We start from the raw sequence: 57671 nt of genomic DNA, 5'->3' as shown, positions 1-57671 counted from the left end.
ATGATCTCAGGAAGGCCGAGCATGATATTCATGTTCTGGATCGCCTGACCTGACGCACCTTTGACGAGATTGTCGATGGTCGCCATCACGACCACGGTGTCGCGGTCCTGAGGCACCTGAAGGCCGATCTGACAACGGTTTGCACCTTTGACCGTACGCGTTTGGGGGAACATCCCCTGGGGCAGCAGGTCGACGAAGGGCTCATCCGCATACCATTCTTCGTAAAGCGCCTGCAGGTCAGTGCCCGGCTCGTGCAACGTGGCAAACAGAGTTGAGTGAATACCGCGGATCATTGGCAGTAAGTGGGGGACAAACGTCAGCTGTACCGCTGAACCTGCCACATCACCCAGACCCTGCTCGATTTCCGGTAGGTGCCGGTGACCGGCGACGCCGTAAGCTTTAAAGCTGTCGGCCACTTCCGGGAAAATATTGTCGACTTTGCCCTGACGCCCCGCACCGCTGACCCCGGAGGCGGAGCTGGCGATCAGTCGCGCTGGGTCCACCAGCCCTTTGGCCAGCAGCGGAATCAATCCCAGCTGCACAGAAGTGGGGTAGCAGCCGGGACAGGCCACCAACTGCGCGCCGGCAATAGCCTGGCGGTTCACCTCAGGCAGGCCGTACACCGCCTGGCGCAGGATATCGGGGCTGGCATGGGGCTCGCCATACCACAGCGACCACAGCTCAGCGTCGCGGATGCGATAGTCAGCAGACAGGTCGACAATGCGGGCACCGGCGGCGAGCAGTTCCGGCACCATGTTCATGGCAACGTTATGCGGGGTCGCAAAAAACACGACGTCACAGGCCGCCAGCGTAGCGACATCCGGCTCGGAAAACGCCAGATCGTAATGGCCGCGCAGATTGGGGTACAGGTCGTCCACACGGCGGCCACTCTCGGCGCGCGAGGTGATCGCCACCACCTGCGCCTGCGGGTGCGTCGCCAACAGGCGCAACAGTTCCACACCGGTATAACCGGTACCACCTACAATGCCAACCTTGACCATGTGTCTACTTCCTCGAAATCTTCACTGCCACGGGGCGCAGCCTGCCGCCGGTTCCCGGGGGCCAAATATTATAGAAGCATTACCTGCGCAAATAACTGGTAATATTGGATTTTTGTTTCGGGCCAATCCTTAGACCGTGCGCAAACTGATCGCTGAATACCGACGCCTGCTGGCCGACTATGAGTCGGTGTTGGCGTACTCTGTGCTCGGCATTGTGGCCGGCCTGGCATCGGGCCTGGTGGTGATCGCCTTTGAAATGCTGATCAGCCAACTGGCGCTGATATGGGGCGTAGGCAATAACGGCGATGGCTTCGAGGCACTGCCTCGCCACCTGCAATTCGCTCTACCCGTTGGTGGCGCCCTGTTACTGGGTATTTGCTACCACTTCCTGAAACCGGAAGATCGCGAAACCGGCATTGTTCACGTGCTGAGCAAAATGCACTCCAATTACGGCGCTCTCCCGGCGCGAAACGCAGTGGTGCAGTTCTTTGCCGGCAGCTTTGCCCTGGCCAGCGGCCAGTCAGGCGGCCGTGAAGGCCCTGGCGTGCATCTCGGGGGCGCCATTAACAGCCTGCTGGGCCAGCGACTGGGTCTGCCGAGTAACAGTCTGCGGGTACTGATTGCCTGTGGCGCTGCCGGCGGCATCGCGGCCGCTTTTAATACGCCGCTGGCGGGCGTGATTTTCGCGATGGAAGTGATTATCGCCGAGTACACGGTGGTGGGCTTTATCCCGGTGATTCTGGCCGCGGTATCCGCGTCAGCGGTCAGCCGCACACTGCTCACCGGCGGTGTATTTTTCGCCATCCCGGAACTCGAGCTCAACTCACTGCTGGAGATTCCATACATTATTTTCCTGGGATTCTGCTGCGGCTTCGCCATAGTGGCTTTCAGCAAAATTTCCCGAGCCACCGCCCGCCTGGCCCATTGGAACGTGGCCATCCGCTTTACCCTGGCCGGGCTGGTGACCGGCGCGCTGGCCATGGCGGCACCGGAGATTCTGGGTATTGGCTACGATACCCTATACATGGCCCTGCAAAGCGAGCTAACCCTGCTCACACTGCTGGTGGTGGCGGGTGCCAAACTGGTGGCAACTGCCGTCAGTGCCGGCGCAGGCATGCCCATCGGTATTATCGGCCCGAACCTGTTAATCGGCGCCTGCATCGGCGGCGCGCTCGGCCTGCTGGGCATGCAGTTCATGCCCGAACACGCCTCCGATCCGGTGCTGTATGTAGTTATCGGTATGGGTGCCTGCATGGCCGCCGCACTCAATGCCCCCTTGGCCGGCCTGTTAGCGGTGGTTGAGCTTACCCACACCACCAGCATTGGCATGCCAGCCATGCTGGCGATCGTAACGGCCACATTGACCGGCACCGGGCTGTTCCGCCAGCGCTCAGTTCACCAGACGGTGCTCAAGCAGCTGCGCCGCGTGGTCCCCGACGACCCCCTCAATCAATTGCTACACCGCACGCACGTCACAGCCATCATGGACAATCGCGCAGTACGCGTGCCAGTGAAGCTCACTGACGAGGATTTGGAACCACTGCTGGAGTTCAACCCCACCTGGTGTCTGGTCACGCGTGAAGGGGAAGATCTCTACCTGGTGCAGGGGCCGGAACTACTGGCTTGGTTGCACGAACATCCGCGGGAGGACGACAGCGAGGAGCAGGTGGATATTACCGATGCGGGCATTCGGCGCTGGACCACCTCTTCCGTGCCAGTACAGGCCAGCCTGCGCCAGGCCCTGGACAGCATTAACGCCAATACCGCGGAGATCGCCTGCGTGTATGAACGCAGCCGCACCTCGGGCAAACGCATACTGCACGGCGTCGTCACGCGCGAGACCATTGAAAAATTCACCCTGGGCAGGTTGTAATAAGGAGAAAACCAACGTGCTGTGGATTAAAGCCTTCCATCTCATTTTTGTGGTGTGCTGGTTTGCCGGCCTGTTCTACCTGCCGCGCATATTCGTCAACTATGCAGCCGCCGAGAGCGACGAAACCCGGGAGGTACTCGCGGGCATGGCGCGGCGCCTGTACCGGTTTGTCACGCCATTTATGGTGCTGGTGATTCTGCTCGGGCTTGGCCTGCTGGCCACCAACCCCGGCTATTACCTGCAAACCGTTTGGATGTGGGCAAAACTGAGCTGCATGCTGGCACTGGTGCTCTACCACCTGCAGTGCGGCCGCTACGTCAAGGCGATTACCGAGCACACCGACGACCGTAGCCACGTGTTTTACCGCTGGTTTAACGAAGTGCCGGTGATTTTTCTGTTTGCCATGATTCTACTGGCGGTACTGAAACCTTTTTAGCTGTAGCCAGTCACAGCCTGGACGGGGCAGCGGCGCTGGTGGATATTCTCCTGCCAACACCGGATAATTTGCCTCCCGGCCAACAATGACCAAGGATTCCCGGCCCATGAGCAGTTCTACAGATCTCTTCGATCGCGCCTGTCAGCACATTCCCGGCGGTGTTAATTCACCGGTCCGCGCCTTTAAGGCTGTGGGCGGCACGCCGGTATTCATCGACCGCAGCGACGGCGCCAGGGTATACGATTGCGAGGGCAAGGCCTACATCGACTATGTACTCTCCTGGGGCCCCATGATCATGGGTCACAATCACCCCGCGGTGCGCGAGGCGGTGATCAAGCAGAGCGAGAAAGGCCTCAGTTTCGGCGCCCCCACCGAACTCGAGATCCAGCTCGCCGATCGCATCTGCGAGATCATGCCGGGCATGGACCTGGTGCGCATGGTCAACTCCGGCACTGAAGCCACCATGAGCGCCATTCGCCTGGCGCGCGGCTATACCGGCCGCGATACCATCGTCAAATTCGAAGGCTGTTACCACGGCCACTCCGATTCACTGCTGGTGAAGGCCGGTTCCGGCGCGCTGACCATGGGCGTACCCAGTTCGCCTGGCGTCCCCGCGGCACTGGCGGATCACACCATGACCCTGACCTACAACGACCCGGAAGGGGTGCGCGCAGCCTTCGCTGAGCACGGCGACAGTATTGCCTGCGTGATTGTTGAACCGGTTGCGGGCAATATGAATTGTATTCCTCCCGAACCCGGGTTCCTCGAGACACTGCGTGAGTGCTGTGACGCCAGCGGTGCGGTACTTATCCTCGACGAAGTCATGACCGGTTTTCGTTTCGGCCTGCAGGGTGCTCAGGGTTTCTTTGGTGTCGAGGCCGACCTGACAACACTCGGCAAAGTGGTAGGTGGCGGAATGCCCGTGGGCGCCTTCGGCGGCAAGCGCGAGATTATGGAACAGATCGCCCCGCTCGGCCCGGTCTACCAGGCGGGCACGCTGTCGGGCAATCCCATTGCCATGGCCGCGGGCCTGGCGACCCTGGACATTATTTCTGCCGATGGATTTTACGAACCGCTGTTCGCCAACACCACACGCCTGTGTGAAGGGCTACAAGAAGCCGCAGATCGCGCCGGCGTACCCTTCACCACCAATCATCGCGGCACCATGTTCGGCGGGTTTTTCACCAACGCCAGCAGCATGACCAACTATGCCCAGGTCATGGCTTGCGACACCGAACGCTTTAACCGCTTTTTCCACCTGATGCTGGAGGCCGGGGTGTATCTGGCGCCCGCCTCTTACGAGGCCGGCTTTATGTCCAGCGCACATACCGATGCCGACATCGACGCCACCATCGATGCCGCCCGCGGTGCATTCGCGGCCCTGTAACGGAGCACAAACATGTCCTTTTCGAGCCAGCGAGGCCCCTTCCCCCAGACCCGCATGCGCCGGTTGCGCGCCAATGCCTTTGCCCGCGATCTGGTGCGGGAGAATCAGCTCACCCCCGCAGATCTGATTTTCCCCGTGTTCGTGTTGGAAGGCAGCGGCGAGCGAGAAGCCATCCCGTCCATGCCCGGCATCCAACGCCTCAGCGCCGACTTGCTGGTGGAGCAGGCAAAAGAGCTGCACAGCCTCGGCGTGCCGGCCCTGGCTCTATTCCCGGTGGTAGGGAGTGACAAGAAATCGCTGATGGCCGAGGAGGCCTACAATCCCGACGGTCTGGTGCAGCGCACGGTCAAGACCCTGAAAGACGCACTACCGGAACTCGGCATTATCACCGACGTGGCACTCGACCCCTTCACCACCCACGGCCAGGACGGCATTATCGACGAGGCGGCCTACGTGCTGAACGATGTGACCACCGAAGTGCTGGTGAAACAGGCCCTCTCCCACGCCGCCGCCGGGGCCGATGTGGTAGCGCCCTCGGATATGATGGATGGCCGCATCGGCGCGATTCGCTCCGCGCTGGAAGAGCAGGCCCATCCCAATACCCTGATCATGGCCTACGCTGCCAAGTACGCCTCCAGCTACTACGGCCCATTCCGCGATGCGGTAGGCTCCGCCAGCAACATCAAAGGCGGCAACAAGTTCAGTTACCAGATGGATCCCGCCAATTCCGACGAGGCCCTGCACGAATGCGCCCTGGATCTCCAGGAAGGCGCGGACATGATTATGGTCAAGCCTGGCATGCCCTATCTGGATATCGCCCGACGCGTTAAGGACGAACTCAAGGCGCCCACCTTTGCCTATCAGGTAAGCGGCGAGTACGCCATGCACCAGGCGGCCTTCGAACAAGGCTGGCTTGAGCGTGAGCCGGTGATGCTCGAGTCACTGCTGGCCTTCAAGCGCGCTGGCTGCAATGGGATTCTGACCTACTTTGCACTGGAAGCGGCGCGAGCCCTGCAGTGATATCACGCGCCATGCTGCTGGTTGCGCTGGCTTCACTGTCACCGTGGGCCGCTGCGGAATGTGAATGCCTGTGGCAGGGTTCCTTTGATGAGGTACAGGCAAAAACCGACCTGGTGGTGGCCGCCGAGGTCGCCTCTACCAAGGGCAACTCCATCGACCTGAATACCGCGCAAGTGCTGCGGGGCACGCTGCCGCCTGTGGAACTGCGCGTATGGCTGGCCTATGAAGACTACTGCAGGCCGCCAACAGATACCTTCCCTGTGGACAGTCGCTGGGTCATGGCCCTGACTCGCATCGACGAAAAGGTCAGCGGGGGCTTTAACCCCAACACGCCCAACTACAGCTACGGCCGAGTCGGCGACTACATGCTTTCCAACTGCGGCGGCTACTGGTTGAAGTGGGAAGGCGACGCCGTTACCGGCAATCTGGTGGACGCCCCTCGCTGGGACCATGAGCCCAAAATGACACCGGTGTTACTGGAACTGATCGCCGCTTTTGTCGCGGGCAAGGCCGATAGTGCGGCTCTGCTCGCGGCCAGCCAGGAGGACCCGGCATTGCGGGAATTGCGGCTGAATACGCGTGCGTTTCTGCGCGGTGACGAGGAATAAATACGGGCTTTTGCCACGAGAGCCGCGCATCCGATGAAGCAACCGGTCATGATCTGAGTATTATTTAACCGCCCGGAGCTGTATACTCCGCCCCCTGCTTGTCTGATTCTTTATTTGTGTCCCGCGATTGCAAACCGTCTTACGACCTTCCCTGCCTCAGTACATAGATAGTTTTTCCCTCAAGTTTTCTCCCGTTCACGCGGGTCATTTATCTATGTCGTAACTAGAAGGTAATTTTCATGTCCAGATCAACTGGTAAAGTAAAGTGGTTTAACGAGAGCAAGGGCTTTGGCTTCCTGGAGCAGGAATCAGGTCCAGATGTATTTGCGCACTTCAGTGCCATTCAGGGCTCCGGCTTCAAGACCCTCGTCGAAGGCCAGGAAGTTGAGTTCACTGTTACCCAGGGTCAGAAAGGCCCCCAGGCAGAGAACATCACTGTCATTTCCTGAAGCACCCCAAGGCCAGGTGCGGGCATTACTCCCGCGCCGGCCACTCTATATATAAAGAATACCAAACACAGGGAGACCATTATGGCTGGGAAACCAACACGCCAGAGCAACGCCAAAAAGAAGCCTGCAGCAGCCGTAGAGACATCTGATTCGATCGCAGAACAGACCCGCTTGTTCCTGCAGTCAGGCAAGTCCATCGAAGTTATCGAATCTGGCATTAGTCAGCGGCCCACGCTTGGCGCGCCCAATGGGCCTGCCTCGGGCAAGTAACGCTCACCGTCACCGCTGCGGATTAATCACGCGAGGCACATGCGCTAACGTTTGCGCCAGCGCTTGCGTCTCGGGTTATCCCCCTCAACCAGATCCATGAGCTCATCGAGCATCATGAGTGACAACCCCCAGATACGTCGCCCCTCGTAGAAATAGCAGGGCATGGGGATCTCAACGTTCTTGTACTTCCAGACCATTTCCTCGCGGTTGTCCGAGTCGAGCAGAAATTCCAGTGGCACCCACACCACTTCGGCCACCTCGTAGTTCGGCGTCAGCACCACCGCGCGGTCCAGCCGGAACACAAAGGCACTTACAATCATGCCCAGGGCACCACGACTGGGCCGGGCATTGATATCCGAGAGCCGGCCGATACAGCGGTCACTCGGCTCAAGCTGCAGGCCGACCTCTTCCTCGGTCTCACGCAAGGACACCGCAAAGCCATTGGCGTCGGCCTTATCCATGCGTCCACCCGGGAATGCCATGTGCCCGGACCAGGGATCCCCCTCCCTTTCTGCGCGTTTGATCATTAGGATATGCAGCTCGCCATCGCGCACCTGGAGAATCAGCGCGACCGCCGAGCGTTTTCGCAGCCGGCGCAGCCAGGGGCGATGAGGGCGATGGCCCGCAAGGCCAGTCTCTATCATTTGCAGCAGTGGTACGGACACTGTGAGCTCCAGTGATTGTCGAGCAATATTAAGCCAGCCCCGAATGAAGGCAACAAGGGCGGCCGATGAGGAATTTTCATGCCCAGTACTCTCCTACTCACACTAAACCAGGTGCAGCTTGTGTATCGCGCCTTGCCGGCACTGCGCGACGTCAATTGGCACATAGGGGCCGGAGAGCAATGGGCCGTGTTGGGACCCAACGGGGCCGGCAAGACCAGCCTGGCGAGAATCATCAGCGGCCAGGCCAAACATTACTCGGGCGAATTCATTGCTGCTGATACCCTTGGCGCACAGGGCGTTGCCTATGTCTGCTTTGAACAAACCCGGGCGCTGATCGAGCGCGATCGCAAGCTCGATGATTCAGAAACCCGGGCCGATGCGAGTGATCCAGGCACCTTGGTACGCGACCTAATACTCGCCGACAGGGCCGAGGATGAGGCCTTTGCGCAATGGGTTACGCGACTCGGTATCGGCCATATCCTGGACCGCGGCCTGCGCTATATCTCCACCGGCGAGATGCGCAAGAGTCTGTTGGTCGCCGCTATTTTGCAGCAACCGGCACTGCTCATACTCGACAGCCCGATGGATGGGCTCGACCGTGCCAGCCAGGCAGCAATGCGCGCCGCACTCGAAGAGCTACTGCAATCGGGCCAACAAGTTGTGTTGTTGTGCCGACAGGCCGGCGACGTTCCCGAATCCATCTCGCACCTGTTGGTACTCGACGATGGCGCCATTGTCACCGAGGGGCTGAGGAACACCACACTCAACGATCCCCGGGTGGCGGCACTGATGAATCCAACTTTACCATCGCTGGCGCAACTGCCAGCGCCCGCGCCGCGACCCTATCAACTAAATCCGGATACTCCGTTGCTGCACCTGCGCGACGTCAATGTCAGCTATGGCGAGCTGGACGTACTGACCGGTGTTAACTGGACGTTCCGGCAGGGCCAGCACTGCGCGGTGTCCGGACCCAACGGCTGTGGCAAGAGCACCCTGCTCAGCCTGGTGACAGGGGACAATCACAAGGCCTATGGCCAGGACATTACCCTGTTCGGTATTCGCCGCGGCTCGGGCGAAAGCATCTGGGACATCAAACAGAAGTACGGCCAGTTAGACAACCAGTTACACCTCAACTTTGCCCGGGGTATGAAAGTGCTGGAAGTGGTGATCTCGGGCTTTTTCGATTCGGTCGGCCTGTACGATGACTGGGGCGACGAGCAGCGCGCCACGGCAACCCAATGGCTGGCCGCCCTGGGCCTTGCGGATTACCTGCGCGAATCGTTCGATGCGCTGTCGTTTGGCCTGCAACGGGTCGTGCTGCTGGCCCGCGCCATGGTGAAGTCGCCGGCCATTCTGCTGCTGGACGAACCCACCCTGGGCATGGACGGCCCGCACCGGCGCCAGTTGCTGCAGGCCATTGACCACATCGCCGCAAACTCCGACACCCAGGTGATCTTTGTCAGCCATTCGGTGGGCGAGTTACCCGCGTGCATTAACCAGCACCTAGTTTTTGAGCCCCGCGACAATGGTTTTGATGTGGTGTGTTCGGACTGAACCTGGCGGCTCAGTCAACAAACCCCGCAAGCGCATTGCACTGACGACTTCCTGAACAGTACAGCAGGCCGCGCTCGGCCACCGCCTTAACCTGGGCAGTATTGCCCAGTACCGCGTGGGTGCGCGCCAGTTCGAGATAAATTTCAGCATCGTCGGGATCGATGCGCTGGGCACGCTGCAAATACCCCAGTGCCCTATCGGCATCGCCACTGCTGCGCGCCTGCACCGCCCGGTCAATCAACACGTTGTGGCCACCACTCCCCGTGCTTGAATCCGGCGCCGGAGTCGCCGCAGGCTCAGGCGCCTCACGAGGCGAGGTGTCTTCATAACTGGGCTCGCCACTCTCAATTTTGGGCAGGGAATACGGGTTGGTGCCACAGGCAGCCAGGGCAACAATAGATGCTCCCAGCAATACGCGGGCAATAACGACAGGGTGGCGCAATGCAAACTCCAAAGAGGCGGTAGTCGCCATGCAGTGTAACCGAACAGGCCGCACAAGCCAGCGGCCCCGGGCTAGTTATCAAAAATGGACTGGAACCAGCCCTTGATGCGTGACGTTCGCGGCGCACAGTTGGTATGCGCCCGCGGTTGCGAGCCTTCAATAAACGGCATCTGCACCGCGTTGGGACAGCCCTCGCCGGTAATCATACCGTTGCTGCTATCCACCCAATCGACCTCCACACCCTCGGGCATGCGGTAAGCCAGGGACCGCTGGGAAGCACCCGCCATAAAGCGCGACCAGATCCGCAGGGCGCCACTGCTGCCGGTCAAGCCTGTTTCGCCATTGTCGTCGCGGCCCATCCAGGTCACTGCAAGCAGATCCCCGGAGAAACCGGCAAACCAGGAATCGCGACCATCATTGGTGGTACCGGTCTTGCCAGCCACCAGCATATTGGCTGGCANGNCGCGATAGGCGCCGCGGCCCGTGCCCTCTTTCATGGCTTCGAGCATGGCGTATTGCAGCAGGTAGACCGCCTGCAGGCTCACCTCACGCTCGTACTGCAGGTCGTAGCGCTGCAGCGGTTCACCGCGGGCATCGACAATATCGCGAATACTGCGCAGCGGAGTGCGGAACCCACCGGACGCAATGGTCTGGTACATGGCGGCCATATCCATCGGTGAGTACTCGCCGGCACCCAGGGTCAGCGCCGGCACCTGGGGCACTGGCCGCTCAACCCCGAGCCGGGCCAGCATATCGGCAATATTCTCAATACCCAGTTCAAGACCGAGACTCGCCGTGGCGAGGTTGTAGGATTTCGCCAAAGCCATATACAGCGGCACCTGGCCGTGGGCCTGGCGATCAAAATTTCGCGGCTGCCAGTCGTCGCTGCCGCGCACCGGCACGCTGATCGGTTCGTCCGCCAGCAGGGTGGCCAGGGAGTAATCCTGCGGGCGCTCCAGCGCGGTGAGGTAAACCGCAGGTTTCAACAACGAGCCCGCCGGGCGGCGCGCGTCGAGGGCACGATTAAAGCCCGCATAACTGACCTTGCGCCCACCAACCAGCGCGGCGACTTCACCGCTGTCAAAGCGGGTGACAATCGACGCGCTCTGCAGACTGCCCTTGCCATCGATGGCCTTGAGAACCCCGGTAGTACTGCTCTCCAACTTGCGCTGTAAAATCGGATCAAAGGCGGTAAATATGCTCAGGCCCAGTGTAGTCAGGTCTTCCTCGCGGTAGTCGCGGCGCAGCTGCCGACGCACCAGGTCGAGGTAGGCGGGGAAGCTGTTGCGGATGCGCGGCGCGTTGTTGAGCCCCAGCGGCATGGCCTTGGCCACCAGCGCGTGTTCATCAGAGATCACCCCCTGCTCGGCCATGACGTCGAGCACCACATTGCGGCGCTTCATCGCACGCTCGGGATTGCGCAGCGGGTTGTAGAGCGACGGGCCTTTAATCATTCCCACCAGCAACGCCTGTTGATGCAGGCCCAGTTGCTCCAGTGGCGTATCAAAATAGTGCCGGGCGGCCAGGGCAAAGCCGTGAATCGCCCGGGGCCCCTCCTGCCCCAGATACACCTCATTCAGGTAGCTCTCGAGAATTTGATCTTTCTCATAGTGCAGCTCCAGCAGGACCGCCATGATCACTTCCGTGAGTTTGCGCACCAGAGTACGCTCTGGCGTGAGGTAGTAGTTCTTCACCAACTGCTGAGTAATGGTGCTGCCACCCGCCACCACCTGACCGGAGCGCAGGTTGCTGAGGGCCGCACGTGCGATGCCTGAGACCGAGAACCCCCAGTGCTCATAAAAGTCCTGGTCTTCCACGGCAAGAAGCGCCTGCCACAGCGTATCCGGCACGTCAGCAAGTCGGATCAGCAGTCGGTCTTCACCGTGGGAAGGATAAATACCGCCGATCTGAACGGGATCCAGGCGCATAAGATCGACGGGGGCGCCGCTGCTGGTAATACCCTGCAGCCGGGTAGCACCAAGATCGAGCGTGACCCGCCGGGCGGGTTCGCTTTCTCCGGGAAAATCGAAGCCGCGGGTATAAACCTCAAAGCGATTGCGATTGCGCGCCACCTGCCCGGGGCCGCTGGCATGATGCACCTTGCGGTAGCCCAGCACCTCAAGCTCGTAGGCGAGGTCCTCCGGGGTCAGCTCGGCCCCCACATACAATTCCAGGGGGCGGGCGTATACCTTGGCGGGCAGTTCCCACATTTTGTCGGTAAACGTGGAGGTAATACGGGCGTCGAGGTAAATCAGGAAGCCGACACCGACAACCAGGGCCACGAGAAAGAGTTTGAAGAGCAGACGGCGAGTTTTAACCATGGGTCGGGAGTGTACACCAGCCCACTTTCAATAGATCAACGAATCCGGATAATACCCGGCTGAACTTACTGAGGATGATGTAACCATGAAAAAATATGCCGCTTATGGAATCGGCGCAGCCCTGGTCGACACCGAAATCAAGGTTGAGGACAGCGAACTGGACGCCATGAACGTCGAGAAGGGCATGATGACCCTGGTCGACGCCGACCGCCAGAGTGAACTGCTGGGCCACCTCGAAGGGCATCTGGTCAAGGCCAGCCATGCCAGCGGCGGCAGTGCGGGCAACTCAATGATTGCCACTGCCCAGTTTGGCAACCCGACCTTCATGTCGTGCAAGGTGGCCAACGACGCCGATGGCGATATCTATATCGCCGACCTGGAAGCGGCGGGCGTCGACCATGCGCTCACTGGCGAGCGCGAGGAAGGCGTTACCGGCAAATGCCTGGTGCTGATTTCACCGGACGCCGAGCGCAGCATGAACACCAACCTGTCGATCAGCGAAACGCTATCCACCGACCAGCTCAATGCCCAGGCCATTGGCGAATCCGAGTACTACTACATGGAAGGCTATGTCGTCACCTCACCCACCGGCCGCGCCGCGGCCGTTCGCGGCCGCGAAATTGCCGAGGCGGCAGGCGTCAAAACCTCCATCAGTCTGTCGGATCCAGGCATGGTCGAATTCTTCCGTGACGGGCTGCAAGAAATGATTGGCGAGCGCGTCAACCTGATCTTCTGCAACGAAGCCGAGGCACTGGGCTGGGGCAACACCGACAACATCGAGGTCGCCATCGAAAAGCTCAAGCAGGTAGCGGACACCTTTGTCATCACCCGCGGCGCCGAAGGCGCACTGACATACGACGGTGACAACCTGGCAGAGATTCCACCCCACAAGGTACACGCGGTGGACAGCAACGGTGCGGGCGACATGTTTGCCGGTGCGTTCCTGTACGCCATTACCCGCGGCGAAGATTTCCCCACCGCCGGCCGCTTTGCCAGCCTGGCCGCCGGCAAGATTGTCGCCAACTACGGCCCGCGCCTGAAGCCCGAAGAATACCCCGCCCTGCGCAACGAATTCTTCGGCGGCTAGAACAAACCGATCTGGCTATTGACGAGCTCGTCGAACGACGAGCCCACAAAGCCCAGTATTCCGTCAGCCACGGGCTGTAGCTGACGCTCGATGTACTGTTCGTAGTCCAACGGGGCCAGCGCAGCCTGCGCCGGCTCCGCCCCAGCGGTTGTCAGCACATACTCCACCCAGGCCCCGCGCCTGGGGGGCTCCAGCCCGCGCGCCTCATACAAGCGCCCGGCCTGCACATGGGGCGGCACATTGCGCTGGTATTCATCCAACCGTCGCCGCAAGCGCTTGCGGTACACCAGTTGCTGATCGAGTTCGCCGGCCCTGAGCTGTGCTGCAGTTTGCTGCACAAAGCCCTCAAAGGGCTCGCCAACAAATACCCGGCGGTACAACTCTTCCTGGAAGTCACGCGCTAGGCGAGTCCAGTCGGTGCGCACATTCTCCAGCCCCTTGAAGATCAGCCGATCTTCACCCCCGCTGCGCACCACACCGGCATAGCGCTTCTTACTGCCCTTATCCGAGCCGCGAATGGTCGGCATGAGAAAGCGTCGATAGTGGGTCTCAAACTCCAGTTCCAATACGCTGTCGATGCCGAATTCCTGCACCAGGGTTTCGCGCCACCACTGATTCAGCGAGCGCTCCAGATCGCGGCCAGCTGATTCCGCCTCCGCGTCATTGGCGGCTTCGTGAATCCACACGAAAACGGAGTCGGTATCACCGTATATCACCCGGTGTCCCGCCGCCTCGATCTGCTCGCGGGTACGCTGAATAATCTCGTGCCCACGCCGGGTGATAGAGCTTGCCAGCCGCGCATCAAAGAAGCGGCAACCGGTGGATCCGAGGACACCGTAAAATGAATTCATGATGATCTTAATGGCCTGCGAGAGCGGCGCATCGGCAGCGGCCCGCGCATCATCGCGCAACGCCCACAGGTGAGCGATTAGTCCCGGCAGGATATGACCCTCGCGGATAAACCGGGCCTCCAGAAAGCCAGGCACGGTCTCATCAGCGGCGATATCCGGCAGGGTACCCAGCGCCAGTCCCAGCGGATCGATGGCAAACGTACGAATAATACTCGGATACAGGCTTTTGAAATCCAGCACCAGCACGTGGTCATAAATGCCCGGCGCAGAATCGAGCACAAAGCCGCCGGGACTGGCGGTGAGATCGCGACTGGCATTGGGTGCGACATAACCCTGGCGGTGGAGACGCGGCAGATACAGGTTGTCGAAAGAGGCCACCGACCCGCCGAGGCGATCCATGTTCAAACCCGTCATGCGCGAGCGGGCGACGGCGAAGGCCAGCAAATCTGTGTGTTCAAAAATACGGGAGACCAGCTCGCAATCCTTGAGGTTGTATTCCGCCAGTGCGGTTTTGTCTTCCTCAAACTGGCGGCTGATCTCTTCGCCGCGATCAGGACTGTGAATAAGCTTGCCCTCACCCAGCAACTCCCGGGACACGTTCTCCAGGGAAAAACTCTCAAACCGGTAGAAGGCCGCACGCAGCAGCTCAATACCATCTAGAATTACCCGGCCCGGACACTGCACCGTGCGGCGCTCGCCCTCCTCGTCAAGCTCCCGCCAGTGCACCGGCCGGCGGCCGCGGCCCAACAGCAGTCGACGGTTGCAAACATCCGCCACGCGCTGCAGGTACCAGGTATCGAAGTTGACCACGTTCCAACCGATTAGTACGTCCGGATCGAACTCGCCCAACCAGTCGACAAAGGCCTGTAGCACTGCTTCTTGGTTAACACAGACCTGCACGTAATCCTGGGTTGCGCCCTCGCCGAGCATGAATNCCCGCCGCTGCTCCGGGCCCTCGCCGCCATAGCCATGCACACCGATGGAGAAAAGCTGCACCCCCTCCATGGCAGTCTCGATATCAAAGGAGGCCACCCGCAGTGAGGGCTGGTAGTCGGCGCCGCGGATTTTGGGGTTTTCAACCCACAGGTGCCCTGCCCGGGTAGTGATGTGCCCAGCGAGCTCGACGCCACCGGCAACAAAGCGCTCCATTAAATAGCGGTCGACGGGATTGATATCCGCCTCCAGGGGCTCGCAGCCACGCTCTTCGAGCGCGTCGGCCAATTGCCGTGCCTGGCGATAACTTCGGCAGTACACACCCACTACCGCCGTATGCGCAAAATCACGCAGCTCCAGCGGCTGCACCTCCACCCCGGGCGTGCCTTCCAATAGCGGGCCGGCAATGCCGAGTTCGTCTCTGGACAGAAAAAAGGTACTGCGCTGTCCCTGCACCAACGCACACAGCGGGCCCTTGTCCGTGGTAAACCACAGCTCCAATTCGATACCGGCGGGGGTATCGCGCCAGTTGCGGCTGAGCAGAAAACCTTTGAGGTTGGATACGGTCATCTATTGAATTGAGGGCCAGTCGGCGATTAAGCTATGTGCCCGCTGAATGGGCCGGTAACGGTAAACAAGGACCTATCATGAACAAACCTGTGATCAAACCCGATCCCTTATACCAGCTCCTGCGCAATGAGGACATCAAGGGTTTTAACGAGCAACGCGACACGCTGGATACCGGTGAACTGAAGAGCGGCGACTACCGCGGCCGCGATCTGCGTAACATGAACGCCGACGGCCTTGACTTCAGCGATTCCTACTTCCGCAACGCGGACCTCAGCGGCATCGACTTCCGCAATACCAATCTGGAAGGGTCCAGCTTGCTGGATGCCAAGCTGTCGGGCACTTACTTCCCGCAGGAACTGTCCGCCACAGAAATTCGCCTGTCCCTGGATACAGGCACCCGGCTGCGTTACGAAAGCTCCAAGTAGGCCTGCCCATGCGCCGAACCCAGCTCGGCGCAATAATCCATCAACCCTGCAGTAGTAAATCCCGCAAGTCGATAATCGCCGCATTTGCCCGGCTGATATAGGACGCCATCACCAGTGAGTGGTTGGCAAACAGACCAAACCCGGTGCCATTGAGAATCACCGGGCTCCACAGCTGCTCCTGAGAGCCTTCCAGCTCACGAATAATCTGCTGCAGGCTGACCAGCGCGTTCTTCTTGCGCAGCACATCGGCGAAGTCCACCTCCACCGCCTTGAGGAAATGGATCAGGGCCCAGGTGGTACCGCGGGCCTCGAAGAACACATCATCGATCTCATTCCAGGGCGTTTTCACCACGACCTCGCCCGGCGCATTGGTGGACTGGCTGGCTGCAGTGTCGCCCGCCAGATCCGTATTGATCCGGCGCTGACCCACGCTGGCCGACAGGCGCTGGGACAGACTGCCCAGCCGGGTGTTCACGGTGGACAGCCAGTAACGCAGATTGTCGGCGCGAGCATAGAACTGCGCGTGGGGATCATCGGTGTCGGACAGGCGGGTGAAATAGGCGCGGGTATAGGAAAGGGCCTCACGATATTCCGACTCGGAAGAGGGTAGAATCCAGCTGTTGGAATCGAAGTGATAGCGGGGTTCCGCCATCGCGAGGTCAGCGTCCTCGGTAGACTGCGACTGCGAGCGGCTGAACACCTCGCGCATGGCCCGTGACATATCGCGCACCTGCACCAATACCCCATATTCCCAGTTGGGCATGTTGTCGAGGAAGATGCCGGGCGGGAAACGATCGTTGTGGATATAGCCACCGGGTTTGTCCAGCAAGGTTTCCATCACACCCATTAAGGCCGCCGTCGTCACTGAACCGGTGACGACTTCACCGCCGTCTGTCGCGGCGTATTCGGCAGCCTTCTCGCGCGGATCGAAACGATCCGGCGTGCCACTCCAGTAAATGGCCAGCACCAGGATGATCAGCGCGTACACAAGTACGGCCAAGAGAATCCACTTGCCGGGGCCCTTCTCGGGCAAAACGTTCAACAGGCTGTCGCGCCATTCGTCCAAGGTGTCTCTTACTGCACTCATACCCTAGTCTCTACTGTCAGTGATGATGGTGGTGATGATCGCCCGCGCTGGCCGCGCTTTTGCGCACTTCGGCCTCAGTGCACAGCTCTTCTCCCGAGGCAAAGGTCAGACACAGGGTGCGGGTCTGGCCCGGCTGTGGCATGGCCTCAAGATCGAACAGCATAAGGTGCGTCCCCCCAGGGGCAAGCGCAACCGTGTCGCCGGGGGCTACTGTCAGTGTAGTCAATTCCATCATCCGCAGCAGGCCGTCGACCTCGGCCGTGGTATGGATTTCCACCTTGCCGGCGCCGGATACTGTGGCGGCGACCACTTCCGCAGGCTCGCTGCCGCTATTGGACAGCGATAAATAGGCAGCGGTTGTCTTCTGCACCGGCGGCAGGGCCCTGACCCAGGCATCGTCTATCGTCAGTGAAGAAGCGGTGGCTACCAGCGGCAGGGCGGCGAGCACTGCCGCGAAAACGCGAGTTCGAAACAACACGGTGACTCCAAAGGAAACTATTCACGCAAAAAGGCGTCCTAGACTACACCACGGTTGGCTCGCTCAGCCAGCGAATTGGGCCACGGGCNTTTGACTGATANAATTTAGGCCCAGAACCGCCGGCACAGTGCCGACGGGGCCACAACATACGGAACCACTATGCGCCTGCTACTGGCCACACTGCTACTTCTTACATCCACTTTTTCTCAGGCCCAGTTACCCGGCACCAACAATCCGTTCGCGGCGGAGCAGCCGGACTTCCTGCCGGTTGAGGAAGCGTATCAACTGGAGGTCGAACCCAGTGATGAGGGCCTGCGCTTTTACTGGCAGATCGCCGACGGCTACTACCTGTATCAGCACGCGTTCAAATTCCAGGGTGAGGATGACGAGGGCGCACTGGCGCTCCAGGGCCAACTCCCCCAGGGCATAGACCGCACCGATGAGTTCTTCGGTGATGTCACCGTCTACTACAACCAGGCCGACGTCACCGTAGAGGCCGAGCGCCAAGGGGACGACACCGTACAGCTAACCGTCACGTCCCAGGGCTGCGCAGATGCAGGCCTGTGCTACCCACCGCGCAAACAGTATTTCAGCTGGGCACCAGACGCTGGCACCGTCACCGAAACCACGCCGCCAGCGCGCAAAGCCAGCGTCGTCACTACCCAGATGAGTGCGCCCCAAAGCGATGGCGCGAGCTCGGCCCAGGGCCTGGGCTCGCTGTCCTACATGATGCTGCTGGCCTTTCTCGGTGGCGCCATTCTCAACCTGATGCCCTGTGTCTTCCCGATCCTGTCGCTCAAGGTACTCAGTTTCGCCCAGAGCACTGACGAGGACCGCCACCTGCACAGCTGGCTGTATACCGCCGGCGTGGTGATCAGCTTCGTGGCGATCGCCGCTGTACTCATCGGCCTGCAACAGGCGGGCAGCGCCGTCGGCTGGGGGTTCCAGTTGCAGTCGCCGGGTTTTGTGATCGCGCTGGCCTACCTGTTCCTGGTGATGGGCCTGTCACTCTCGGGGCTGGTCAGCCTCGGCGGCAATCTGATGAATACCGGCAGTTCACTGGCAGACCGCGGCGGCCTCAGCGGCAGCTTCTTCACCGGCGTATTGGCGGTGGTGGTGGCCAGCCCCTGCACGGCGCCCTTTATGGGCACCGCCCTGGGGTTTGCCGTCACCCAACCACCGGTAGTGGGACTGTCGGTCTTCGCCGCCCTGGGTGTCGGCATGGCCGCCCCACTGTTGTTGTTCAGCTACAGCGGTGGCGCCCGTGCGCTAATGCCGCGCCCGGGGCCCTGGATGGAAACCCTTAAGGAATTCCTGGCCTTTCCCCTCTATGGCGCAGCCATCTGGCTGGTATGGGTGGCGGGTCGCCAGACTGGTGTCAATACCATGGCGGCCGTGCTTTGCGGTGCGCTATTGCTCACCCTGGGGCTGTGGCTGTGGCAACAGGGCGGTAAGCGCCGCTGGATGGCGGCCGCAGCTGTGATCAGCGCCATTGCCCTGGCGAGCATCGACAACCTCGACCCAGCGCGAGGCGGCGAAGCCTCACTGGGCGAGGGCCGGGTAGCCTGGTCTGAGCCAACGCTTGAAGAATTGCGCGCCGCCGGCAAGCCCGTATTTGTGGATGTTACCGCCGATTGGTGTATTACCTGCCTCGCCAATGAGCGGGCAGTGTTGTTCACCGACGACATCACCGCTGCCTTCGCCGACCACGGCGTCACCTATATGGTCGCCGATTGGACCAATTATGACGCCGAGATCGCCGAATTTATCGCCAGTCACGGCCGTACCGGCATTCCCCTGTACGTGATGTACCCGCCCCTGGGGGCCGGCGAACCATTTCTGTTGCCGCAAATCCTCACCGACCAACTGGTCATCGATGCCCTGAACGCCGCTTCTGGCAAATAGCCCGAACTTGTCAGCATGTTAGCTGACTTTACGCGCGTTTTCAGAGAAGGTCGCTCTTCTTCCCCGAAACCGCCCAGCAATAGCCCGGAGAAGCCCACAACTTCCTAAATATTGCTAACTTCCGCTATCGCGCTGCTAAATGCTGGCAAAATGCCGATTTTTACCAAAGACGTGGACAAAATGTCGATATTACGCCACACTGCGGCAATAAATAGCGCCTGAGAACCCGACATGGCCACCATACTTGTCCTGCACGGCCCCAACCTGAACCTGCTCGGTGAACGCGAGCCGGAGATTTACGGCAGCACCACGCTGTCTGATATCAACCAGACGCTACAGCAACAAGCCCGCGACAAAGGCCACCACCTGCTCTATGTACAAAGCAACGCCGAGTACGAGCTGGTCGAGCGCGTCCAGGACGCCCGCCACGAAGGCGTGAACTTCATTCTGATTAACCCCGCGGCATTCACCCACACCAGTGTGGCCCTGCGCGATGCGCTGGCGGCGGTGGAGATTCCCTTTATAGAAGTCCACCTGTCCAACGTTTATGCCCGCGAGGAATTCCGCAAGCATTCCTATTTCTCGGACCTGGCTCAAGGCGTGATCTGCGGCCTCGGCCCGCAAGGCTACGAACTCGGCCTGCAGGCGGCGATCAAGTATATCGAGCAGTCCTGACCTGCCCTGACCTGCCCCATACCCGTTAACGAAACCTCAACTTGAAGAGAACAACACCATGGACATTCGCAAAGTAAAAAAACTGATCGAGTTGCTGGAAGAGTCGAATATCGACGAAATTGAGATCAAGGAAGGCGAAGAATCTGTGCGCATCAGTCGCAACAGCATGCAGCCCATGATGGCTGCGCCCGCGGCNCCTGCCTACGCACCCGTGCCCGCCGCGGCACCTGCGCCGGCATCCGCACCTACTGCTGCGGCACCGGAACCCGCGCCTGCCGCTGAGCCCGCCGCGCCGACCACCACGGGCCATGTCGTGAAATCACCCATGGTGGGCACCTTCTACCGCGCACCGTCACCCAGCTCACCCTCGTTCGCAGAGGTTGGCCAGACCGTCAAAGTCGGCGACGTCATCTGTATTGTCGAAGCGATGAAAATGATGAACCAGATCGAGGCCGACAAGTCGGGCACCATTGAAGCCATCCTCGTGGATAACGGCGAGCCGGTGGAATTCGACCAGCCGCTGTTCTCCATCGTATAAGGAGGGCACATCGAGATGCCCATTCTGGACAAGGTTCTTATCGCCAACCGCGGCGAGATTGCACTGCGCGTAATGCGCGCGTGCAAAGAGCTCGACATCAAGACCGTTGCGGTGCACTCCGTTGCCGACGCCGAATTGATGCACGTGCGGCTGGCTGATGAATCCGTATGTATCGGCCCCGCGCCCTCCATGGAAAGCTACCTCAATGTGCCGGCACTGATCAGTGCCGCCGAGGTCACTGACGCCACCGCCATCCACCCCGGCTACGGCTTTCTCTCTGAGAATGCCGACTTCGCCGACCAGGTCGAGAAAAGCGGCTTTACCTTTGTTGGACCGCGCGCCGAAACCATTCGTTTGATGGGCGACAAGGTATCTGCGATTGAGGCCATGAAACGGGCCGGCGTTCCCACGGTACCGGGCTCCGACGGCCCCCTCACCGACGACCACGACCGCACTCGGGAAATCGCCCAGCGCGTTGGCTATCCGGTGATCATCAAGGCTGCCGCTGGCGGCGGTGGTCGCGGCATGCGCGTGGTGCACAACGAAGAGGTGCTGATCTCCTCGATTGAAGTGACCAAGTCGGAAGCTGCCGCGGCCTTCGGGTCTGACGTGGTGTATCTGGAGAAATTTCTGCAGAAGCCCCGCCACGTCGAGGTCCAGGTTCTGGCCGACGGCCAGGGCAATGCCATTCACCTGGGTGACCGTGACTGCTCATTGCAACGCCGCCACCAGAAAGTCATCGAAGAAGCGCCTGCGCCCGGCATTCCCGAGGACTTGCGCAACCAGGTCTACGAGGCCTGCGTGAACGCGTGCATCGAGATCGGTTATCGCGGCGCCGGCACCTTCGAATTCCTGTACGAGGATGGCGGATTTTACTTCATCGAGATGAATACCCGGGTCCAGGTGGAGCACCCGGTCACTGAGATGGTGACCAGTTTCGATATCGTCAAGGAGCAGCTGCGCATCGCCGCAGGCATGCCACTGTCCGTCACCCAGAACGAGATCAGCTTCAACGGCCACTCCTTTGAGTGCCGTATTAACGCCGAAGATCCGCAGAACTTCCTGCCCTCGCCGGGCAAGGTAAATACGTTCCACGCCCCGGGCGGGCTGGGCGTACGCTGTGACTCGCACCTCTATGACGGCTACACCGTCCCGCCCTTCTACGACTCGCTTATCGCCAAAATTATCACCTTTGGCGAGACCCGCGATGTCGCCCTGGCACGCATGCGCCAGGCGCTGGATGAGCTGGTGGTTGAGGGCATTCGCACCAATACCCCGCTGCACCGGGAGCTATGCCGCGACAGCGCGTTCCAGGCGGGTGGTGTGAGCATTCACTACCTCGAAAGCAAGCTGGAAGACTGACGGAAATCAGCTCTACCCAGGGCGCCGCGACCCCCTCAGGAATCACGCTTTCTGAGGGAGTCACGACCCCTGACCACCCCCACAGGAATCGTCCCATGACCTGGATTCAACTGCGACTGGACACCCACCCGGAACAGGTGGAAGCGCTGGAGGACCTGATGCTGGCCAGCGGTTCGGTAGCCGTCACTCTGGAAGACAATGCCGACCAGCCAGTGCTGGAACCAGCCGTGGGGGAAACGCCGCTGTGGCGCCAGACCCGCCTCACCGGTCTGTACCCTGCCGACACTGACATCGGAGCCATCCTCGCGCACTTCCCGGACGAACTGCTCGAGAAGTGCCATTCGCGAGTGGAGATTTTGGAAGACAAGGACTGGGAACGGGAGTGGATGCAACACTACCAGCCCATGCAGTTTGGTCAGCGCCTGTGGGTTTGCCCCAGCTGGCTGGAACCCCCGGAACCCAGTGCGGTCAATTTGCTGCTTGATCCCGGCCTGGCCTTTGGCACCGGCACTCATCCCACCACCGCCCTGTGCCTGGCGGAACTGGACGGCATGGCGCTGAATGACCAGATCGTGGTCGATTACGGATGCGGTTCCGGGATTCTCGCGGTGGCCGCCCTCAAGCTAGGTGCCGTCGAGGCGCTTGGTGTCGACAACGATCCCCAGGCATTGGTGGCCAGCCGTGACAACGCCCAGCGCAATGGCGTCGACGCCGATGCTTTTCCGGTGGCTCTACCTGGCGCTTACGACGCCGAGGCCTGGCAGGCACGTGCCGACACCGTCATCGCCAACATCCTGGCCGGTCCACTGATAGAACTCTCGCCCACCCTGTTACACCTGCTAAAACCAGGCGGCACACTGCTACTCTCCGGGCTGCTGAATACCCAGGCCGAAGGCATTATCGCGCACTACGCCTCCGAGCTTTCGCTGCGAATCGCCTCAGAACACGAGGGCTGGGCGTGCCTGCGAGGCGAGCGCCCCGCATAACGTCGCTGTCAACACCCAGCGAGAAAAAAGCTGGGTGTTTTTTGTGCAGAAATTCTTCCCCGCGCTGGGTCTGAGGAGTATGATACCGCCTCTTTTTCGCAGCCTTTCTTCAAAAGCGAACCCATGCCTCAAATCGGACCCTACACGCTGGCAAACCCTGTCGCACTGGCCCCCATGGCCGGCGTTACAGACCTGCCCTTCAGGCGTTTGTGCGCGCGCATGGGTGCCGGCCTGGTGGTCTCGGAGATGGTTACCAGTGATCCGAGCCTGCGGGAAACGCGCAAGACATCGCTGCGCACGATTCACGATGCCGAAGTCGAACCTCGCTCGGTGCAGATAGCGGGCAGCGAACCTGAGCAACTGGCTGAGGCGGCGCGTTACAACGTGCAGCTGGGCGCACAGATTATTGATATCAACATGGGCTGCCCGGCCAAGAAGGTGTGCAAGAAAGCCGCCGGCTCGGCGCTGTTGGCCGATGAGGCGCTGGTGGCAGATATTCTGCAAACCGTCACCGCCGCGGTCGATGTACCCGTGACCCTGAAAATTCGCACCGGCTCCGCACCTGACGCCCGCAACGGCGTGACCATTGCGCGGATCGCTGAAGACGCGGGCATTGCCGCTGTGGCCGTACACGGCCGCACCCGGGCCTGCAAATTCGCCGGCTCAGCGGAGTACGACACCATTGCCGCCATCGCGGCAGCCACCCAGTTTCCGGTGTTCGCCAACGGCGACATTACCTCGCCTGCGAAGGCAGCGGAGGTGCTCAAGCATACCGGGGCTGCCGGCGTCATGGTTGGCCGCGCCGCCCAGGGCCGCCCCTGGCTATGCGGCCAGATTGCGCACTACCTGGCCACTGGCGAGGAACTTGCCCCGCCCAGCCTGCTGGGGCAACGCGACATTCTGCTCCAACACCTGATTGACCTGCACGCATTTTACGGCGAGTTTATGGGCGTTCGTATCGCCCGCAAACACGTCAGCTGGTACCTGGAACACCAGCGCGACTACCGCGCCCAGCGCCAGACCTTTAACCGCCTGGAGAGTGCCGAGGCACAGCTGGGCCATATCCAGAATTACTTTCACCACCTATGCAATGAGGAACTCGCAGCATGACAAGGGCTGAACCATTCCACGCCCCCGCGGAAGACACTCCCACCACCGAAACCCACGATCTGACACCTGAGGCCTCCAGCCTGCGCGATGCTGTTACCACCAGCGTTCGCCAGTACCTGGCAGAGCTTGACGGCCAGCTCTCGACCGACGTGTACCAGATGGTACTGGCCGAGATTGAGGCGCCGCTGCTGGAAGAAATCATGGCCTACACCCGCAACAACCAGACCAAGGCATCGGTGATGCTCGGCCTGAATCGCGGCACCCTGCGCAAGAAGCTCAAGCAATACAACCTGATCGGCAACAAGGACTGAAGCCATGAGCGAACTCGTCAGCGTCAAACGCGCCCTGATCAGCGTGTCCGATAAGACCGGCATCGTCGAATTTGCCACCGCACTGCGCGAGCAGGGCGTGGCGCTACTCTCTACCGGCGGCACCTACCGCCTGCTCAAGGACAATGGCCTGGACGTCACCGAGGTGTCCGAATACACCGGGTTCCCGGAGATGATGGATGGCCGGGTGAAGACCCTGCATCCGAAAGTGCATGGCGGCATTCTCGCTCGCCGGGGCCAGGACGACGCTGTCATGGCTGACCACGGTATCGATGCCATCGACATGGTTGTCGTCAACCTTTACCCCTTTGAGGCTACCGTCGCCAAACCCGACTGTACCCTGGAGGATGCGGTTGAAAATATCGATATCGGTGGACCCACCATGGTGCGCGCTGCGGCCAAGAACCACCGTTTTGTGAACATTGTAGTCAACGCCTCCGATTACGACACGATTATCGAAGAGATGAAGGCCAATGACGGCGCCACCAGCATGACCACCCGCTTTGACCTGGCGATCAAGGCTTACGAACACACCGCCGCCTACGACGGTGCGATTGCCAACCACTTCGGCAAACTGGTGCCCGGCGGCTCAGACAACTTTGCCCGCACCTTCAACACCCAGTTCCACAAGGTGCAGGAAATGCGCTACGGCGAAAATCCGCACCAGAAAGCGGCTTTCTACGTCGAGAAGAACCCTGCCGAGGCCGGCATCGCCACGGCGCAGCAAATTCAGGGCAAGGAATTGTCCTACAACAATGTTGCCGATACCGATGCCGCCCTGGAGTGCGTGAAGAACTTCAGCGAGCCTGCCTGTGTCATCGTCAAGCACGCCAACCCCTGTGGTGTGGCAACTGCCGACACGATAGGCAAGGCCTACGACCTGGCGTTTGAAACCGACCCGGAATCCGCCTTTGGCGGCATTATCGCCTTCAACCGAGAACTCGATGGCGCGACCGCCGCAGCGATTTGCGAGCGTCAGTTCGTCGAAGTCATCATCGCCCCCAGCGTGAGCGATGAAGCGGCTGCCGCTGTGGCAGAGAAAAAGAACGTGCGCCTGCTGGCCTGCGGCGAATGGGGCCAGGCAACACCGGCGCTGGATTACAAACGGGTTAACGGCGGCATGCTGGTTCAGGATCGCGACCTGGGCATGGTGACCGAGGGCGACCTGCAAATCGTGACCAAGGTGCAACCCACCCCTACCCAGATGGCAGATCTGCTGTTTGCCTGGAAAGTGGCCAAGCTCGTTAAGTCCAATGCCATCATCTACGCCAACAACGGCCAGACCGTGGGCGTTGGCGCCGGCCAGATGAGCCGGGTGAACTCTGCCCGCATCGCGGCCATTAAGGCTGAACACGCCGGACTCGAGGTAAAAGGTTCGGTCATGGCATCAGATGCCTTTTTCCCCTTCCGCGACGGTATTGATGCTGCAGGCGAACGCGGCATTGCCGCGGTCATCCAGCCCGGCGGCTCCATCCGCGACGAAGAGGTGATCGCCGCCGCCAACGAACACGGCATGGCCATGGTGTTCACCGGCATGCGTCACTTCCGCCACTAATTGCAGTTGGGCTGGCTGGATGCGTTTGCATTTAGCCAGCCCCGCGCTGTTACCCTGATCTGGAGTTTCGTTATTCATGAACGTATTAGTTATTGGTTCCGGTGGCCGCGAGCATGCGCTGGCCTGGAAGGCAGCCCAGTCGGCGGACGTTGACACCGTATATGTGGCGCCTGGAAATGCCGGCACCGCCACAGAGTCCGGCCTTGAAAACGTGGCGATCGGCGTCGGCGACTTCGAAGCGCTGGCGGATTTCGCCAGCAACAACAATGTCGGACTCACCATCGTCGGTCCGGAGCAGCCACTGGTCGACGGTGTCGTCGATTACTTCGCCGAGCGTGGCCTGCGCTGCTTTGGCCCTAGCGCAGGTGCTGCACAGCTGGAAGGCTCCAAGGCGTTTACCAAGGACTTCCTGGCCCGGCACAACATTCCCACCGCCGCCTATGCGAACTTTACTGACGTTGAAGCGGCGCTGGAGTACCTGCGCGCGCAAGGCGCACCGATTGTCATCAAAGCCGATGGCCTCGCCGCGGGCAAGGGCGTCATCGTGGCCGAAACACTTGATCAGGCAGAAGAAGCCGTACGCGACATGTTGTCCGGCAATGCATTTGGTGATGCCGGCTGTCGTGTGGTCATCGAGCAATTCCTCGAGGGCGAAGAAGCCAGCTTTATCGTCATGGTCGACGGCGAAAACGTGCTGCCTATGGCCACCAGCCAGGACCACAAACGCATTGGCGAGGGCGATACTGGCCCCAATACCGGCGGCATGGGTGCTTATTCTCCGGCGCCTGTGGTCCATGACGCTGTTTACCAGCGCGTCATGGACGAGGTCATCATGCCCACCGTACGCGGCATGGCCGCCGAGGGAAATGACTACACTGGCTTCCTGTACGCCGGCCTGATGATCAGCCCCGAGGGGCAACCCAAGGTCATCGAATACAACTGTCGCTTTGGCGACCCCGAAACCCAGCCGATTATGGTGCGACTGCAGTCGGACCTGGTGAAATTGTGTGAACAGGCGCTGGACAAGCAACTCGACACAGCCAGTGCCAGCTGGGACGCTCGCCCGGCAATGGGCGTGGTGCTGGCCGCAGGCGGCTACCCGGGCAGCTATGCCAAGGGCAGCGTGATCAGTGGCCTGGACGCCGATTTCGGCAGCGACACCAAGGTTTTCCACGCGGGAACCGCCCAGAAAGAGGGCGATATCGTGACCAGCGGTGGACGCGTATTGTGTGTCACCGCCCTGGGAGATGACATCGCCGCCGCGCAGCAGGCCTGTTACACCGGTGCCGACAAGATCAGCTGGGACGGCGTGACCCTGCGCCATGACATTGGCTGGCGCGCCATCGCGCGGTATAGTCAGAACTGATTATTCGACCTGACTTTCAGGAAACGCACCATGCGCCATCGCCGCTTTTCCCTGCTGGACCGCGCCATCACCGAAGTCGATTCGGTGATGCGCACGATTACCAACCGAGGCCACTCGGCAGGCCGGGCTTCACCCGCCGAAGGCCACAGCGACTGTGAGCTTTCCGAGGGCGAGCGCAAGCATGTGGCCGGACTGATGCGAGTCAATCACACCGGTGAGGTCTGTGCCCAGGCCCTGTACCAGGGACAGGCCCTTACCGCCCGGCTGCCCAAGGTACGCGAGAAAATGCAGACCGCCGCAGACGAGGAAATCGACCACCTGGTGTGGTGCGAAGAACGCCTGCGCGATCTCAATGCGCGGCCGAGCCTGCTCAATCCGATCTGGTATGGCACCTCGTTTGCCATGGGCGCCCTGGCGGGCGCCATTGGCGACGATGTCAGCCTGGGCTTTGTTGCCGCCACCGAAGAGCGCGTGTGCAATCACCTGCGCGACCACCTCAAGCAATTGCCTGAAGACGACCGCAAATCAGCGCTGATTCTGCAGCAAATGCTGGAAGACGAAGAGCGCCACGGCCACAAGGCCCTGGAAGCGGGCGGCAAAGATTTCCCGACCCCGGTCAAAGACGCCATGACCACGGTGTCGAAAGTCATGACGGAAACCGCATACCGGGTGTGAACCTGTGTCAGGCGACGCCTCCATCTCAGCCACACAGATTTTTTATCGCTCCCGATTATGGGCAGTGATCTGGGTATATATCGGCCTGACCTACGCCACCCTGCCGCTGATGCGCTCGGTGCTGCGCGCGCTGCGCGACGGCGTAGCCACCGAAACTATCGGCGTGCTGGTGAATATCGCCCTGCTACTGGCCGCCGTGGCCCTGCTGGCGCTGGCCCTGCGCCGGGGCCTACTGACCGCGGCCATGGCACTAATTCCCCTGCTGGCTATCGCCGCGATTGCCTCACAACTGGAGGTCGCTGAAGAGCGGGTGCACTTTCTTCAGTACGGCTTATTGGGGGTGCTGGTGGTGGCCACCGGCCGCCATCCGGGCTGGCGGCAATGGCTGGTGATACTCGCCTTTGTTTGCGCGGTAGGCGCCATCGACGAATTAATTCAGTGGGGGCTGCCCAACCGGGTGGGCGACTGGCGCGACGTGGCGTTTAACTGCACCGCCGGCCTGCTGGGCACTGCGCTGGGCGCAGTGCTTTATTGGCTAAAGCCTCAGAGGCCGGGTTCGAACTCGACTATTTCATAGCTGTGGCCGATCTCCACGCCACCGGCGCCCAGCATAATCGAGGCGCTGCAGTACTTCTCGGCAGAGAGCTCTACCGCGCGCTTAACATGACTTTCCTTGAGGCCAACGCCCGTCACCACAAAGTGCATATTGATGCGGGTGAATACGGCGGGCACGGCATCGGCGCGTTCGGCGTCAATATCGACACGGCAATCCACCACCTGCTGGCGTGACTTTTTGAGCATGGCCATCACGTCATAGGTGGAACAGCCGCCGGTACCAATGAGCAGCATTTCCATGGGGCGGGGACCCAGATTGCGCCCGCCGAGCTCCTCAGAGCCGTCCATCACCACTGCATGGCCACTGCCTGATTCACCGACGAACATGGCGCCGTCCGTCCATTTCACTGTTGCTTTCATTAAATTTTCACCCGGGATTTGCAAAAACGCGCCGCAGCTTAGCACAACAAGTACCGTTTTACTTGACCCCCGAGTGGGCTAGAATCGGGGATATATGCAGGGAATACAGGGATATAGCGGTGCTCAAGCCTCAGCTAGTTAACTCCATCGATAACATTGAGGGTTTCCTCCGCCACTGCCAGCGCAAGGCCTATAAAGCCAAAGCGACAGTGATGAAGCAGGGTGAAGTCGGCGATACGCTGTACCTGATCCTCGATGGGTCGGTATCGGTGATGGTTGAAGACGCATCCCAGCCCGGCCACATGATGGTGGTGAGCTATCTCAATACCGGCGATTTTGTCGGTGAGATGGGCCTGTTTGAAAACGACGTTCAACCGCGCAGCGCCATGGTCGTCGCCAAGACCGCTTGCGAAGTCGCGGAAATTCCCTACGAAAAATTCCACCAGATCAGCAGCCAGCACCCAGAGGTGCTGTACGCGATCTCTCGGCAGCTGGGCAAACGCCTGCGCCAGACCACCCGCAAGCTCTCGGACCTGGCCTTTGTCGATGTCTCCGGGCGCATCGCCCACACGCTGATGGACCTGTGCAAGGAACCGGATGCCATGACGCACCCGGACGGCATGCAGATCAAGATCACACGCCAGGAGCTGGGCAAGATTGTGGGTTGTTCCCGGGAAATGGCTGGGCGCGTACTCAAATCACTGGAAGAAGACGGCCTGGTCTCGGTTTCCGGCAAAACCATGGTCGTGTTCGGCGCCCGCTAGGCGCCGCAGACGCTATCAGAAGAACAACTCGCGCAGTTTCTCGCCGGGCTCCTCAGCACGCATAAAAGCCTCACCCACCAGGAATGCATGCACGTTCTGCTCGCGCATAGCGGCAACATCTGCCGGCGTGTGGATACCGCTCTCGGTTACCACCACGCGATCCCCGGGGATATGCGGTAGCAACTCCAGCGTGGTCTCCAGCCGCATATGAAAGGTGTGCAGATCGCGGTTGTTAATTCCCACCAGGGGCGTGCCCAGTTCCAGAGCACGGTCAAGTTCGGCCCGGTCATGCACTTCAACGAGCACATCAAGCCCCGCTTCTACGGCCGTGGTGGCCAACTCTTCCATTTGCACGTCATCAAGCGCCGCCACAATGAGCAGCACGGCATCGGCACCGATGGCTCGCGCCTCTATCACCTGATACGGATCGACGGTGAAGTCTTTGCGGATTACAGGCAGGTCACAGGCAGCACGCGCCTTCTTGAGGTACTCGTCGGCCCCCTGGAAAAAATCGATATCGGTGAGAACTGACAGGCAGGTGGCGCCACCGGCCTGGTAACTGGCCGCAATCTGGGCGGGCTGAAAATCCTCACGGATGACACCCTGGCTGGGTGAAGCGCGCTTGGCCTCGGCGATGACTGCAGGCTGAGCCTGGGCCACTTTGGCGGCGAGCGCACCGGCGAAACCGCGCGGCACATCCTGATAAGCGAGCTGACTCTCGAGATCCGACAGGGAGCGCTTGGCCCGGCGCTCGCGCACCTCTTCGGCCTTACGCGCCAGAATGTTGCGCAAAATGGTGGGGGTATTCACTGCCATCTTAGTTCGCCTTGCCCCGCATCAGCTGGGTGAAGTCGATGAATCCATTCAGTTTTTCATTGGCCTGGCCGGAGGCCATTAAATCCTGTGCCATCGCAACACCGTCGGCCAGGGTGGCGGCAATCCCCGCCGTATAAATCGTAGCGCCGGCGTTGAGGGCAATGATATCCCGCGCCTTGTCGGCCGCTTCGCTTTCAGCGCCTGACAACGCATTGCGAATCAACTCCGCGGACGCCCGGGAGTCCTGCACGCTGAGGCCGTCGAGACTGCGCCGGCTCATGCCGAAATCCTCAGGCTGAATAGTGTAGGTAGACAGGCTGCCGGCACGCAATTCGGCCACCTTGGTGGGTGCGGCAATAGAGATTTCGTCCAGGCCATCCTCGGAGTGGACAATCATGACCTGCTCTGCACCCAGGGTCTGCGAGACCCTCGCCATCAGCTCGCACAGCTCCTCGGCAAAAACACCGATGACCTGGCGCTTCACCCCAGCCGGGTTGGTGAGCGGCCCCAGCACATTGAATACCGTGCGCATGCCAAGCTCCCGACGAGGGCCAATCGCATAACGCATGGCGCTGTGATGGGCCGGCGCAAACATAAAGCCAAGGCCCATTTCTTCAATCGCTCGCGCGGTCTGATCAGGGCTTAAATCCAGCGGCATACCCAGCGTTTCCAGTACGTCGGAGCTACCACTGCTGCTGGACACACCACGATTGCCGTGCTTGGCGACATGGGCTCCCGCTGCGGCGACCACAAAGGTGGAAGCGGTAGAGACATTGAAGAGGTTCGCACCATCACCCCCGGTGCCCACCAGATCGACCAGATGCTCGCAATCCACCTCGACCGACGTCGCCAGTTCGCGCATGACCTGGGCAGCGCCGGCAATTTCATCCGTGGTTTCACCCTTAATACGCAGGGCCACCAGCAGGCCGCCAATCTGCGCATCAGTGGCATCGCCCGACATGACCTGGCGCATAACGCCGGCCATGGCCTCGCGGTCCAGATTTTCGCCTGCCACCAGGGCGGTAATCGCCTGCTGAATATCCATGTTATTGCTCCAGGAAGTTGCGCAGCAGATCGTGCCCGTGCGCAGTCAAAATTGATTCGGGGTGAAATTGCACCCCCTCGATGGCCAGCTCGCGATGGCGCAGGCCCATGATTTCATCCATCTCGCCAGACTCGGTTTCGGTCCAGGCAGTAATCTCCAGACAGTCGGGCAGCGTGTCGCGAGCCACAACCAGGCTGTGATAGCGGGTGGCTTCGAAAGGCTGGCTCAGGCGCCGGAAGACCCCCTCGCCGCGGTGATGAACCGGCGAGGTTTTACCGTGCATGACCTGGCGTGCGCGCACCACATCGCCGCCAAAGACCTGGCCAATGCTCTGGTGACCCAGGCAAATCCCTAGAATAGGCAGTTTGCCGGCGTACTCGCGGATGACCTCCATGGAGACGCCGGCTTCATTGGGGGTACAGGGGCCGGGAGAGATCACGATTTTCTCGGGTGCCAACGCAGCGATGTCAGCCACGGCAATCTCGTCATTGCGCACTACATGCACATCGGCTCCGAGCTCGCCCAGGTACTGCACCACGTTGTAGGTAAAGGAGTCGTAGTTGTCGATCATTAACAGCATCAGTCTGCCTCCCCTGCCAATACCATGGATGCCGCGCGGAACATGGCGCGGGCCTTGTTGTGTGTTTCCTTCCATTCCAGACGCGGCACGGAATCGGCCACCACGCCGCCACCGGCCTGCACGTATAGGCGACCGTTCTTGATCACCGCGGTACGGATGGCAATCGCGGTATCCATATCGCCGGCCCAGGAGATGTAGCCCACAGCACCGCCGTAGACACCACGCTTCACCGGCTCGAGTTCATCGATGATTTCCATGGCGCGGATTTTCGGCGCGCCGCTGAGGGTCCCAGCAGGTAGCGTGGCCCGCAGCACATCAATGGCTGACTTCTGGCCTTTGAGCTCACCGGTCACATTGGACACGATGTGCATGACATGCGAGTAGCGCTCGACCACCATCTTGTCGGTGAGCTCCACCGAACCGGTTTCGGCAATGCGCCCCACATCGTTGCGCCCCAGGTCGATCAGCATCAGGTGCTCGGCGATTTCCTTGGGATCTGCCAACAGCTCCTCTTCCAGCGCCTTGTCTTCCTCTGCGGTATAGCCCCGGCGGCGGGTGCCGGCTATCGGGCGCACGGTGACCAGGCCTTTCTCTACGCGGGCGAGGATTTCCGGCGAGGAACCGACTATATGGAAATCATCGAGATCGAGGTAGTACATGTACGGCGAGGGATTGAGGTTGCGCAGGGCGCGATACAGGTTCAGCGGAGGGGCATCAAAGGGCACGCTCATACGCTGCGAGGGCACTACCTGCATAACATCGCCGGCGAGCACATATTCCTTCACCTTGTCGACGGCCTCAAAGTAAGCCTCTTCGGTGAAGTGGGAATCGGCCTGCTGTTCCAGGTCGGCGCTATCGGCGGCATCCAGCACTACCGGGGGCAGTGCCGGCATGGGTTCGGGCAAGCGTTGCACCAATGCCTGCAAGCGCGCTTCTGCGGCCTGCAATGCATCCGGTTCAGCGGGATCGACATTGACGATCAGGCGGATCGTGCCGGCGAGATTGTCAAACACCAGTACCTCGTCTGCCACCATAAGCAGAATATCCGGGTTACCCAGATCGTCTTCCGGCGTACCGGCGCGCAGGCGCGGCTCAACGTAGCGCACGGTATCATAGCCAAAGTAGCCGACCAGTCCGCCGTGGAACACGGGAAGATCTTCCCGGGGCGCGGTGCGATAGCGGCCCTGGAAAGCTTCGGCATAGGCCAGCGGATCAGCCACTTCCTCACTCTCGGTGAGTTCACCGTCGACCCAGGTCTCGGCGCGGTAACCGAACACCTTCAGTACCGTGCGGCAGGGCAGCCCAATAATGGAGTACCGGCCCCACTTTTCGCCGCCCTGAACGGATTCAAAGAAGAAGGAATAAGGCCCTTCCGCCAGTTTGCGGTAGGCGCTGATGGGTGTTTCCAGATCGGCCAGCACTTCAATGCTGACCGGGATACGGTTGTAGTCTTGTGCCGCCAGCGCGGCAAAGTCCTGCGGATTCATGGGAAGTCCTCGGAGAAGTCAGTTTGCGTAGAAATAAGGTCGAACGAATGCCCTGGCTACCATCGCCAGCAGGTGACCTCTCGCATCGACAGCAGGTCGATGCCTGTACGCATTGCTGTTTGCACAGCGATCTCCGGATAAGTGGAGCAGCTATTGTACATGGCCGCTTAGTGATCGCAACCGGGGAGATTAGCAGCGGCCGCCCCCTGCCGGTGCGGCTTCACCGTACTTAGACTTTAGCCAACTCCGCCCGCATTTCAGCAATCACTGCAGCGTAATCGGGCTGGTTAAAGATGGCGGAACCCGCCACAAAGGTGTCCGCGCCTGCAGCGGCGATCTCGCGAATATTCTTGGCCGACACACCGCCGTCAATCTCGAGGCGAATGTCGTGGCCAGAGGCGTCAATCAGCGCCCGCGCCTCGCGCAACTTGTCGAGGGTACCCGGGATGAACGACTGACCACCAAAGCCGGGGTTGACCGACATAAGGAGAATCATGTCGACCTTGTCCATCACGTACTTAAGCGCATCCAGGCCCATGGCGGGGTTGAATACCAGGCCCGATTTACAGCCTGCGTCGCGAATCATCTGCAGGGAGCGATCCACGTGGGTGGAGGCGTCCGGGTGAAAGGTGATGTAGGTTGCGCCCGCCTCGGCGAAATCGCCAATGAGGCGATCGACCGGCTGCACCATCAAATGCACATCAATGGGTGCCGTCACACCGTGGTTGCGCAGGGCCTTGCAAACCATCGGGCCGATCGTGAGATTCGGCACATAGTGATTGTCCATCACATCAAAGTGCACCACGTCGGCACCGGCGGCGAGGGCATTCTCGACCTCCTCTCCGAGCCGGGCAAAATCGGCAGAGAGAATAGAGGGGGCGATCAGGTAATCAGCCATGGGAAGCTCCTTCAAATAGTGGCGCTATTCTACCTGTTCCTGCGCCGAACGCACCCTCGCTGTGACCAGCGTATCGAGTTCTGCCAGACGCTCGGGGGTACCCACATCAACCCATTCACCGGGGTAGTACTCTCCGCCCAGGGAACCGGCGGCTATCGCCGCATCCAGCAGCGGCCGCAGGGCCAGGCGGCCCGGTGCCAGGTCAGCAAAGAAGGCCGGGTTAAATAGGGCCACGCCTGCGTAGGTATGACCGGGGCGACTGCCCACTCGCTTGCTGACCCGCCCCGCCTCATCCAGGCAAAAATCACCTAGGGGATGATGTTCGGGGTTATCGACCATAACCAGATGCGCCTGTTCCCAGGGTGCCAGGGTGTATTCGCGCAGGCGCTCAAAGGGGTAATCGGTCCAGACATCGCCATTGATGACCATAAACGGCGCGCCTGCCAACAGCGGCAGGGCCTGCTGAATACCGCCGGCGGTCTCCAGCGGCTGCACCTCACGCGAGTACTTTACGTTTACACCAAAGGCCCGGCCATCGCCGAAGTAGTGTTCGATCTGCTCGCCAAGGTGCGCCACATTGATCACGATATCAACCACCCCCAGCGCTGCGAGGCGGCGCAGGTGATGTTCCATCAGCGGCGTATTCGCCACCCGCAACAGCGGCTTGGGCGTGTGCTCAGTCAAGGGGCGCATGCGCTCGCCGAAGCCGGCGGCCAGGATCATGGCCTTCACAGTGCACTGCCCCAGGGCTGCTGGCGAACGGCGGCCATGACATCCGATTCAAACCAGGCTGCCGCCTCGCTTATCGGACCCGGCGTCTCGCCATAACGCGCCAGCATTTCGCGAACATAGCTGACCACCAGTGGCAGGTCATCTAGGTAAGCGGTCTTGCCGTCGCGCAAATACAGGCGCGCGAATGTGCCCAACACCTTGATGTGTCGCTGCAGCCCCATGAGATCAAACCAGCGCAGAAACTGCGGCGGCGACACGCCAACAAGCTCGCCCGCCTGCTGGGCCTGGGCAAGATACTCGAGGGCCCAGGCCTCGACTTTGTCCGCGGGCCAACGCACATAGCAATCGCGCAGCAAGGACACCAGGTCATAACAGGCGGGGCCGACGACGGCATCCTGGAAGTCAATAAGCGCCAGCGCCTCGGAGGGCAGGATCATCAGATTGCGGCTGTGAAAATCGCGATGCACCAACACCCGGGGCTGCTCCAGCGCACTTTCAATCAGTATCGCTTCCAGGTGTTGCCAGCTCGGCGGCGGTGAGGCCAGACCGAGCATTTGTCCGACAAACCACTCGGGAAACCGGCTCAGCTCTTCGCTGAACAGCGCATGGTCATATTTGGGCCAGGTCGGATCATCCGGCAACAGGCGTCCGAACTGGCGCAACATCTGGAAAGCCTGGCCATACCGAGACGCCACCGAGTCCTCATTGAGCTCCGCCAGCAACTGCCGATCGCCCAGATCTTCCAGCAGCCAGTACCCGCACTCGAGATCAGATGCCAGCACCGCCGGCACACGCACATTGCCCGCGGCCAACAGTTGCTGCACGCCCAGGAACTCGCGATTTTTCTCGGTAGCAGGCGGTGCATCGACAACAATATAGCCGGCCTGGCCGCACTCGAGGCGATAGTAGCGGCGCGCACTGGCGTCGCCGGTCAGAGGCGCGAATGCCACCTCGGTCGAAGGCGCTGGACCCTCGCCTCGACGCGTTAACTCACTCAGGGCCCAGGGTTGCAGATCGGTCGGCGTTGGCCGCATAGTCGGGGAGTCTCCACACTCACAATTTTGCCGGACAAGCGGCAGGGGATGCTTTAGAATTCGCCATTCACTTAACGCCCGATCCAGAACAAGTAACTATGATCGACAGCCCCACTGGGCCCCCGACACCCAAAAGCCCTATCAGCCTGGCTGTGCTGCTCGTAACACTCGGACTGAGTGCAAACTCTAGCGCACAGGATAACAGCGGCTGGGTCTGCGAAGCCAATGCCGAGGGCGTGCTAAGCGAATGTCGACTCGACCCACAGGCGAGCCCCGCGCGGCTTGACTGGGTGCACCGGCGCCAGGTGCCCGCTGAACAGATCGACGAGCAATGCCTGCGTTGTGACGGCAGCTATATAGACCCACTGGGGCACCTCGATCGCAGCGAATCACCGGAACTTTCAGACATTCATGCCTCTGCCGGCAGCACCGCTATTCAGGGCAATACCATTACCCTCTCGGACCGGGTTGAGGTCCGCCAGGGCTATCGCCACCTGAGCGCCGACAGCGCCACGCTCGACCGGACCGAGAACGAAGCGCAATTACAAGGCAATATCGAGCTGCGCGAACCCGGCCTGCTGCTGCGCGGCCAGAGTGCCTGGTTCGATTCCGATACAGGTGAGGCCAAACTCCGCTACAGCGAATACGTGCTGCACCAACAGCGCCTGCAGGGCATGGCCCAGGAGATCGACCGGGACAGCGAGGGCATTTTGCATATTCACGGTGGCCAGCTGTCTTTCTGTCCTCCCGGCGAGGAAGACTGGCTGATTCGCGCCGACGAGTTGGAACTGGATACCGAGGAAGGTCTGGGCGTCGCCCGTGGTGCCCGCATCGACGTCGCGGGTGTGCCGGTGTTTTACAGCCCCTGGGTGCAGTTCCCGATCGATGACCGACGCCGCACCGGCCTGCTGTGGCCCGACATTGGCAGCGACACCAAGGGTGGCCTGGACGTCTCGGTACCGGTGTACTTTAACCTCGCCCCCGATTACGACCTGCTCTATTCCCCGCGCTATATTCAGGAGCGCGGCGTCAACCACGAGGCCAAGGCCCGCTACCTCAGCCCGATTGTCGGCAGCTGGACCGTGGGTGGCGCGTGGATGAACGACGACAAGCGCTATGAAGATGAACAGCCAGAGGAGCGCAACCACGACCGCTGGCTCGGCGTGGTGAAACACAACGGCCTGTTCAACCAGCGCTGGCGCTCACGCGTGGACTACAGCCGCGCCAGTGACGTCGACTATATGAAGGACCTGGAAACCTCCAGCCTCGACGCCAAGCGCCGCACCGCCCTGCTCCAGTTGGGCTCGCTCGACTACCTGGGTGACAAATGGATGGCCAACCTGGAAGTGCAGCAGTTCCAGAGCCTGGCGGACGACATTAACAACGACTACAAGAAGCTGCCACAGATCACCGGCCGCTACAGGCCTTCCGGCGAGCCCTTCAAAATTGACCCGATTCTGCTGGCACAGTACTCCAGCTTTGACACCGATGATGAGCGCGTAACCGGTAACCGACTCTACACCGAGGCCGGCGCGTCATATCCCATGCAATGGCAATACGGCTTCCTGAACTCCAGCGCCAAATACCGCTATCTGCACTACGACCTCAATGAACACCCGGACTTCGAGGAAAATAACCCCACCTCGGGCGCTGCCACCGCAACCATCGACGGCGGCCTGTTCTTCGATCGCAGCACCAACATCGCCGGCCGGGGCCTTTTGCAAACTCTGGAGCCGCGGGTTTACTACCTGTACAGCGAGTATGACGACCAGACGGACCAGCCCGATTTCGACAGCGCCGAGCTCACCTTCAGCTACAACCAGCTGTTCCGGGGCACGCGCTTTTCAGGCCGCGACCGGATCGACGACGCAAACCAGCTGTCGCTGGGCCTGACCACCCGCTTTATTGACGACACCGACGGCCGCGAGGAATTCAGCGCCAGTATTGGCCAGATTTTCTATTTCCGCGATCGCGAGGTGCGACTAGACCCTCGCGACGAACCCCTGAAGACCGGCGGCTCCGAGGTGGCGGGCGAACTGACGTTCTACCCCAACGAGCGCCTGAGCCTGCGCACCAGCCTGGTGTACGACCCCTATACCGATTCGATGAATTCCGGCAGCTTCCAGACGACCTACGACCCGGGCGATGGCAGCCTGTACAACGTCGGCTACTCCTATCGTCGCCCGCTGACGACCACGTCCAACACCACACCCACCGAGCAGGCCCACTTCTCTTTCTACCTGCCGGCAGGCCGTAACTGGCGGGTATTTGCAGGAATTAACTATTCGGTGGAAGCCCACACCAGCGTGGAAGATATGTTCGGAGTGGAATATGATAGTTGCTGCTGGATGGTGCGCCTGCTGCACCTGCGCTACTACGATACCGACTCCGGCCAGAGAACGACCGATTTCGACGACCCGACGCTCACGCGGGAACATTCCACCCAATTCCAGATCGTACTCAAGGGCATGGGCGGCTTTGGCAGCCGGGCAAATAGCATCATGAAAGATATGATTCGAGGTTTTAACGACAGTGAATATTAAGAACACCCTGCTGGGCGCCAGCCTCGCCGCCCTGACACTGGGCGCAAGTGCCCTGCAAGCCGAAACCCAGATGCTCGACCAGGTGGTGGCCATCGTCGATGACGACGTCATCATGGCCAGCGAACTGCGCGAACGCATTGGTGACATCAAGACCAGCATGGCATCCCGCGGCGGCGAAATGCCCCCGGAAGACGAGCTGGTACGCGAAACCCTCGATCGCCTTATCCTGGAGAGTATCCAGGTTCAAAAAGGCGCTCGCGTGGGTGTGCGCATCTCCGACGCCCAGCTCAACCAGGCGGTGCAGCGCATCGCGGCCCAGAACGGCCTGAGCCTCGAGCAGTTCCTCGGTGTTCTGGAAGCAGATGGCCAGTCCTATGCGGCCCTACGCGATCAGATCAGGAAGGAGATGATCATCTCCCGGGTGCAGCAGGGTAATGTTAACCAACGCATTGAGATCACCGATCAGGAAGTAGACAACTTTCTGGAAACCGAAGAAGGACAGAAGCTGACGCAGCCTGAGTACCAGGTACTGCACGCCCTGGTAGCAATATCGCCAGATGCCCCGGCTGACGAAGTGGTACGTGCCGAGGCCTACGTGAACAAGGTGCTCGCCGACATTCGCAGTGGTACGCCCTTTGATCAGGCGGTCAGCGCACCCGGCACCTACAACTTCAGCGGCGGCAATCTCGGCTGGCGCCCGGCAGAAGATCTGCCCTCGCTGTTTGCCGATGTCGCCCCCACACTCAAAAAAGGCGAAACCTCAGATCCGATTCGCTCTGACAGCGGCTTTCACCTGATCAACATGGCCGACAGCCGCGGCACCGAGCAGATGATGGTCTCGCAGACCAAGGCCCGTCACATTCTGGTCAAGCCCTCCGAGATCATGACCGACGACGAGGCCAAACAGCTGGTGACAGAACTCAAGGGCCGCGCTGAAGGCGGCGAAGACTTTGCCGACCTCGCACGTGAGTACTCCGAAGACATCGGCTCCGCCCAGGAGGGCGGCGAGCTGGGCTGGACCAGCCCCGGCCAGATGGTGCCCGAGTTTGAGAACGAGATGAACATCACCGCAATCGGTGACATCTCCAGCCCGGTACGCAGCCAGTTCGGCTGGCACATTATCGAGGTGGAAGATCGCCGCGACGAAGATATGACCAGCATGGCCATCCGTAATCGCGCCAAAAACTACCTGCACAACCGCAAGTACCAGGAAGAACTGGACGCCTGGCTGCGCCAGATTCGCGATGAGGCGTTTGTCGACATCAAGTAACGGCGCCGTCCGCCGTTACGCCATCGGGGCATAGCCCGTTTGACGCCAAGAATCGCCATTACCACCGGTGAACCTGCGGGGATTGGTCCGGATATTACCCTGGCTGTTGCCCAGCGGGCCTGGGATGCTGAACTGGTCGCCATCGGCGACCCGGACCTACTCCAGGCCAGGGCCTCACAACTGGGCCTGGGCATCCAGATTCAACCCTTTGACCCAGGCGCCACGGCTGAGCCAGCTGCGCCCGGGCGATTATTGGTCGCCCCCATCAGCGTGGCAAATACTGTGCATGCGGGGCAACTGGACCCCGCAAATGCCCACTATGTACTGGAGACACTGCAGCACGGCATTGCCGGCTGCACCGCAGGCACCTATGCCGCCATGGTCACCGCGCCCGTGCAGAAGTCGGTCATTAACGACGCCGGCGTGGCCTTCTCCGGCCACACCGAGCTGCTAGCCGAACTGACTGACACCCCTCGCGTCGTCATGATGCTGGCTACTCGTGAGTTGCGCGTGGCCCTGGCGACCACCCACCTGCCGCTGCGGGATGTGCCCGATGCGATTACGCCGGCACTGCTCGAGGAGACCCTGACCATCCTCCACACCGACTTGCGGGATAAGTTTGGAATCGAGAGGCCACGCATTGCCGTCCTTGGGCTTAACCCCCACGCCGGTGAAAGTGGCCATCTGGGCAGCGAAGAAATCGACACAATTATCCCGACCCTGGAGACATTGCGAGCGCGGGGAATAAACCTGCAGGGGCCACTGCCAGCCGATACCGCGTTTAACCCCAAAGTGCTGGACGAGTGCGATGCGGTATACGCCATGTACCACGACCAGGGCTTACCCACCCTCAAATATGCGGGCTTTGGCGAAGCGGTCAATATCACCCTGGGACTGCCCATCATCCGGACCTCGGTTGATCACGGCACGGCCTTGGATCTGGCCGGTAGTGGCGAGGCCGACGCGGGCAGCCTGGCTGCCGCTCTCAACGCCGCGATCGCCATGGCATCAGCCAACAGTCAGTAAACACTCCGCCGGTTTACACCCCTCTCGCACAACCCTAAAATTACGCTTTGTTTTCGCTAACCCAAGAGTCCCCCAATGTCTGAGCAAACTTCCGCCCCTTCCGGCCTCTACGCATTCGCCGAATGTGAAGTCGTCGATATGCAAAACGGGGCTGTACTGCTCATCGACCGGCACGGTGATGGCCAGTTAATGGTAGCGCCTACCGTAGCCCAGGCCATGCAAATGTGCCGGGAGTTCCGTACGCTGGATCACCATGCCCGTGTACTCACCAATGCTATTCCCGAACTCAAGGGCCAGCAGGCGGACGTGATGAACGTGTTAGGCATGCTCCAGAGTGCCGGTCTGCTGGTCAGCGCCGAAAGCGTGTGCGAGCGGCTGAATGCGCCTGTGCCACCCGCCGTGGATCTGCCGGCGACCCGTGCCTTTATCATTNCCTGTGATCGACCAGCTGCGGTGAAACGCCTGCTGGAATCCATGCNCCACGCCGGCAATCTGACCCGCCACGAGGCCCTGTTCCTGATCGACGATTCCCGCGACCCGGAAAACGCACGCCTGAATCGCGAGGCCGTGGAAGACTTTAACATCACCTGTCCGAAGGAAATTCAGTATATCGGCGCTGCAGAAGCAAAGGCCCTGATGAATGGACTGATCGCGGCACTGCCTCAGCATGAGGCCGCCATCCGGTTCCTGGTAGATCGCGAACAATGGGCATCAGACAAAACTTACGGGCTGGCGCGCAACCTTTGCCTGTTGCTCTCCATGGGGCGTCGCGCGATCGTAATGGACGACGATATCATCTGCGCGGCAATCAATGCCCCCCACACACGCCCGGGCCTACACTTCGGCCACACACCGCGCGAAGTAGACATCTACACCGATCAGCAGGAAATGCTGGGGCGCACCCAGAGAGCAGATTTTGATCCACTGAGCGGCCACGCCCAGTGCCTGGGCCTGACCATGGGCCAGGCGATTACCAAGCTAAACGGCAAGGCCATCACTCCAGCCGATCTGGAAGGCGCCAACGCCGCCTATGTCAGCCTGTGGTCAGCAGAATCTCCCGTGCTCGTGACACAGACCGGTACCATGGGTGACCCTGGCACGCCGGGTACCGAATGGCTGCTCACGCTCGATCCGGCTTCCACCAAACGACTACAGCAATTCAACGGTGGGATCGCCGGCGCCCTCGCTTCGCGCCACTACTGGCTCGGGCAACCGCAGCCCCTTTTCACCAAACTCTCTGTGATCTCGCAGATGACCGGCCTGGACAACAGCCAGCTGCTGCCGCCCTACTTCCCTGCGCACCGCGGCGAAGACTATCTGTTTGGCGCGATGACGGAATACCTGCACCCCCACGCTGCGGTGCTCGACTACGCATGGGCCGTTCCCCACCTCCCTATGGAGCCGCGCCCGGGCAACCCTGAACCGGCGCCGATTACCGGCAAAGGCAAAGCCAGCGTGAACAAGTACATTACTGATCGTACCCGCTATGAACCGGGTGTATCCGCCCAGACCCGCCTGGCATCATTGGCAGCCATGACCGCTGAACTGGGCGAGGCAGATGATCGCAGCCTGACCACGATCTATCGGAAAGAGGTGGCTGAGAACCAAGGAGCGGAATTAAGCCGTCTGTCGCGGCATCTTCAGGATGGCACCATTCGAGAACCTTCCTGGCAGGACTGGTTACAGCGCAGCGCCAATAGCGTTGCGGCACAGGTGCAGCAGCCCGCCGCGCTGGGGGACTTCAAGGACCTGGCGATTGCCCCGGAACAACTGCTACCCCGCTTCAAGGACTACTGCAGCTCGTTCGCTCAGGCATTGAACGCTTGGAGTGACATTCGAGAGGAGGCTGCCAAGCAAGCCGACCAATGGGTATCAGCACCGTAGACCGCTGGCGATGACCTCCACACACACTCCCGCCATTTCCACTCCCGCTAGTGCGCAGACAATCAGCAACCGCGCATTTGCGGTGGAGTTTGGCTGGGCGTTGTTGGCACTCACCCTGAGTGCGCTGATCGTTATCGGCACTTATGTCAGCCTGTCGCCACTACTGGATCGCTTTGAGCAGGAGGCGACCCGAGACAATATTCGCCCCTGGTCCTTTGTGGGTACCGACCTAGTACCGCGCATGGGCAAAGCCCTTCCACAAGACAAAGCGCTGCGCATTACCGAACTTGCCAGCGGCGTTGACGAGCGCGCCATTTTCAGCCGCCGGACCCGGCTGCAGGCAGCGGACTACCCCTTTCTGGAAACTACGATTGCCGACCGTCACCCCGGTGCGCACATGTACTTTATCTGGCGCACCGCAAGGGCGCCCGAGGAGGTTTTCTACCTGCCCATTTACTGGACGAACGACAAGCCGCAGCTCAAGCTGCTGGCCAAGCACGAAGAGTGGCGCGGCACCATTACCGAAATCGGTATTGATGTGTATGGCGAGCTTCGCGGCCAGGGCCCACTGGTCAGCGCACTGACCTTACAACCGAACTCTGCTCCGCATTTACTGCGCGCCATCTGGGCTGAGTGGACCGCCTTCCGGGTATGGACCCAGAAATCAGCCCACCACCTGAAAGGCACACCACCACGCCAAACCCAGTCTGTCACCGCAGCCATGGCCGCTTGGGCTGGCACCGCTGTTCTGCTTTTGGTGCTGCTGGGCTTCGCACGCCACCGCCACAGCCCTGTGGCCTGCGCGGCTGCAGTGTTGATTCCGTGGCTGGCACTCGATCTTCTCTGGCAAAAGAACCTCAACACGCAACTGGATGAAACGCGCTACCTGTTTGCAGGTAAAACTCAGCACGAGAAGCACCTGGCTGACCGTGAGCACGAGTTGTACAGTTATGGCCTGCATTTGAAAGTAAATGTGCTGCCGACTCCGGGCGTAAGAATTTTCCTGCTCAACAAAGGACCAATACGCGACTACCGCCGTCTGCGCATGCAGTACTACCTGCTGCCGCACAATGTGTTCAATTTCGGCTGGTACCCCAGGCCAGACAAACTACAGGATGGCGACTATCTATTGGTACTGGATGAAGTAAAGGGGCTCAGATTCAACGCCGACCACAGTGAACTGCGGTGGCCCAAAAATAAATCCATCCCGGTCGAGCTTGTGGATGAGGGTGAATTCGCTCAACTATACCGCTACAGAGGTGAGGGATCATGACAGCGACGGTAGCCCTGCTACTTCCCTGGCTGGCCGGCGCGGTATGGACATACTGGCTGGTGTCACGCAATGAGCGTTGGAACTGGGCCATTGTGGCCGGGCATGGCTATGTGCTCGGCCTGTTCATCATGACGCTGTGCATCAGGATGTGGGACGCTGCCGGCCTGCAGCTACAGTTTGGAGGAATAGCTGGCTTGCTAGCTGGTGTCACTTTGCTTGGCGCCGCGCTGATCAAGCTGCAACCCGGGCAGCCAGCCGCTGCTGCCCCCTCACCCACCATGCCAGCCTGGAAAAAGGCGATTATTGCTGTGCTGCTTGGACTCATAGCTTATCGCTATTTCACCATTTTCCAGGAAATCATGCTCCGGCCGCTGTTCCCCTGGGATGCCTGGATGAACTGGGCGCCAAAAGCCATCGTGTGGTTTGAGCACAAATCCATGGTGCCCTTCGCTGCGCAGCAGGTTTGGCTAAACGCCCCCGCTAGTGAACTGGTCCATATTGAAGGTGCCAAGAATGCCTGGAGGTATCCCATCGGCGTACCACTGGTGCAACTGTGGGGAATGCTGGCTCTGGGCACCAATGACAGCACACTAATATATTTGCCCTGGGGCATGATTGCGCTGGCGATGGGGCTGGCGCTCTATGGTCACCTCAAATTACTGGGGCATAGCACATTGATTGCAGTCGTTGCCGGCTATTTGCTGCTCAGCATGCCCTTCATCAATGTGCATTCGGCGCTGGCAGGATATGCTGACTTATGGGTGGGGGTGGCCTATGGAATGGGAATTCTCACAATTATGGAATGGAATGCCTCGAGATCGTGGCCCTATGCGATACTTGCAGTTCTGATGGCGCTGTTCTGTGCCCTACTCAAGACTCCAGGAATAATCATGGGAGGCTTTATTGTCGCAATACTCGCCACTACATTTTTTCTCGTCAGCCGCACAGTTATGATCGGGCTCTTCGTAATGCTCACGCTGACAATTACGTATGCCTTCATTTTCGGAATCCACCTGAATCTGCAAGGCATAGGCGATATTTCAATCAGCACAAACATCATAGCGCTGCCATTTATTGGTAGCTTCCCGCTCCAATTTCACGACGTTAGCATCGCAATGACAAATACTATGCTATTTATGATTAACTGGAACATAATATGGTATTTTTTTGCGCTAGCACTGCTGATCTCGATTTTCAAACAACCGGCGGTGATGCTATACAGCATTGAACTTAGAGCGACCTCCGTCACGCTTGGGTTTATTTTTTTCGTCTACTACTTCACCGGGAGGTATGAATTCGCCAATGACTACACTCAGGTAAATAGAGCACTGATATACGCGATATTGCCCGTACTGCTACTGATACTTCAAGTGCCAGGAGTAGCGCAGTGCAGAGACCTGAAAGCTTGAGCAATAGCAGAACGCTATAGCTGCGCATTGGCTCCCACGAGACGGGCTCCTCATCAATACAAAACTGCCTGTATGAATCCAGCGATCAATTGTCCAAAGCTGGGATCACCTTATTCTGCCAAGACCCGGACGGAACGGAGCGCACCACCGGCGTCGCCATTACATGGATAAGATTCCTGCTAAATCCCATTAGCAGAATTGAGGGATGAGCGCGCCCGGGTTTTGCCAAAAGGTTTGCCAGATTGGATGGCGACGTGGTTATTTCGGCTGAGACTTTTCCCTGTATATTCGACAGAAAATGCATGTTCAAACTATAAGACTAGCTGGATAAATATTTCAGCTAGATCAAGGTCATTTCCTATATAGGGCGACAGGATCAACAAGCGATATCGCAGTAGCAACAGGCTGCAAATTACTCCGGGCTTGTAGCATCGTGCTTTTATGGATTAGGGAACCAAGCCTTGCTTGTGTACCGCCCACATTTGAAAAGTATCTGAACTACAACCAAAGGCAAGGGCATTGGGCTGACGCATTTGGTGACGACAATATCTCAATAGGGGCGTTCGAAAAGAACTTTCACCACCAATGATGTGGTCGAAAATTTCTCCACACCACAGGGCGTCCATGGCCAGGCAAGTCTAAAACTAAGAATGAATCCGCAGGAAAGATCCGCACCAAAGTTGGCAGGCTGCTTAGCTTATCTGGTTTTTCCGAAGGCAGCTGGGACCAATTGGCGAATCACTTTCCTAAATCACAAAAACGCTACCGAGTAGAGACCAAGCAAGCGTTTTTTATGCCAATTTCATCAATAGCAATAAGCAATTGAATTCACGTTTCACGATCAGATCAAAAGGCGCGCCTTTTAGCTCAGACTTCGATTCCTATCCTACAATCGCTAATGAAAAATCGAATGAAGAGTCCGCAAATGCTGCCATCACGGGTATGCTACAGGGAGTAAGAGAAATGAAAGAGATCCCAGATAGTGAACTCGAGCTCATTGGACTAGCCGCTGCGGAGTTGTTCGAAAGTGACCCAGAATTGAGTCAAGAATTGGCCAATTTAAGTGAGAAATATCAGAATCGCGAGCCCCAACTGCACGCGGAAAATTCGTTGCGAGCGACGCTGAAATGTACAATCAGAAAAAAGTTCCGATTTTTTGAGAGGAAACCATGAAGAAGCGGTTGACACTCCATATCGGTGACTTCAATACAGGCTCGACAGCCCTGCAAACATTCCTCAGTGAAAATCGAGACAAACTCTACCAACGAGGCATTAACTACCCTTCCTCGGCAAGGCCACGGAGCAAGCCTATCAGCTATGGAGTCCTTTCGCTTAGCATCCTAGACGAATTTGGTGAGCACACGCCCGAGTGGTACAGCCGCGGCATAACTCCAGCTTCAGTCATCCGCGAATTTATGGCTGAGATTTGCACCTCTTTCGCAAACACGATTCTCCTGTTATCAGAAGAATTCTTCAGATTTTCGGGATTAAACAATAGACAACGAAGAGCAGCAGCAAAGAATTGAAGACCACTCGATGTGAGACAGGATAAAGAGCGCCTCACAGGCTCACCTTAATGCTCACACATGTAGGCAACATAGCGAGTCTTGTATATGCTACAATTTTTTGTGGACTCGACGCCAAAGTTAAACAAGGCCGCAACATGTTGGCCCACTTAGTGAGCTGAATGAAATGGAACTCAAGAGCCTGGCCACCTCGCTTCACCAATCCCCTACTACGAAGGATATCCCAAGGTTCATCGCTAGAGAAAATATGATGCAACACCCATCAAAACTAATAGCGATTATCGCGACTGAACGCACGGGCACCAACTACTTTTGCGACCTCGTTGGAAAAGGACTGCAGCTAAAGCAGATGTGGGAAATTTTTCACCCAAGCGTGCCGTTTGGGCTCACGCCAGAGGACATTGCTTCGGGGTGCAATATTCCAATAGAGCGAGTACAAAAAATGTCCGACATCGATCGTGCTTCTCTGGTCAGAAAAAACTGTAGGGGCATAGTCACATACCTATCCGGGCACGAAGAAACTTCGCTTTTCAAAATTTTCCCGAATCACCTAAATGCGAAACAGGTACGTAGGCAAATCCTTAAAAACCAGAAGGTTCAGAAAGTTATAATTGACCGCAACGTAATCGACGTTTACGTAAGCGAGCTAAAAGCGGTCCATATCCAGAAATGGGGACACGTAGACACCTCGGAAATCCGCGTCATGATCGACTTCGGCAGATTTAAAAAGTGGCTGCAGGAAAGGCGGAGATGGTATTCCCATGCTCTCGAAATATTGCAGTCCAGCGGACAAGATTATATCTACTACCCGTATTCTAAGATTTCCTCTTTGTCTCCAGAAGACCTTGTGCACGATTTCCATTCCAGTTTGAGCAGTATGGGGATCGAAGTTGAGAGTCGAGAAGGAGAGTTAGAAAATCTTCTGCAAAAGCAAGATCGGTCAAAGTCTTACTCGGAAAAAGTAAAGAATTGGGACGAATTTCAGCGACAAGCAGACCGCATACAGTTTGATCTTAAAGGCTCGTTTCTTAACCAATGAAGATTGCCATATTCGCTAACTGTCAAGCCGAAGCACTAGCAATCCTAGTTGAGGGAATCTATACCCCCCGTTTTGAAGTCATTTTTAGAAAGCCAACTTTCCTATGGGAGGATTGTGACGAAACCGCCGTGAACTCAGCGCTCGCTGACGCTGATATATTGCTATATCAGCCGCATATTGCTCATACCTGGTTACCATCATGGAAGACTAGCGACTACTGGACTAGAACTACCGTGGCGACCCAAGTCATTAGCTTTCCGTCGATTTACTTTTCCGGTTATAGCCCGGAACTCACCTACGTCCGGAAACCCGATGGAAGTCATTTAAATAATGGCCTAAGCGACTATCACGATAAAAGAATAATTTACTGCTACTTAATGGGCCTTCCCGAGTATCAAACAGCAAGACTGCTAGGGGACTTTCAGCTACACAGAGAGACAGTGAAAAGAAATATTGCGCTATCTCTAGAGGAACTCGAACGGCGAGAGAACGAGCAGAACTTAAGTGTAAGGCTGAAGCATTACATCGCAGAGAACTGCTTTCATGATCGCCTTTTTTTCACTTTCAATCATCCGAGCAACAAGATCCTTTATGAAGTTGTAAAACAACTCTTAAGTAAACTTGGTCTTGAACACACACCTATCCCTTCCGTACCCGACGAATTACTCGGATTCGATATTTTCCCACTTCAAAGTGAAGTAAGAGATAGCCTGCAAGCTTGCTCCATACAAAGTGAACATGACTATGTAATACAAGGTAATCCAATGAGCACATTGGAAATCGTTCAACGCTACTACCAAATCTATCGTGATAATCAGCAAATTGTGCAAAATTTTCGCGAAGCTAATGAAGAGATCTTTAAACCAGTAGGTGAGGCCTATCAAAGCATGATGACCGAGAAAGAAGCTAGCGGAACGCAGTTCGAATACGATTCAATGAGCTTTGAACAGGCGTTTTACCACAAAGAGAAAGCACAGGACCGACTTCGAGATCTGACATTGGACGACGTGCATTTCACCTTGACCAAGTGCGACCCGCAAACCCTTTCTTTCTACTCCGATATCGCGTTTCACCTGCGTCGGCTTTACCCTGAAATTGATGGAGGCCTAAAGCGCGTATTAGACGTGGGTTCAAGGACAGGCGCAGGCAGCGCACTGCTTCAAAAAATTCATCATCCAGAGTCCTTCAGTGCAGTGAGAATGCAAGTTGAAGCAATCGACATTGAAGAAAAGTTTGAGCCATACGTTAATGCCTTTTCCCCTGAGATCAATTACACAGTGGGGGATATTTTTGATTTGCCCGCTAACTCTAGAGAAATTGTTATCTGTAGCCATACTATCGAGCATGTTTCTAATCCTGCCGCATTTATAGATAGGCTGTGTGATATTGCCAAAGAGTTCGTCATCATCGCGTGCCCCTTTGAAGAACCTAGCTCAAACCTAATTCCGGGTCACGTTCACAGTATCGATCGCAAATTTATAAGACAGTTTAATCCCGTTTTTCTAGAAATTTATAATAGTATGCACTGGCATCAATCCAAAGCCTGCATTTTCGCAATCAATTGTGGATACAAGAATCCAACTCATCTACGAAGAATAGTGCGTAAAATCAGAAAAAAATTGCGCCCCCTGAAATCCACGTTCAAAAAAAGTTAACCATTTAGAGCGCGCGGTGACGACCGTCGCAAAGAAAATGGAATCGCGGCGAAATATCCTAGGAGTAATTTTTCAACGATGTACAAACGAATAGTTATCATAGACCCAAATCTTAAAGACACGTTTGGGCACAGCTATCGCTATGTGAGGACTCTGGCAGCTAACTATCCGAAATCTGAAATCTTTCTCTCGGCGGGCACCAAGAATCTATCTGACGCAGGAACGGGAGTAAAACTGTTACCAGCCGTGGTTGAAGACATATACGATACGACCAAATTGGAGCGAATCTCATTAAAACATAGAATCCTTCGCCGAGCTGAGCACATATACCAAGCAAACGTGGATGAATTTAATCAAAAATCGAGGCCTGCGAAAGCTGCGATGTTTGTTCTTCGAGCCTGCTTGATGCTATCGAAGCTCACGATTTCGCTATCAGAGTTTTTGGGCAGCTTATTCCGCAGGCACACCAAATTCGATGACGATTTCGCTTCGAGCCTTCACAAAATTCTCGAGCCACTCAGTCTGACTGAACACGACCTCGTAGTTTTTCAAACTATGCTGTGGCCTCAGTTCGACTCTATGATGGAATTGCTTGTTCTGACCGAGAAAAAGCCGTACGAAGCTCATGCATTGTTCGTGGTCCATGATGATGCCAGAACCTATTATTCACATTACAACCAGTTTCCACTGCGAAAGTTTTATCAGCGAGTGCAGGAGAATCTACCCTTTCTTAAAAGCAAAATACTGGTCACAAGCAGCAACTTACAGCGTGTTGCTGACATAGAGTATGGAGCAAGGACGGAAGTCGTTGCCGATGTCAACGATAAAGCCATATTAGCTAATGTCGACCGAAAGAAAGGAGCACAGTCAGGAACGAAGTTGGTTTTTGTTCCTGGAGCATATCGCGGCGACAAGAATTTTTCGTCCGTTCTCGATTATGCGCACCACCTAGATTCTCTGGGAATTCCAGAGCTTTGTTTGATGGTTCACAAAAGCGTTCTCCTTCAGTTAGGCCCGAAGCTCGCGGAGTATTCCTTTGTGACGTATTACGAAACTTTACCGAGCTACGTAGAATATATAACGCTTATTGCTGATGCCGATGTCATATTCATTCCTTATGGCGAAGAGTATATTAATCGAATTTCAGGGATCCTGAACGAGGCGGCGCTTGTTGGTACCCCATGCTTATGCTGGAAGAGGATCGCAGATGCAGTTCACATTAAGGATCCCATTGGCACCTTTGAGAATGTAGAGACTGCCGCAAAAGCAACAGCTCAAATAGTAAATTCATCTTACGATTGCTCAGATTTTTATAATGAAAATTCGAATAGAACAGTTTTCGAGCACCTTGAGTGCGCAGATGGTTGGACTCACTTCAAGAACAAGCCTATAGCAGTACAAAGTAAACCGTCCTGGCTCAGATGTGGAAGTACTTCCATCTTTGAAGCCCAGCTTCAGTCTACTCTGGATAACGACTATTTCGTTATTGAATTATTTATCAATAGTGGTATCCCTTTCTTGGATGACAGTAAGTTATCCCGTTGGAAAGCGGAGGTTCTTAGGAGTAACAGAAAGTATGTAGGTGCCTCAATCGCTCGTGTAATTCCAAAATCACCGAACCTATACGACCTTTTAAGCTATCTTTTACAACGTCGGCGTGAAAGTAGTTTGAAGCAGCGAACGATCAAGCGGGCTTGGGGTAAGATCGACAAACCGCTCGCGAGGTTTTTTAAACAGAATCAAGTTGAGATTGAGATCACAAATCATATTTATAATACGCTCATGATGGAAAAGCTGTTTACCCCAAATAGGCGTATTATCGAGACACATGATGTCCAAGCTAGACAAGAGAAGATCGAACTAGGTAACCAAGTCAGCTATCAGCAGTCATTGATATCTGAACTTCAACTTCTGGAGAGGTTTGACGTTCTGGTAAACCTTAACCACGCGGAGCATTGCTTTTTCAAGAAACTAGTATCGACCGAATCAGTCTTTATTTCGCCCTATATCAACGAAAGTTCGGAAGATACCAGCTACGAAACACTCCATCGCCTCATTAAAAGTGAATCACATGATAAGACTGCTTTATCCCCTGATTTGAAGGAACAATACGACCTCATTTTTGTAGGAGACGGACATCCGGCAAATGTAAACTCACTAAATTGGTTTATTGAAGAGGTCTTCCGTCAGACTGAAAATACCTCTCTACTAGTGGTAGGGTCGATTGGATCTAAACTGGATATATCTTCGGAGTTAAACAAAAGAATACATAGAGTCGGCTATCTGCATAGCCTAGCCAATATCTATGACTTTGCTCTGATCAATATACTTCCAGATATTGATGGCGCGGGCATACCGATCAAGACGCATACAGTAATATCTAAAGAGCTGTGTTTTGCCGCTACTGAGTTCGCTATGCGAGGCTTCGATCTTGATGGCCTATGGAATGTCAGAGGCAAGTCTGTTGCAGAATCTGATTACATGGCAGCAGATATTGTAGCGCTTTTATCGGACCCCGAGGTTTATGAGCAGCGATTAGAGACTTCGAGGAAGCTCAAGGTTCAAATTTCGAAGGAGTCTTACGAGTCAAAATGGTCAAACCTTATCCAATGATTGCTAAACCTGAACAAGGCCTGCTAGTCGATATCGTAAAGCCAGCAGAGTTCCTGTCTTTGTTCGTAGACGAGCGAAATTACCTTGCGTCAGAAGCCGGAATAATTTCTATAAAAGGCTATGCCGTCTTTAGAAAGGATATTATTCAGAGAATATCACTAGTCAATGCTGAAAAAGGCATTGTCTCGAGTGCGGAAGTAAATTTAGAAACGGACTTTATGGCAACTCAATTCCCTGATGAGCCCGGCGCTTCCAAGTCTGGTTTTCTTCTTACACTGCAAGTTGAAGAAATCGCGGAGGAAGGGCTCCGATTGGTCGCATGCGCTGGAGATAGAGAGTTCAACATTGGAACGGTCCGGCCATTCAATGCAATTCCTGGAGGACGCACACCTTATTGCTCAGTAGTGAATTTCGAGGGTGATGGCTCAATTTTTATGGTTTGCGATTCGGAAGACGCCATTCAGGGGGGCTATCACGGATCAGGAAGGTTCTACGAAGAATCTCTGCTCAAATATACTCAAGATTTCGTCCCCAAAGATACGCTTATACTCGATATTGGTGCAAACGTCGGCAACCACACAGTATTCTACGCAAAATATTATGGAGCGAAGGAGGTGATCCCATTCGAGCCAAACCCGGCTGCATACCAAACATTGATCGAGAATTGCAGACTCAACCGGCTGACGAATATTAACCTCGCGTACCTGGGACGGGTTGTCAGCCATCTCGATCTTGAGTATGAGATTTCACATAATCCAGAGGGCAATCTTGGAGGCGTCGCATACTCACCGCGAGAAGGGCAAGGATCTCCGAGCATAAGTATCGATAGAATTCCCATAAGAGATATCGTCGGTCTAATCAAAGTCGATGTTGAGGGAATGGAGTTAGATGTGCTTAAAAGCGCGAAGAAGTTGATTCAACGAGACAGCCCCGTCATCGTCGTGGAAGTGACCGATGCAACAGCAGCAAGTTGCAAAGAATACCTTTCAAGTCTTCATTACAGAATCGACCGCGAATACAAGATGTACATAGGTATCTGGACACTTGTAGCCCTGAAGGAGTGTTAGTAATGTCGAACTTTGGGCGTTTCGTATTTATCGGCGGAATGCCACGGAGCTCTACAACATTTGCGGCGTCACTATTGAATCAGCACAGTGCAGTTCACATTACGGATGAGTGCCATGCTTACCGTCATCCGTCGTTCTGGACATTCTGGCGCGACTATAACCAAGGATTTGCTCACGAATGGGAGTCTTGGAGAGGTCTTAATGATCACATGTTGCTAGAGGGGCGACGTAGAATTCATTTAGCGCTGTGGGACTCAGGTAGTCGGAATAAAGTCGAAGAGTGCCAAATCGTAGGGAACAAAACTCCAGGCATCGAACAATATCTGCCAGAACTCATTGACGACTTCGCAGGGTGTGAAATCAGTGTAGTCCAATGTCTTAGGGACCCTCTTGAGGTGGCACAATCTATTTTGTCCATGCCTTGGTGCGGAGGGTTAGTGGGCGACAGCACAAAAGAAAAGGCAGAGAATTTTGCCAATTATATTCAACAAGAGTACGCAAAGAGCCAGGAGGGCTTCGACGCCATAATAGAACGCGGCATATCCGTAACTACTTTCTCAATTGCCAGGAAGCAATCAGCAGGTTATCTTGAAAATTTTTTCCAACAAGTCACCGGGATTCGCCCGACTGAGTCTTCTTTTGGGAGTATCCAAGTGGTTGACGACTGGCCCCCACACCTGCGTATTCAGCCGTCTGATGCACTTCGCGAAGCCGTAAATGAAGCTGTCATGTCGAAGCCGCTACTAGCGAGTATTCGCGAAGCGTTGTAAGACTGTAAATTGTATCCTCGGATAGCATCCTCAGGTTGAAGCGGGAGCATCTCTATTAACCACACCTGAAATCGTCGAAACGAGATCGACACCTTCGAATTTTTTGATGTAAGCCTTGTAAAGGTCTCGGCTATCCCGGTGTGCCTCAACAAGCATCTCCGGGCACTCGGCAATTTTCTCGACAAGTGCAACCAATGCTTTACTGTCCTGAGACAAATGAAATATGGAAGTCGCATCCAGGCCTGCACTCGCAGCCCTGGTAGTCAGTAGGGGTTTGTCGTGCGCAAGTGCCTCCACATTCTTGACTTTGAGACCAGAGACCAAAGTATCCGGATTAATAACAATGTGACATTGTTCATACAGTTGATCAACATTGTCTACAAAACCAAGCAACGTTACCTCCGGAGGCAAGCGATCACCGGCCAAATCACCGCAGACGCTACCAGCCACTATGAGCCTATAATTACAGCGCTTCCTAATCTGCGCGATGAAATTGCGTATTGCGTTGACGTTTGGTCTATGGGATGAGGCCAAATATCCGAGAATAAGGGGTGAGCCCGCTCTAGGTTTGAGCTCGTTTATGGAAATCGATTCTGGCGGGATATAGGGTAAGGTGATCGTATCAGTTATTCCCAATTCACTCCTAAAGAATGTTTCTTCTTCGTTGGTGATGGCAATAGTCAGATCAGCACGCTCCAAACCTTTCTTTTCTTGATTCCGATCGAGTGAATAGAAAAATGCGGTATTGTCACCAATACTGTCGAAAATGCGCTGGTTTCTGTCGGAAAAAACATCGTGACTGACCAATATCTTACTGGTTTCAGGTTTCAGATACTCGAAAACACGACTCAAATACACATAACTAACTATGCAATGCTCATATCGCTTTAAGTGCACTAGGGAGGCTATAAACTGGATAAGGTCAAAACCGCATAGAGCATCTAAATTGTTAATATTCGTCGGCGTAAGCGACTCACTTAACTTGGTGACATCTACGCCGGATCGCAGATAATAGGCGTTGTCCCATAGCTTGGACCGAGGCTGCCAGCTATTGTGCCCATAGATTACCGTATCGATCTTGTAACCTTGGGCAACAAACTGCCTACAAATACTGTCGACATAAATGCTCGACGCATCAGACCCATGGAACGGTAGAACCAGGAGAATCGCCCTTCGGTCAAGGTCAGAGGATGCTTCGATAATGGGCACCAAACATTGACCGTGCGGCAGCTTTCCACGCGCGAACTCTGAAGACAGGGCCTTATCGATAAAGACTCTGCTGCGAGGATGCGAAATTATCGAGCTGATTGCGCGCCAAAGCAACTGGCCAGGCTTGGTGTAGTAGATTCGCCGTAAAAACCGGCGATAAGCTGATTCATTTTCCCGTCTTGGGTCTTGCATTACCACAATGCTCTTTTGAGCTTCCGATAGCTTTTCACAGACAACAGTTTCAAAACCTGCCCGAGAAACGGAAAGAATCGCTGATCAAGAATGGCATCGTTTCTGTTAACAAGCTCCTCGTGAACAATCAGATCGTTCATGGTAAATCGCGACTTGGCAGCTGGGAGCCCCTCCTCTCGACAGAAAGACTCATACCTTTCATTGATCTGATCTACCTTACGATGCAGCTTTTCCATATTCTCGCGACTCGTTAAGATCTGGCTGCGTAAATAGGTTCGGCGAGTTTCTCTTGGCCAAACGAGTCTGATTTTGTTGAGCCGATTTATCTCTAGCGCTCTAAGATTGCCACTTACATTAACCCGGGAGGGTGATGAAGCATTGAAGTCCTGACACTCCATCCCTAGAGCACACTTGAACATATTCAGATGTTCTTGCGGCTCATTTCGATACGGAAGGATAATGGCACTGTCGTACCCAAAACAATCACGCCAAAAATCAGAAGTCTCTCGCGGAAGCATCAATTTATCATTGGTAATGAAAAAAAAATCCGTGAAACGTCGATTGGGACGCAAACTCTGACTTTTATTCGCCTGATTGTACCAAGAGCAAATAAAGTCATATGGCTCTCTGACGAACAAGATTGTCTTAACTGTCATTCCATGAAACAACGCTTGAAAGGATTCTTTTGCTCGTTCTTTCACAACCTGACTTCGGGTGCCGAGGAAGTAAAATTCTTCAGAGGACAATATGATGTTCGCAGCCGAGCTGTTTTCTATCTCAGCTCTTACGCGCTGCACAACAGATTCAAAGCGCTCGGAATCGACATACCATTCTGGAGTGTGCTCTCCAAGATCAGATAGAAAGCTGAGTGGGATTTTACCATGGTTAGGACTTTTCCGATTACTGGGTCGCCCCGAGAGTATGTAATCAAACCCGGCAGACAAAAGGGCGCCGCGATGCTCGAGACAATACTCTTGAATGGCAGAACTTCCAGTTTTGAAGTTGCCAATATGAATGAATACTGTTTTCATTATTGCACTATCTCAAAACGCACTTTCTTAGCTTTAACCGGATACTGGACCATAATAAGACTTTGACCTCGAAAGGCGAGTCAGCAGTGCCGCTAAAGTAGACTAAAGCCTGTCAATTTTATCGCCCCCATGGAAAAAGAGGACGCTTGCGCAAGAAAGACCTAACTCTAGAGCGAAAACCGGCTTCAATTTTAAGGTCTGGCCGGATCCCGCCCAAGGAATTAGCAACGTTTATCAGATCGTAACTCAAGCTCGGATCTAACGGTTGAATCGCATTTGCAGCACGTCGAATCACCTCAATATCCGGGCTTGAAACCGGGTTTGCGGATAGAAAACCCTTGATTAACCCTTCAAGAGCCGCATTCGCGCTATCTTCATCCCAACAATCCATATCCGATTCCGGATACTTACTGAAGTCTTCGGTGAAGAGCGTTGTATCCTTAGAAATCTTGAATTTCTCGTTCAGCAAAAGATTTCCCTCTCTGAAGTGCTCGTAAAACTCTCGGGCACTTTTGCGCGAAGGAAGCATGGGTTGCGAGTCCGGAATATGCTGCATCAGGTCTTTCCAGCTAGTATAGTCAAGCCTACCTTGGCTAAGCAGCCTGGCTGTTTTGGTAAATACAAGTCCACGCGACTCGTTCTTCCTCTCGGACTTCCCATTCCAAGGCAGCCCGGTCAGTTCGAAAAAGTCGGCTACAGCGTCGGCACCGACTAGTTTTCTCGGATCGAAAACTCTGATACTAACATTAGATTGTCCGAAAGCGTCCGCCCAGTAGCCCAAGCGACAGCTATAATTCAGGTAATGCTGCAGGTGCTCGCCATACTCAGGTAAAGCCCTGGTTCCGGTGCCAAAATACCTGGAGGCAATGAATCCG

Annotated in this window: 51 protein-coding genes (2 of these 51 cut by a window edge); 33 read left to right on the top strand and 18 right to left on the bottom strand. The window is 57.2% G+C overall.

Annotation, left to right across the window (positions count from 1 at the left end; genetic code table 11):
* Positions 1–1001, bottom strand: partial view of an N-acetyl-gamma-glutamyl-phosphate reductase gene (gene argC, locus A3709_RS10155; protein WP_066053872.1) — the 5' portion only. It extends 31 nt beyond the left edge of the window; only the first 1001 of its 1032 coding nucleotides appear in the window; its start codon is at positions 999–1001; its stop codon lies beyond the left edge, outside the window.
* A gap of 136 nt (positions 1002–1137) precedes the next feature.
* Here argC and A3709_RS10150 point away from each other — a divergent pair, with 136 nt between their 5' ends.
* From A3709_RS10150 to A3709_RS10120, 7 genes are all read left to right on the top strand, one after another.
* A complete protein-coding gene (locus A3709_RS10150) occupies positions 1138–2874 on the top strand; it encodes a chloride channel protein (RefSeq protein WP_066053869.1) in 1737 nt (578 codons plus the stop codon).
* Between the two features lie 16 nt (positions 2875–2890).
* A complete protein-coding gene (locus tag A3709_RS10145; RefSeq protein ID WP_066053866.1) occupies positions 2891–3310 on the top strand; it encodes a CopD family protein in 420 nt (139 codons plus the stop codon).
* Positions 3311–3416: 106 nt separating this feature from the next.
* Positions 3417–4697 carry a glutamate-1-semialdehyde 2,1-aminomutase gene (hemL, locus tag A3709_RS10140; RefSeq protein WP_066053863.1) on the top strand — a complete coding sequence of 427 codons (1281 nt, stop codon included), beginning with the start codon at positions 3417–3419 and terminating at the stop codon, positions 4695–4697.
* Between the two features lie 12 nt (positions 4698–4709).
* The gene (hemB, locus tag A3709_RS10135) at positions 4710–5717 is read left to right on the top strand and encodes a porphobilinogen synthase (protein WP_066053860.1); all 1008 of its coding nucleotides are present in this window, start codon (positions 4710–4712) and stop codon (positions 5715–5717) included.
* Positions 5714–6325 (top strand): delta-aminolevulinic acid dehydratase, encoded by a 612-nt coding sequence (locus tag A3709_RS10130; RefSeq protein WP_231871161.1) that lies wholly within the window; start codon positions 5714–5716, stop codon positions 6323–6325. Before hemB ends, A3709_RS10130 begins: the two co-directional genes overlap by 4 nt.
* A gap of 239 nt (positions 6326–6564) precedes the next feature.
* Complete coding sequence (locus A3709_RS10125; protein WP_066053858.1) at positions 6565–6774, top strand: cold-shock protein; 210 nt, start codon at positions 6565–6567, stop codon at positions 6772–6774.
* A gap of 81 nt (positions 6775–6855) precedes the next feature.
* Entirely contained in the window at positions 6856–7044 is a 189-nt protein-coding gene (locus tag A3709_RS10120) for a hypothetical protein (protein ID WP_066053855.1), read from the top strand.
* A gap of 44 nt (positions 7045–7088) precedes the next feature.
* On the opposite strand, the gene A3709_RS10115 is transcribed toward A3709_RS10120, so the two are convergent.
* Positions 7089–7709 (bottom strand): CoA pyrophosphatase, encoded by a 621-nt coding sequence (locus tag A3709_RS10115; RefSeq protein ID WP_231871160.1) that lies wholly within the window; start codon positions 7707–7709, stop codon positions 7089–7091.
* Between the two features lie 78 nt (positions 7710–7787).
* Here A3709_RS10115 and A3709_RS10110 point away from each other — a divergent pair, with 78 nt between their 5' ends.
* Positions 7788–9263, top strand: coding sequence for an ATP-binding cassette domain-containing protein (locus tag A3709_RS10110; protein ID WP_066053851.1), 1476 nt, complete (start codon positions 7788–7790; stop codon positions 9261–9263).
* 10 nt (positions 9264–9273) lie between these two features.
* Here the strand turns inward: A3709_RS10110 and A3709_RS10105 are convergent, their stop codons facing one another.
* Together A3709_RS10105 and mrcB are read right to left on the bottom strand one after the other, a co-directional pair.
* Positions 9274–9735 carry a lipopolysaccharide assembly protein LapB gene (locus tag A3709_RS10105; protein WP_082850042.1) on the bottom strand — a complete coding sequence of 154 codons (462 nt, stop codon included), beginning with the start codon at positions 9733–9735 and terminating at the stop codon, positions 9274–9276.
* 41 nt (positions 9736–9776) lie between these two features.
* Entirely contained in the window at positions 9777–12026 is a 2250-nt protein-coding gene (gene mrcB, locus A3709_RS10100; protein WP_066053845.1) for a penicillin-binding protein 1B, read from the bottom strand.
* A gap of 85 nt (positions 12027–12111) precedes the next feature.
* Between mrcB and A3709_RS10095 the strand changes: the two genes are divergently transcribed.
* Positions 12112–13113: an adenosine kinase gene (locus tag A3709_RS10095; protein ID WP_066053843.1), complete on the top strand. Its 1002-nt coding sequence runs from the start codon at positions 12112–12114 to the stop codon at positions 13111–13113.
* On the opposite strand, the gene A3709_RS10090 is transcribed toward A3709_RS10095, so the two are convergent.
* Positions 13110–15467 carry a DNA polymerase II gene (locus A3709_RS10090; protein ID WP_066053840.1) on the bottom strand — a complete coding sequence of 786 codons (2358 nt, stop codon included), beginning with the start codon at positions 15465–15467 and terminating at the stop codon, positions 13110–13112. The two genes, A3709_RS10095 and A3709_RS10090, sit on opposite strands and share 4 nt — an antisense overlap.
* 77 nt (positions 15468–15544) lie before the next feature.
* On the opposite strand from A3709_RS10090, the gene A3709_RS10085 reads away from it, so the two are divergent.
* Positions 15545–15892, top strand: coding sequence for a pentapeptide repeat-containing protein (locus A3709_RS10085; RefSeq protein ID WP_066053838.1), 348 nt, complete (start codon positions 15545–15547; stop codon positions 15890–15892).
* 40 nt (positions 15893–15932) lie between these two features.
* On the opposite strand, the gene A3709_RS10080 is transcribed toward A3709_RS10085, so the two are convergent.
* Together A3709_RS10080 and A3709_RS10075 are read right to left on the bottom strand one after the other, a co-directional pair.
* Positions 15933–16979 (bottom strand): DUF2333 family protein, encoded by a 1047-nt coding sequence (locus A3709_RS10080; protein WP_066053834.1) that lies wholly within the window; start codon positions 16977–16979, stop codon positions 15933–15935.
* A 16-nt stretch (positions 16980–16995) separates the two neighbouring features.
* The gene (locus A3709_RS10075) at positions 16996–17457 is read right to left on the bottom strand and encodes a copper chaperone PCu(A)C (RefSeq protein WP_169843810.1); all 462 of its coding nucleotides are present in this window, start codon (positions 17455–17457) and stop codon (positions 16996–16998) included.
* 159 nt (positions 17458–17616) lie between these two features.
* Here A3709_RS10075 and A3709_RS10070 point away from each other — a divergent pair, with 159 nt between their 5' ends.
* From A3709_RS10070 to A3709_RS10020, 11 genes are all read left to right on the top strand, one after another.
* A complete protein-coding gene (locus A3709_RS10070) occupies positions 17617–19362 on the top strand; it encodes a protein-disulfide reductase DsbD (RefSeq protein ID WP_066053832.1) in 1746 nt (581 codons plus the stop codon).
* Between the two features lie 231 nt (positions 19363–19593).
* Complete coding sequence (gene aroQ, locus A3709_RS10065) at positions 19594–20037, top strand: type II 3-dehydroquinate dehydratase (RefSeq protein WP_066053830.1); 444 nt, start codon at positions 19594–19596, stop codon at positions 20035–20037.
* Positions 20038–20095: 58 nt separating this feature from the next.
* On the top strand, positions 20096–20575 hold the full coding sequence (accB, locus tag A3709_RS10060; RefSeq protein WP_066053827.1) for an acetyl-CoA carboxylase biotin carboxyl carrier protein: 480 nt from the start codon (positions 20096–20098) through the stop codon (positions 20573–20575).
* Positions 20576–20596: 21 nt separating this feature from the next.
* A complete protein-coding gene (gene accC / locus A3709_RS10055; protein ID WP_066053980.1) occupies positions 20597–21937 on the top strand; it encodes an acetyl-CoA carboxylase biotin carboxylase subunit in 1341 nt (446 codons plus the stop codon).
* 95 nt (positions 21938–22032) lie between these two features.
* Complete coding sequence (gene prmA, locus A3709_RS10050; RefSeq protein ID WP_066053824.1) at positions 22033–22923, top strand: 50S ribosomal protein L11 methyltransferase; 891 nt, start codon at positions 22033–22035, stop codon at positions 22921–22923.
* Between the two features lie 123 nt (positions 22924–23046).
* Positions 23047–24033: a tRNA dihydrouridine synthase DusB gene (dusB, locus tag A3709_RS10045; RefSeq protein WP_066053821.1), complete on the top strand. Its 987-nt coding sequence runs from the start codon at positions 23047–23049 to the stop codon at positions 24031–24033.
* Positions 24030–24344, top strand: coding sequence for a DNA-binding transcriptional regulator Fis (gene fis, locus A3709_RS10040; RefSeq protein WP_066053818.1), 315 nt, complete (start codon positions 24030–24032; stop codon positions 24342–24344). Before dusB ends, fis begins: the two co-directional genes overlap by 4 nt.
* 4 nt (positions 24345–24348) lie before the next feature.
* Positions 24349–25917, top strand: a complete 1569-nt coding sequence (gene purH, locus A3709_RS10035; protein ID WP_066053815.1) for a bifunctional phosphoribosylaminoimidazolecarboxamide formyltransferase/IMP cyclohydrolase — start codon at positions 24349–24351, stop codon at positions 25915–25917.
* Positions 25918–25993: 76 nt separating this feature from the next.
* Positions 25994–27283 (top strand): phosphoribosylamine--glycine ligase, encoded by a 1290-nt coding sequence (purD, locus tag A3709_RS10030; RefSeq protein ID WP_066053813.1) that lies wholly within the window; start codon positions 25994–25996, stop codon positions 27281–27283.
* Between the two features lie 30 nt (positions 27284–27313).
* Positions 27314–27958, top strand: coding sequence for a 2-polyprenyl-3-methyl-6-methoxy-1,4-benzoquinone monooxygenase (coq7, locus tag A3709_RS10025; RefSeq protein ID WP_066053810.1), 645 nt, complete (start codon positions 27314–27316; stop codon positions 27956–27958).
* A 4-nt stretch (positions 27959–27962) separates the two neighbouring features.
* Complete coding sequence (locus tag A3709_RS10020; protein WP_066053807.1) at positions 27963–28535, top strand: VanZ family protein; 573 nt, start codon at positions 27963–27965, stop codon at positions 28533–28535.
* On the opposite strand, the gene A3709_RS10015 is transcribed toward A3709_RS10020, so the two are convergent.
* Positions 28502–28933: an OsmC family protein gene (locus A3709_RS10015; RefSeq protein ID WP_066053804.1), complete on the bottom strand. Its 432-nt coding sequence runs from the start codon at positions 28931–28933 to the stop codon at positions 28502–28504. The two genes, A3709_RS10020 and A3709_RS10015, sit on opposite strands and share 34 nt — an antisense overlap.
* A 119-nt stretch (positions 28934–29052) precedes the next feature.
* Here A3709_RS10015 and crp point away from each other — a divergent pair, with 119 nt between their 5' ends.
* Positions 29053–29697 (top strand): cAMP-activated global transcriptional regulator CRP, encoded by a 645-nt coding sequence (gene crp / locus A3709_RS10010; protein WP_066053801.1) that lies wholly within the window; start codon positions 29053–29055, stop codon positions 29695–29697.
* 15 nt (positions 29698–29712) lie between these two features.
* Here crp and trpC read toward each other — a convergent pair whose 3' ends face one another.
* The 7 genes from trpC to A3709_RS09975 form a co-directional block, all read right to left on the bottom strand.
* Entirely contained in the window at positions 29713–30513 is an 801-nt protein-coding gene (trpC, locus tag A3709_RS10005) for an indole-3-glycerol phosphate synthase TrpC (RefSeq protein WP_197484145.1), read from the bottom strand.
* 1 nt (position 30514) lies between these two features.
* A complete protein-coding gene (gene trpD, locus A3709_RS10000; protein ID WP_066053798.1) occupies positions 30515–31558 on the bottom strand; it encodes an anthranilate phosphoribosyltransferase in 1044 nt (347 codons plus the stop codon).
* A 1-nt stretch (position 31559) separates the two neighbouring features.
* Entirely contained in the window at positions 31560–32138 is a 579-nt protein-coding gene (locus tag A3709_RS09995; protein WP_066053795.1) for an aminodeoxychorismate/anthranilate synthase component II, read from the bottom strand.
* Positions 32138–33625: an anthranilate synthase component I gene (trpE, locus tag A3709_RS09990; protein WP_066053792.1), complete on the bottom strand. Its 1488-nt coding sequence runs from the start codon at positions 33623–33625 to the stop codon at positions 32138–32140. Before trpE ends, A3709_RS09995 begins: the two co-directional genes overlap by 1 nt.
* 229 nt (positions 33626–33854) lie before the next feature.
* Complete coding sequence (gene rpe, locus A3709_RS09985) at positions 33855–34523, bottom strand: ribulose-phosphate 3-epimerase (RefSeq protein ID WP_066053788.1); 669 nt, start codon at positions 34521–34523, stop codon at positions 33855–33857.
* Positions 34524–34547: 24 nt separating this feature from the next.
* Complete coding sequence (murU, locus tag A3709_RS09980) at positions 34548–35246, bottom strand: N-acetylmuramate alpha-1-phosphate uridylyltransferase MurU (protein ID WP_369795146.1); 699 nt, start codon at positions 35244–35246, stop codon at positions 34548–34550.
* A 5-nt stretch (positions 35247–35251) separates the two neighbouring features.
* Positions 35252–36289 carry an aminoglycoside phosphotransferase family protein gene (locus A3709_RS09975; protein ID WP_082850040.1) on the bottom strand — a complete coding sequence of 346 codons (1038 nt, stop codon included), beginning with the start codon at positions 36287–36289 and terminating at the stop codon, positions 35252–35254.
* A 98-nt stretch (positions 36290–36387) separates the two neighbouring features.
* Between A3709_RS09975 and A3709_RS09970 the strand changes: the two genes are divergently transcribed.
* The 11 genes from A3709_RS09970 (at position 36388) to A3709_RS09910 (ending at position 54364) form a co-directional block, all read left to right on the top strand.
* Positions 36388–38832 carry an LPS-assembly protein LptD gene (locus A3709_RS09970; protein ID WP_082850039.1) on the top strand — a complete coding sequence of 815 codons (2445 nt, stop codon included), beginning with the start codon at positions 36388–36390 and terminating at the stop codon, positions 38830–38832.
* Entirely contained in the window at positions 38822–40102 is a 1281-nt protein-coding gene (locus A3709_RS09965) for a peptidylprolyl isomerase (RefSeq protein ID WP_066053784.1), read from the top strand. The genes A3709_RS09970 and A3709_RS09965 overlap by 11 nt, the downstream gene beginning before the upstream one ends.
* 39 nt (positions 40103–40141) lie before the next feature.
* Entirely contained in the window at positions 40142–41128 is a 987-nt protein-coding gene (gene pdxA / locus A3709_RS09960; RefSeq protein ID WP_066053782.1) for a 4-hydroxythreonine-4-phosphate dehydrogenase PdxA, read from the top strand.
* A 1894-nt stretch (positions 41129–43022) separates the two neighbouring features.
* Complete coding sequence (locus A3709_RS09950) at positions 43023–44285, top strand: hypothetical protein (protein WP_066053778.1); 1263 nt, start codon at positions 43023–43025, stop codon at positions 44283–44285.
* Positions 44282–45694, top strand: coding sequence for a hypothetical protein (locus tag A3709_RS09945; protein WP_066053775.1), 1413 nt, complete (start codon positions 44282–44284; stop codon positions 45692–45694). Before A3709_RS09950 ends, A3709_RS09945 begins: the two co-directional genes overlap by 4 nt.
* Before the next feature lie 822 nt (positions 45695–46516).
* Complete coding sequence (locus A3709_RS09940) at positions 46517–46867, top strand: hypothetical protein (RefSeq protein ID WP_156507653.1); 351 nt, start codon at positions 46517–46519, stop codon at positions 46865–46867.
* Between the two features lie 519 nt (positions 46868–47386).
* Positions 47387–48259 (top strand): hypothetical protein, encoded by an 873-nt coding sequence (locus A3709_RS09930; RefSeq protein WP_066053767.1) that lies wholly within the window; start codon positions 47387–47389, stop codon positions 48257–48259.
* Entirely contained in the window at positions 48256–49914 is a 1659-nt protein-coding gene (locus A3709_RS09925) for a WcbI family polysaccharide biosynthesis putative acetyltransferase (RefSeq protein WP_066053764.1), read from the top strand. The genes A3709_RS09930 and A3709_RS09925 overlap by 4 nt, the downstream gene beginning before the upstream one ends.
* Before the next feature lie 78 nt (positions 49915–49992).
* Entirely contained in the window at positions 49993–52527 is a 2535-nt protein-coding gene (locus A3709_RS09920) for a glycosyltransferase (protein ID WP_066053763.1), read from the top strand.
* A complete protein-coding gene (locus A3709_RS09915; protein WP_082850038.1) occupies positions 52506–53594 on the top strand; it encodes an FkbM family methyltransferase in 1089 nt (362 codons plus the stop codon). Before A3709_RS09920 ends, A3709_RS09915 begins: the two co-directional genes overlap by 22 nt.
* A 2-nt stretch (positions 53595–53596) precedes the next feature.
* A complete protein-coding gene (locus tag A3709_RS09910) occupies positions 53597–54364 on the top strand; it encodes a sulfotransferase (RefSeq protein WP_066053758.1) in 768 nt (255 codons plus the stop codon).
* 30 nt (positions 54365–54394) lie between these two features.
* On the opposite strand, the gene A3709_RS09905 is transcribed toward A3709_RS09910, so the two are convergent.
* The 3 genes from A3709_RS09905 to A3709_RS09895 all read right to left on the bottom strand — a co-directional run.
* The gene (locus A3709_RS09905) at positions 54395–55765 is read right to left on the bottom strand and encodes a glycosyltransferase family 4 protein (protein ID WP_066053755.1); all 1371 of its coding nucleotides are present in this window, start codon (positions 55763–55765) and stop codon (positions 54395–54397) included.
* Positions 55765–56796, bottom strand: coding sequence for a hypothetical protein (locus A3709_RS09900; protein WP_066053754.1), 1032 nt, complete (start codon positions 56794–56796; stop codon positions 55765–55767). Before A3709_RS09900 ends, A3709_RS09905 begins: the two co-directional genes overlap by 1 nt.
* A gap of 118 nt (positions 56797–56914) precedes the next feature.
* A protein-coding gene (locus tag A3709_RS09895; protein WP_156507652.1) for a hypothetical protein crosses the window boundary here: on the bottom strand, positions 56915–57671 show its 3' portion. Its footprint extends 329 nt past the window's final position; only the last 757 of its 1086 coding nucleotides appear in the window; the start codon falls outside the window, past its right edge; the stop codon is at positions 56915–56917.

This window comes from Halioglobus sp. HI00S01 (assembly GCF_001635445.1).
Lineage (GTDB): Bacteria > Pseudomonadota > Gammaproteobacteria > Pseudomonadales > Halieaceae > Halioglobus > Halioglobus japonicus.
This window is presented reverse-complemented; position numbering and strand designations above follow the sequence as displayed.

Coding starts and splice junctions, on each gene's coding strand:
- hemL (WP_066053863.1), top strand. CDS start 3,417: ATGAGCAGTTCTACAGATCTCTTCGATCGCGCCTGTCAGCACATTCCC.
- hemB (WP_066053860.1), top strand. CDS start 4,710: ATGTCCTTTTCGAGCCAGCGAGGCCCCTTCCCCCAGACCCGCATGCGC.
- A3709_RS10125 (WP_066053858.1), top strand. CDS start 6,565: ATGTCCAGATCAACTGGTAAAGTAAAGTGGTTTAACGAGAGCAAGGGC.
- A3709_RS10120 (WP_066053855.1), top strand. CDS start 6,856: ATGGCTGGGAAACCAACACGCCAGAGCAACGCCAAAAAGAAGCCTGCA.
- A3709_RS10110 (WP_066053851.1), top strand. CDS start 7,788: ATGCCCAGTACTCTCCTACTCACACTAAACCAGGTGCAGCTTGTGTAT.
- A3709_RS10105 (WP_082850042.1), bottom strand. CDS start 9,735: ATGGCGACTACCGCCTCTTTGGAGTTTGCATTGCGCCACCCTGTCGTT.
- A3709_RS10095 (WP_066053843.1), top strand. CDS start 12,112: ATGAAAAAATATGCCGCTTATGGAATCGGCGCAGCCCTGGTCGACACC.
- A3709_RS10085 (WP_066053838.1), top strand. CDS start 15,545: ATGAACAAACCTGTGATCAAACCCGATCCCTTATACCAGCTCCTGCGC.
- A3709_RS10080 (WP_066053834.1), bottom strand. CDS start 16,979: ATGAGTGCAGTAAGAGACACCTTGGACGAATGGCGCGACAGCCTGTTG.
- A3709_RS10070 (WP_066053832.1), top strand. CDS start 17,617: ATGCGCCTGCTACTGGCCACACTGCTACTTCTTACATCCACTTTTTCT.
- aroQ (WP_066053830.1), top strand. CDS start 19,594: ATGGCCACCATACTTGTCCTGCACGGCCCCAACCTGAACCTGCTCGGT.
- prmA (WP_066053824.1), top strand. CDS start 22,033: ATGACCTGGATTCAACTGCGACTGGACACCCACCCGGAACAGGTGGAA.
- dusB (WP_066053821.1), top strand. CDS start 23,047: ATGCCTCAAATCGGACCCTACACGCTGGCAAACCCTGTCGCACTGGCC.
- fis (WP_066053818.1), top strand. CDS start 24,030: ATGACAAGGGCTGAACCATTCCACGCCCCCGCGGAAGACACTCCCACC.
- purH (WP_066053815.1), top strand. CDS start 24,349: ATGAGCGAACTCGTCAGCGTCAAACGCGCCCTGATCAGCGTGTCCGAT.
- purD (WP_066053813.1), top strand. CDS start 25,994: ATGAACGTATTAGTTATTGGTTCCGGTGGCCGCGAGCATGCGCTGGCC.
- coq7 (WP_066053810.1), top strand. CDS start 27,314: ATGCGCCATCGCCGCTTTTCCCTGCTGGACCGCGCCATCACCGAAGTC.
- A3709_RS10015 (WP_066053804.1), bottom strand. CDS start 28,933: ATGAAAGCAACAGTGAAATGGACGGACGGCGCCATGTTCGTCGGTGAA.
- trpC (WP_197484145.1), bottom strand. CDS start 30,513: ATGGCAGTGAATACCCCCACCATTTTGCGCAACATTCTGGCGCGTAAG.
- trpD (WP_066053798.1), bottom strand. CDS start 31,558: ATGGATATTCAGCAGGCGATTACCGCCCTGGTGGCAGGCGAAAATCTG.
- A3709_RS09995 (WP_066053795.1), bottom strand. CDS start 32,138: ATGCTGTTAATGATCGACAACTACGACTCCTTTACCTACAACGTGGTG.
- trpE (WP_066053792.1), bottom strand. CDS start 33,625: ATGAATCCGCAGGACTTTGCCGCGCTGGCGGCACAAGACTACAACCGT.
- rpe (WP_066053788.1), bottom strand. CDS start 34,523: ATGGCTGATTACCTGATCGCCCCCTCTATTCTCTCTGCCGATTTTGCC.
- murU (WP_369795146.1), bottom strand. CDS start 35,246: ATGATCCTGGCCGCCGGCTTCGGCGAGCGCATGCGCCCCTTGACTGAG.
- A3709_RS09975 (WP_082850040.1), bottom strand. CDS start 36,289: ATGCGGCCAACGCCGACCGATCTGCAACCCTGGGCCCTGAGTGAGTTA.
- A3709_RS09970 (WP_082850039.1), top strand. CDS start 36,388: ATGATCGACAGCCCCACTGGGCCCCCGACACCCAAAAGCCCTATCAGC.
- A3709_RS09950 (WP_066053778.1), top strand. CDS start 43,023: ATGACCTCCACACACACTCCCGCCATTTCCACTCCCGCTAGTGCGCAG.
- A3709_RS09945 (WP_066053775.1), top strand. CDS start 44,282: ATGACAGCGACGGTAGCCCTGCTACTTCCCTGGCTGGCCGGCGCGGTA.
- A3709_RS09930 (WP_066053767.1), top strand. CDS start 47,387: ATGGAACTCAAGAGCCTGGCCACCTCGCTTCACCAATCCCCTACTACG.
- A3709_RS09925 (WP_066053764.1), top strand. CDS start 48,256: ATGAAGATTGCCATATTCGCTAACTGTCAAGCCGAAGCACTAGCAATC.
- A3709_RS09920 (WP_066053763.1), top strand. CDS start 49,993: ATGTACAAACGAATAGTTATCATAGACCCAAATCTTAAAGACACGTTT.
- A3709_RS09915 (WP_082850038.1), top strand. CDS start 52,506: ATGGTCAAACCTTATCCAATGATTGCTAAACCTGAACAAGGCCTGCTA.
- A3709_RS09910 (WP_066053758.1), top strand. CDS start 53,597: ATGTCGAACTTTGGGCGTTTCGTATTTATCGGCGGAATGCCACGGAGC.
- A3709_RS09905 (WP_066053755.1), bottom strand. CDS start 55,765: ATGCAAGACCCAAGACGGGAAAATGAATCAGCTTATCGCCGGTTTTTA.
- A3709_RS09900 (WP_066053754.1), bottom strand. CDS start 56,796: ATGAAAACAGTATTCATTCATATTGGCAACTTCAAAACTGGAAGTTCT.